Source organism: Roseibium algae (assembly GCF_037783265.1).
GTDB classification, from domain to species: Bacteria; Pseudomonadota; Alphaproteobacteria; order Rhizobiales; family Stappiaceae; genus Roseibium; species Roseibium algae.
Map to the genome: position 1 here is coordinate 56098 of NZ_JBAKIA010000016.1, position 57671 is coordinate 113768.

At 53.4% G+C, this 57671-nt stretch carries 50 protein-coding genes (2 of these 50 only partly in view); 30 read left to right on the top strand and 20 right to left on the bottom strand.

Features of this window, described 5'->3' with window-relative positions; genetic code table 11:
* The 8 genes from deoC to V6575_RS19205 form a co-directional block, all read right to left on the bottom strand.
* Positions 1 to 452, bottom strand: the 5' portion of a protein-coding gene (gene deoC / locus V6575_RS19170) for a deoxyribose-phosphate aldolase (RefSeq protein ID WP_340276628.1). The gene continues 328 nt to the left of window position 1, outside the view; the window shows 452 of its 780 coding nt (coding positions 1-452); the start codon lies at positions 450 to 452; its stop codon lies off the left edge, out of view.
* Positions 445 to 1257: a purine-nucleoside phosphorylase gene (locus V6575_RS19175; protein WP_340276629.1), complete on the bottom strand. Its 813-nt coding sequence runs from the start codon at positions 1255 to 1257 to the stop codon at positions 445 to 447. Before V6575_RS19175 ends, deoC begins: the two co-directional genes overlap by 8 nt.
* Positions 1258 to 1263: 6 nt before the next feature.
* The gene (gene cdd / locus V6575_RS19180) at positions 1264 to 1659 is read right to left on the bottom strand and encodes a cytidine deaminase (RefSeq protein WP_340276630.1); all 396 of its coding nucleotides are present in this window, start codon (positions 1657 to 1659) and stop codon (positions 1264 to 1266) included.
* On the bottom strand, positions 1656 to 2630 hold the full coding sequence (locus V6575_RS19185; RefSeq protein WP_340276631.1) for an ABC transporter permease: 975 nt from the start codon (positions 2628 to 2630) through the stop codon (positions 1656 to 1658). Before V6575_RS19185 ends, cdd begins: the two co-directional genes overlap by 4 nt.
* A gap of 3 nt (positions 2631 to 2633) precedes the next feature.
* Positions 2634 to 3740 carry an ABC transporter permease gene (locus V6575_RS19190; RefSeq protein ID WP_340276632.1) on the bottom strand — a complete coding sequence of 369 codons (1107 nt, stop codon included), beginning with the start codon at positions 3738 to 3740 and terminating at the stop codon, positions 2634 to 2636.
* A complete protein-coding gene (locus V6575_RS19195) occupies positions 3737 to 5263 on the bottom strand; it encodes an ABC transporter ATP-binding protein (protein WP_340276634.1) in 1527 nt (508 codons plus the stop codon). The genes V6575_RS19190 and V6575_RS19195 overlap by 4 nt, the downstream gene beginning before the upstream one ends.
* 232 nt (positions 5264 to 5495) lie before the next feature.
* A complete protein-coding gene (locus V6575_RS19200) occupies positions 5496 to 6494 on the bottom strand; it encodes a BMP family lipoprotein (RefSeq protein ID WP_340276636.1) in 999 nt (332 codons plus the stop codon).
* Between the two features lie 75 nt (positions 6495 to 6569).
* The gene (locus tag V6575_RS19205; RefSeq protein WP_340276639.1) at positions 6570 to 7553 is read right to left on the bottom strand and encodes a sugar-binding transcriptional regulator; all 984 of its coding nucleotides are present in this window, start codon (positions 7551 to 7553) and stop codon (positions 6570 to 6572) included.
* A 539-nt stretch (positions 7554 to 8092) separates the two neighbouring features.
* On the opposite strand from V6575_RS19205, the gene V6575_RS19210 reads away from it, so the two are divergent.
* The 5 genes from V6575_RS19210 to V6575_RS19230 all read left to right on the top strand — a co-directional run bounded on the left by V6575_RS19210 (position 8093) and on the right by V6575_RS19230 (position 14048).
* On the top strand, positions 8093 to 8938 hold the full coding sequence (locus V6575_RS19210) for a DUF1194 domain-containing protein (protein ID WP_340276640.1): 846 nt from the start codon (positions 8093 to 8095) through the stop codon (positions 8936 to 8938).
* 182 nt (positions 8939 to 9120) lie between these two features.
* The gene (locus tag V6575_RS19215; protein ID WP_340276641.1) at positions 9121 to 9552 is read left to right on the top strand and encodes a methylglyoxal synthase; all 432 of its coding nucleotides are present in this window, start codon (positions 9121 to 9123) and stop codon (positions 9550 to 9552) included.
* Entirely contained in the window at positions 9549 to 10586 is a 1038-nt protein-coding gene (gene glk / locus V6575_RS19220; RefSeq protein WP_340276642.1) for a glucokinase, read from the top strand. The genes V6575_RS19215 and glk overlap by 4 nt, the downstream gene beginning before the upstream one ends.
* Before the next feature lie 56 nt (positions 10587 to 10642).
* The gene (gene hrpB, locus V6575_RS19225; protein ID WP_340276643.1) at positions 10643 to 13114 is read left to right on the top strand and encodes an ATP-dependent helicase HrpB; all 2472 of its coding nucleotides are present in this window, start codon (positions 10643 to 10645) and stop codon (positions 13112 to 13114) included.
* 67 nt (positions 13115 to 13181) lie between these two features.
* Entirely contained in the window at positions 13182 to 14048 is an 867-nt protein-coding gene (locus V6575_RS19230; protein ID WP_340276644.1) for a hypothetical protein, read from the top strand.
* A 70-nt stretch (positions 14049 to 14118) separates the two neighbouring features.
* Here V6575_RS19230 and putA read toward each other — a convergent pair whose 3' ends face one another.
* Positions 14119 to 17259 carry a bifunctional proline dehydrogenase/L-glutamate gamma-semialdehyde dehydrogenase PutA gene (putA, locus tag V6575_RS19235; protein ID WP_340276646.1) on the bottom strand — a complete coding sequence of 1047 codons (3141 nt, stop codon included), beginning with the start codon at positions 17257 to 17259 and terminating at the stop codon, positions 14119 to 14121.
* A gap of 138 nt (positions 17260 to 17397) precedes the next feature.
* Between putA and V6575_RS19240 the strand changes: the two genes are divergently transcribed.
* The 4 genes from V6575_RS19240 (at position 17398) to V6575_RS19255 (ending at position 21575) form a co-directional block, all read left to right on the top strand.
* Positions 17398 to 17868, top strand: coding sequence for an Lrp/AsnC ligand binding domain-containing protein (locus V6575_RS19240; RefSeq protein WP_340276647.1), 471 nt, complete (start codon positions 17398 to 17400; stop codon positions 17866 to 17868).
* Positions 17869 to 17943: 75 nt separating this feature from the next.
* On the top strand, positions 17944 to 19188 hold the full coding sequence (locus V6575_RS19245; RefSeq protein WP_340276648.1) for an ABC transporter substrate-binding protein: 1245 nt from the start codon (positions 17944 to 17946) through the stop codon (positions 19186 to 19188).
* 42 nt (positions 19189 to 19230) lie between these two features.
* Positions 19231 to 20946, top strand: coding sequence for an ABC transporter permease (locus tag V6575_RS19250; protein WP_340276649.1), 1716 nt, complete (start codon positions 19231 to 19233; stop codon positions 20944 to 20946).
* On the top strand, positions 20943 to 21575 hold the full coding sequence (locus V6575_RS19255; protein WP_340276650.1) for an ATP-binding cassette domain-containing protein: 633 nt from the start codon (positions 20943 to 20945) through the stop codon (positions 21573 to 21575). The genes V6575_RS19250 and V6575_RS19255 overlap by 4 nt, the downstream gene beginning before the upstream one ends.
* Here V6575_RS19255 and bfr read toward each other — a convergent pair.
* Both bfr and V6575_RS19265 read right to left on the bottom strand, forming a co-directional pair.
* Complete coding sequence (bfr, locus tag V6575_RS19260; protein WP_340276651.1) at positions 21565 to 22071, bottom strand: bacterioferritin; 507 nt, start codon at positions 22069 to 22071, stop codon at positions 21565 to 21567. The two genes, V6575_RS19255 and bfr, sit on opposite strands and share 11 nt — an antisense overlap.
* A gap of 22 nt (positions 22072 to 22093) precedes the next feature.
* A complete protein-coding gene (locus V6575_RS19265; RefSeq protein WP_340276652.1) occupies positions 22094 to 22336 on the bottom strand; it encodes a (2Fe-2S)-binding protein in 243 nt (80 codons plus the stop codon).
* Positions 22337 to 22467: 131 nt separating this feature from the next.
* Here V6575_RS19265 and V6575_RS19270 point away from each other — a divergent pair, with 131 nt between their 5' ends.
* Both V6575_RS19270 and V6575_RS19275 read left to right on the top strand, forming a co-directional pair.
* Positions 22468 to 23226: an SDR family NAD(P)-dependent oxidoreductase gene (locus tag V6575_RS19270; RefSeq protein WP_340276653.1), complete on the top strand. Its 759-nt coding sequence runs from the start codon at positions 22468 to 22470 to the stop codon at positions 23224 to 23226.
* Between the two features lie 234 nt (positions 23227 to 23460).
* Positions 23461 to 25896 carry a methyl-accepting chemotaxis protein gene (locus V6575_RS19275; protein ID WP_340276654.1) on the top strand — a complete coding sequence of 812 codons (2436 nt, stop codon included), beginning with the start codon at positions 23461 to 23463 and terminating at the stop codon, positions 25894 to 25896.
* A 95-nt stretch (positions 25897 to 25991) separates the two neighbouring features.
* Here the strand turns inward: V6575_RS19275 and V6575_RS19280 are convergent, their stop codons facing one another.
* From V6575_RS19280 to V6575_RS19295, 4 genes are all read right to left on the bottom strand, one after another.
* Positions 25992 to 26792, bottom strand: a complete 801-nt coding sequence (locus V6575_RS19280) for an FAD binding domain-containing protein (protein ID WP_340276655.1) — start codon at positions 26790 to 26792, stop codon at positions 25992 to 25994.
* Positions 26793 to 26807: 15 nt separating this feature from the next.
* Positions 26808 to 29168 carry a xanthine dehydrogenase family protein molybdopterin-binding subunit gene (locus V6575_RS19285; RefSeq protein WP_340276658.1) on the bottom strand — a complete coding sequence of 787 codons (2361 nt, stop codon included), beginning with the start codon at positions 29166 to 29168 and terminating at the stop codon, positions 26808 to 26810.
* A 65-nt stretch (positions 29169 to 29233) separates the two neighbouring features.
* On the bottom strand, positions 29234 to 29722 hold the full coding sequence (locus V6575_RS19290; protein WP_340276660.1) for a (2Fe-2S)-binding protein: 489 nt from the start codon (positions 29720 to 29722) through the stop codon (positions 29234 to 29236).
* Positions 29723 to 29790: 68 nt separating this feature from the next.
* Positions 29791 to 30471 (bottom strand): SRPBCC family protein, encoded by a 681-nt coding sequence (locus tag V6575_RS19295; protein WP_340276661.1) that lies wholly within the window; start codon positions 30469 to 30471, stop codon positions 29791 to 29793.
* A gap of 506 nt (positions 30472 to 30977) precedes the next feature.
* Here V6575_RS19295 and V6575_RS19300 point away from each other — a divergent pair.
* From V6575_RS19300 to V6575_RS19345, 10 genes are all read left to right on the top strand, one after another.
* Positions 30978 to 31931, top strand: coding sequence for a class I SAM-dependent methyltransferase (locus V6575_RS19300; protein ID WP_340276662.1), 954 nt, complete (start codon positions 30978 to 30980; stop codon positions 31929 to 31931).
* Positions 31928 to 32767, top strand: coding sequence for a TrmH family RNA methyltransferase (locus V6575_RS19305; RefSeq protein WP_340276663.1), 840 nt, complete (start codon positions 31928 to 31930; stop codon positions 32765 to 32767). Before V6575_RS19300 ends, V6575_RS19305 begins: the two co-directional genes overlap by 4 nt.
* 195 nt (positions 32768 to 32962) lie before the next feature.
* Positions 32963 to 33820, top strand: coding sequence for an SDR family oxidoreductase (locus V6575_RS19310; RefSeq protein WP_340276664.1), 858 nt, complete (start codon positions 32963 to 32965; stop codon positions 33818 to 33820).
* Positions 33821 to 34045: 225 nt separating this feature from the next.
* Positions 34046 to 34660: a hypothetical protein gene (locus V6575_RS19315; RefSeq protein WP_340276665.1), complete on the top strand. Its 615-nt coding sequence runs from the start codon at positions 34046 to 34048 to the stop codon at positions 34658 to 34660.
* Positions 34661 to 34683: 23 nt separating this feature from the next.
* Positions 34684 to 36369 carry a methyl-accepting chemotaxis protein gene (locus V6575_RS19320; protein ID WP_340276666.1) on the top strand — a complete coding sequence of 562 codons (1686 nt, stop codon included), beginning with the start codon at positions 34684 to 34686 and terminating at the stop codon, positions 36367 to 36369.
* Positions 36370 to 36530: 161 nt separating this feature from the next.
* Positions 36531 to 36989, top strand: a complete 459-nt coding sequence (locus V6575_RS19325) for a YtoQ family protein (RefSeq protein WP_340276667.1) — start codon at positions 36531 to 36533, stop codon at positions 36987 to 36989.
* A gap of 407 nt (positions 36990 to 37396) precedes the next feature.
* Positions 37397 to 37597, top strand: a complete 201-nt coding sequence (locus V6575_RS19330) for a cold-shock protein (protein ID WP_340276668.1) — start codon at positions 37397 to 37399, stop codon at positions 37595 to 37597.
* 154 nt (positions 37598 to 37751) lie between these two features.
* Positions 37752 to 39359, top strand: coding sequence for a B12-binding domain-containing radical SAM protein (locus V6575_RS19335; protein ID WP_340276669.1), 1608 nt, complete (start codon positions 37752 to 37754; stop codon positions 39357 to 39359).
* Positions 39360 to 39508: 149 nt separating this feature from the next.
* Entirely contained in the window at positions 39509 to 40183 is a 675-nt protein-coding gene (locus tag V6575_RS19340; RefSeq protein ID WP_340276670.1) for an alpha/beta hydrolase, read from the top strand.
* Between the two features lie 80 nt (positions 40184 to 40263).
* Positions 40264 to 40854: a hypothetical protein gene (locus tag V6575_RS19345; protein ID WP_340276672.1), complete on the top strand. Its 591-nt coding sequence runs from the start codon at positions 40264 to 40266 to the stop codon at positions 40852 to 40854.
* Between the two features lie 11 nt (positions 40855 to 40865).
* Here the strand turns inward: V6575_RS19345 and V6575_RS19350 are convergent, their stop codons facing one another.
* Positions 40866 to 41912, bottom strand: a complete 1047-nt coding sequence (locus V6575_RS19350; RefSeq protein WP_340276674.1) for a M42 family metallopeptidase — start codon at positions 41910 to 41912, stop codon at positions 40866 to 40868.
* Positions 41913 to 42179: 267 nt separating this feature from the next.
* Here V6575_RS19350 and V6575_RS19355 point away from each other — a divergent pair, with 267 nt between their 5' ends.
* Together V6575_RS19355 and mepA are read left to right on the top strand one after the other, a co-directional pair.
* A complete protein-coding gene (locus V6575_RS19355; protein ID WP_340276675.1) occupies positions 42180 to 43223 on the top strand; it encodes a patatin-like phospholipase family protein in 1044 nt (347 codons plus the stop codon).
* A 75-nt stretch (positions 43224 to 43298) separates the two neighbouring features.
* Positions 43299 to 44372 (top strand): penicillin-insensitive murein endopeptidase, encoded by a 1074-nt coding sequence (gene mepA / locus V6575_RS19360; protein ID WP_422785608.1) that lies wholly within the window; start codon positions 43299 to 43301, stop codon positions 44370 to 44372.
* 7 nt (positions 44373 to 44379) lie between these two features.
* On the opposite strand, the gene V6575_RS19365 is transcribed toward mepA, so the two are convergent.
* Complete coding sequence (locus V6575_RS19365) at positions 44380 to 44901, bottom strand: GNAT family N-acetyltransferase (protein WP_340276677.1); 522 nt, start codon at positions 44899 to 44901, stop codon at positions 44380 to 44382.
* A gap of 102 nt (positions 44902 to 45003) precedes the next feature.
* On the opposite strand from V6575_RS19365, the gene V6575_RS19370 reads away from it, so the two are divergent.
* From V6575_RS19370 to pheT, 6 genes are all read left to right on the top strand, one after another.
* Positions 45004 to 45921 carry a LysR family transcriptional regulator gene (locus V6575_RS19370; RefSeq protein ID WP_340276679.1) on the top strand — a complete coding sequence of 306 codons (918 nt, stop codon included), beginning with the start codon at positions 45004 to 45006 and terminating at the stop codon, positions 45919 to 45921.
* A 108-nt stretch (positions 45922 to 46029) separates the two neighbouring features.
* Complete coding sequence (lepA, locus tag V6575_RS19375) at positions 46030 to 47835, top strand: translation elongation factor 4 (RefSeq protein ID WP_340276681.1); 1806 nt, start codon at positions 46030 to 46032, stop codon at positions 47833 to 47835.
* 102 nt (positions 47836 to 47937) lie between these two features.
* Positions 47938 to 48525, top strand: a complete 588-nt coding sequence (locus V6575_RS19380; protein WP_340276683.1) for a PhnA domain-containing protein — start codon at positions 47938 to 47940, stop codon at positions 48523 to 48525.
* A gap of 209 nt (positions 48526 to 48734) precedes the next feature.
* On the top strand, positions 48735 to 49817 hold the full coding sequence (pheS, locus tag V6575_RS19385; protein WP_340276684.1) for a phenylalanine--tRNA ligase subunit alpha: 1083 nt from the start codon (positions 48735 to 48737) through the stop codon (positions 49815 to 49817).
* Positions 49818 to 49867: 50 nt separating this feature from the next.
* Positions 49868 to 50536, top strand: a complete 669-nt coding sequence (locus tag V6575_RS19390; RefSeq protein ID WP_340276686.1) for a phenylalanyl-tRNA synthetase subunit alpha — start codon at positions 49868 to 49870, stop codon at positions 50534 to 50536.
* Positions 50537 to 50607: 71 nt separating this feature from the next.
* A complete protein-coding gene (pheT, locus tag V6575_RS19395) occupies positions 50608 to 53028 on the top strand; it encodes a phenylalanine--tRNA ligase subunit beta (RefSeq protein WP_340276688.1) in 2421 nt (806 codons plus the stop codon).
* A 144-nt stretch (positions 53029 to 53172) separates the two neighbouring features.
* On the opposite strand, the gene V6575_RS19400 is transcribed toward pheT, so the two are convergent.
* The gene (locus V6575_RS19400) at positions 53173 to 53424 is read right to left on the bottom strand and encodes a hypothetical protein (protein WP_340276689.1); all 252 of its coding nucleotides are present in this window, start codon (positions 53422 to 53424) and stop codon (positions 53173 to 53175) included.
* Between the two features lie 142 nt (positions 53425 to 53566).
* On the opposite strand from V6575_RS19400, the gene V6575_RS19405 reads away from it, so the two are divergent.
* Positions 53567 to 54220 carry a nucleotidyltransferase family protein gene (locus tag V6575_RS19405; protein ID WP_340276690.1) on the top strand — a complete coding sequence of 218 codons (654 nt, stop codon included), beginning with the start codon at positions 53567 to 53569 and terminating at the stop codon, positions 54218 to 54220.
* Here V6575_RS19405 and pabB read toward each other — a convergent pair.
* Both pabB and V6575_RS19415 read right to left on the bottom strand, forming a co-directional pair.
* Positions 54191 to 56119, bottom strand: a complete 1929-nt coding sequence (pabB, locus tag V6575_RS19410; protein ID WP_340276691.1) for an aminodeoxychorismate synthase component I — start codon at positions 56117 to 56119, stop codon at positions 54191 to 54193. The two genes, V6575_RS19405 and pabB, sit on opposite strands and share 30 nt — an antisense overlap.
* 113 nt (positions 56120 to 56232) lie before the next feature.
* Positions 56233 to 57671 carry the 3' portion of a methyl-accepting chemotaxis protein gene (locus tag V6575_RS19415; protein WP_340276693.1) on the bottom strand. The gene runs 49 nt beyond the window's last position, so 1439 of the gene's 1488 nt are visible here — the last part of the coding sequence; its start codon lies beyond the right edge, outside the window — the gene reads right to left on this strand; its stop codon occupies positions 56233 to 56235.

The window sequence follows — 57671 nt, forward strand, 5'->3', positions numbered from 1 at the left end:
ATGTGGATCAGCAATGGATCCTTGATCTCGCCGGTTTCCAGAATAACCTTCAGGATTGCCGGCTCAGGAATCACCGCTTTGACTCGGATGATCAGCTCTTCAGCAAAGCCTTTTCGCCCATCGAGAAAGGCCTTGTAAGGCATGACAAGGTCGATCTCGTCGGCCCCATCGAGAACAGCCTGTTTGGTTTCCGCAAGAACTGCAGGCGTATCCACACCGCCATCAGGGAAGTTGACGACAGTGGCGACCTTCACACCGGTTCCAGCCAACGCACCAAGACCTTGGCTGACAAAACGCGGCCAGATGCAGACTGCCGCAACATGCCCAAATGGCGTTACAGCCCGCTTGCACAGGGTTGTTATGTCCTCAGCCGTGCAGTCATCGTTCAGGTTGGTCAGATCGACCAGGCCAATAGCGCGCTTGGCGACATCAGCAACTGAAACTTCAGTCATTTCCGATTTCCTTTACGAAGTTGCGCACCAGCTGTTTCATCCGGTCCATACCGGTCAGCGCGACACTCTTCGTTTCGTCGTGGGACAGGGCATGAGCTTGCAGCCCTGCACCGTAATTGGTGATGATTGACATGGCTGCAACACGCATGCCGAGAAAGCGCGCCATGATAACTTCCGGCACGGTCGACATGCCGACCGCATCTGCGCCCAAGGTCCTGGCCATACGGATCTCGGCAGGCGTCTCGAAGGACGGACCGGAGAACCACATATAGACACCCTCGGCCACCGGATCCCCGGTCTCGCTTGCAACCTTCTGCATCACGGCGCGAAGATCGGGATCATAAGCAGCGCTCATATCGAGAAAACGTTTTTCGTCTTCTTCTCCAATCAGCGGGTTTTTGCCCGACCAGTTGATGTGATCAGAAATCAGCATCGGATTGCCGGGAGCAACCTCCTGACGTAATGATCCCGCCGCGTTTGTCGCCAGCAAGATCTCGCAGCCAAGCTCCTTCAACGTCTCGACTGGCGTGCGCATTACACTAGGGTCGCCGCCTTCATAGTAATGCGCACGACCTGACAGAATAACGACGGGCACGCCCTCAAGAGTGCCGACCACCAGCTCGCTGGAATGCGATGTCACGCTGGACACCGGAAACTCCGGCAGATGCGAATAGGAGATGCGCACCGCATCTTCGACTTCATCGGCAAGAGACCCGAGGCCAGAGCCCAGGATCATACCGATGCGATAAGAGCCAGAGCGAGCAGCACGAACGATGTCCGCACATTCACGACCAAAACCACTCATGGATTGTTAGTCCTTTTCCTCAAGTACAAAACCGGCCGGCAGAAGCTCAGCCATATTGAAGCTTCTTCTCACACCGTTCAGATCAGCCACGTGAACCACCATTTCGCTGCCCGCAAATTCGTTCAACTTCTGACGACATCCGCCACAAGGTGTGCAAAGCGCGGCATCCGCAATGACCATGACTTCTGAAATTCTTTGTTGGCCGGACAGTACCATGGCACTGATAGCTCCAGCTTCGGCACATACACCTTCCGGAAAAGCTGCATTTTCCACATTACAGCCAGTGAACACTGTTCCATCCTCGGCCCGGATTGCGGCGCCGACCTTGAAGTTGGAATAGGGCGCATAGGCGGTTTTCCGCGCCGTTTTCGCGGCTTCAAAAAGATCTTCAACCAGACTCATGTGCGTTCTTTCAAGTAAGCCACACCAGAGGCTTTCGGAGGCACGGCCTTGCCGATGAAGCCAGCCAGAAGGATGACGGTGAGGATATAAGGTAGCGCCTGAAAGAACTGAACCGGGACGGTCCCAATTCCGGGAATTTCCTGACCCTGCAAGCGAATGGCGACTGCATCCAAAAAGCCAAACAACAGACAGGCCATCATGGCACTGCCCGGTTTCCACTTGGCGAAGATTAACGCAGCCAGCGCAATAAATCCGCGTCCTGCCGTCATATCCTTGATGAAGCCAGCGGACTGGGCGATTGACAGATAGCTGCCGGCCATGCCGCATAGTATACCGCAGGCAATCACAGCCCGGTATCGCAGCCAAGTCACCGAAATACCGGCAGTATCAACCGCTGCTGGATTTTCACCGACGGCTCGCAAGCGCAAACCAAACCGGGTTCTGAACAGGATCCACCAAGTTACCGGCACAGCCAGAAAGGCGATGTAAACGAGAATATTGTGGCCAGATAAAAGCTCCGAGTAAATCGGACCGATGACCGGCACTCCTTCAACTGACGATGCAAACGGCAGATCAATATTCTGGAAACGACCGTCTTTCGACAAGGACGGTGTCCGACCGCCTTGATGGAACCAGGCCTGCCCAAGAAGAGCCGTCAGTCCGACCGCCAGAAAATTGATAGCGACGCCGGAAACAATCTGATTGCCGCGATTGGTGATCGAGGCAAAGCCATGCAAGAGCGCTAGCAAGATGGAAACGCCGATGCCGCCGAACAAGCCCAACCAGGCATTGCCGGTTATGTATGCAACTGCGCCAGCCCCGAATGCTGCACCCAGCATCTTGCCCTCAAGGCCAATGTCGACAACGCCTGCACGTTCTGAGAAGAGCCCGGCGAGACACGCCAGCAGCAGGGGCGTGGACAGTCGAACTGTTGAATCCAGGATAAGAATAAGGGTCTCGAACATGTCCATCTCCTATCCTGCCGCTTTTGAAGGCGCGCTGCTGAAATTGAACAACTGCACCAGCGCCGGCCTGAACATGTATTCCAAAGCCCCGGCGAACAGGATCACCAGACCCTGGATCACGACAATCATGTCGCGGGTGATCGCTGGAATTTCAAACGCCAGTTCTGCACCGCCCTGGTAGAGCATGCCAAAAAGAACTGCCGAGAGAACAATACCAACGGGATGCGCACGGCCCATCAGAGCGACAGCGATTCCGACGAAGCCATAGCCTGCGACAAATTCAATCAGCAATCGATGCTGCGCACCCATGATTTCATTGATGGCCATCAGGCCTGCCAGACCGCCCGATATCATCATCGTCACGATGATGATACGCGCCGGTGAGATGCCAGCATAAATGGCAGCCGTCGGATTGGCCCCAAAGGTCCTGATCTCATAACCAAGCCGGGTTCTCCAGATCAAAATCCAAACGAACACACAGCATAGAAGTGCAATCACAAGCGAAAGGTTGACCTGAGAGGTACCGAAAAAATCCCCGGGAAGCAGATCATCCAACAAAGGCAATTGTCCACCAGCCTCAAACGTCCGGGTCTCTGGCTGCATTGAGCCGGGCTTGGAAATGACATCCACCAGCAGATAGCCCATCAAGGCAGCGCCGATGAAGTTGAACATGATCGTTGTGATCACGATATGGCTGCCCCGGGTTGCCTGCAACCAGGCCGGTATGAATGCCCATGCAGCTCCGAACAACGCACCACCCATAACAGCGAACGGCAGCGTTACCCACCAAGGCACATAGCTATCGAGCATCAGACAAGCGAAGGCGACACCCAAGCCGCCGACATAGGCCTGGCCTTCACCGCCAATGTTGAAGAGGCCAGCATGGAAAGCCACCGCCACAGCAAGACCTGTAAAAATGAAGCTGGTGGCATTGAACAGGGTGAACCCGATGCCCTCGCCAAATCCCAATGACCCCCAAATGAGAATTTTCACCACTTCGATAGGGCTCTCCCCGATCAGAAGCACGACGAGGCCCGACACCAGAAACGCGGCCATCAGGTTCAGCGCCGGAATCAGGCCGAAATCCACCCAACGGGGCAATTGTCCGGAACTCATGCTGTCACTCCGTCTACGCCAGCCATCAGCAAGCCCATCTCACCCTCATCCGCGTCTGGGGTGCGTTCGCCCACAATGGCACCGCCGCACATCACAAGGATACGGTCTGCCAGGGAACGAATTTCATCCAGTTCCACCGACACAAGCAAAACGCCTTTACCCTGGTCTCGCAGCTCGATGAGGCGTTTGTGAATGAATTCAATGGCACCAATGTCCACACCGCGCGTCGGCTGCCCAACCAGCAAGACAGTCGGATCGCGTTCAATTTCGCGCGCCAGCACGATCTTCTGCTGATTGCCACCGGAAAAATTCGCAGTCTTAAGCAATGGGTTAGCCGGTCTTATGTCGTATTTTTCGATCTCGACAGCAGCCGCGTTCTTGATCCCTGCGATGTCGAGAAACATACCCTTGGAGTATTTTGGGTCATTGTGATGGCCCAAAATAGCGTTCTCATATTCGGCAAAACTGGTCACCAACCCCATGCGGTGGCGGTCTTCGGGAACATGCCCCAGACTGCGTGCACGCATCGACGCCGGATCAACGTCCTGTTCAGCCAGGTTGATGGTCTCGCCGTTGATCCGAATGGTGCCGGAAACCGCCTTGCGAATACCGGACAGGGTTTCCAAAAGCTCTGATTGGCCATTTCCAGAGACGCCCGCAATGCCGACGATTTCGCCTGCACGGACACTGAAGGACACATCCTTGACGACAGCTACACCTCGGCTGTCAATCACGTTCAGCCCTTCGACATCGAGCACATTGTCTTTTGGTTGCGCGGGCTGTTTATCGACCTCAAGGAGAACGCTCCGGCCAACCATAAGCTCGGCCAGCTCTTCCATGGAAGTCTGAGAGGTCTTCCGACTCGCGACCATCTCACCGCGCCGCATGACGGACACTGTGTCCGTTACAGCCATGATTTCCCGCAACTTGTGCGTGATTAAAAGAACTGTTTTTCCCTCTCTCTTCAAGACCTCAAGAATCTTGAAAAGATGATCTGCCTCTGCCGGGGTCAGAACGCCGGTTGGCTCATCTAGGATAAGAATGTCTGCGCCTCTGAATAGCGCTTTCAGAATCTCGACACGCTGCTGCAGACCGACAGGCAAATCCCCGACCAGCGCATCGGGATCTACATTCAGTTCATAATTTTCTTCCAGGCGCTTCAGCTCTTGCCGGGCCTTGTCGAGCCCGCCTGACAGTCTGAAACCGCCCTCAGCACCCAGAACAACATTTTCCAGCACCGTGAAATTATCGACCAGCATAAAGTGCTGATGCACCATGCCAATGCCATGAGAAATCGCGGTTTTTGAATCGGGAATAGAGACTTTATTGCCATTGATAATGATCTCGCCCTTATCGGCCTGATAGAAGCCATACAGGATCGACATCAGCGTTGACTTGCCAGCACCGTTTTCTCCAATCACGCCGTGAATGGAGCCTTTCTCGACAACAAGATCAATGTCCTTGTTGGCATGCACAGAGCCGAAACTCTTGCTGATCTTCCGCAATTCAATGGCTGGCGTCATATATCTGCCCTCACACGGAAATGCATGTTCCGTGGTGTTATGGTCGCAGGTGCTGTGATCGGATCCGCGGCTTTCTCGCAGATCGACCGAACTCTCAAAAGGCGGCGGTTCATCGGGTGTTTATTGAAGCGTCTAGGGCGCGCAGTCATGATCACCTGAAAACCAAGTAGGCATTACCCCGCGTACCAGCACTGAAGCGATACGCGGGGTATTCAGATCGTGAACCGACGCCTTAGAACGGGCAGTTCTGATCAGCCATGTAGTCGTGAACTGTCACAGTACCGGACACGATGTCGGCACGTGCCTTATCGACAGCAGCCTTCATGTCAGGCGTGATCAGCTTCTCGTTGTTTTCATCAAGCGCCCAATCGATGCCGCCTTCTGCAAGACCGAGAACTTCAAAGCCAGACGTCCAAGCATCGTTCTTGGCATCTTCAAATGCCTTATAGACAGCAACATCAACGCGCTTGAGCATGGATGTCAAAACAGACCCCGGATGCATGCCGTTCTGGTTGCTGTCAACGCCGATGCCGAGCTTGCCTTCATCTGCAGCCGCCTGCAGGACGCCGAGGCCGGTACCGCCAGCCGCATGATAAACAACGTCAGCACCACGATCGAACTGTGATTTCGCGAGTTCGCCGCCCTTGACCGGATCATTCCAAGCAGCACCCGTCGTGCCTGTCATGTTTTCGAACACTTCAGCATCAGCATTCACGGCCAAAACGCCCTGTTTGTAGCCACATGCAAATTTACGAATAAGCGGAATATCCATACCGCCAACGAAACCAACTTTGCCGGTTTCGGACGCCATAGCGGCCAACATGCCAACGATGTAAGAGCCTTCCTGCTCTTTAAACACGATGGAACGAACATTCGGCAGATCGACAACCATGTCTACGATGGCAAACTGTGTGTCCGGGAATTCCTTGGCGACTTTCTCGACTGCATTGGCCTGGGAAAAGCCGATTGCGACAATCGGTGTCTGGCCGCGTTTGGCGAAGTTCCGAAGCGCCTGCTCACGCTGGCTGTCGTTCTGAAGTTCGAAATCGCGGTAGGCCACTCCGGTATCAGCTGTGAATTTCTCAGCGCCAGTATGAGCTGATTCATTGAATGACTTATCAAACTTGCCACCCAGATCATAAAGAACAGCAGGTTTGATATCTGCCGCCATCGCGGCTGTTGAAAACGCCATGCCTGCTAGGGCGGCGCCGATCGTCAGGAGCTTCTTCACGTTTATGTCCTCCGGCAATTAGAGCCACCCAGTCGAGCGGCACCTATGCTATTTCCCCTATCTGACACGTCTGCTTTATGCAGATCGTGCCAACTTCAATCCGATCCTCTCACGAATGGCCCTTGCCAGGGTTTCATCCGCGATCAGGTCGGTAATGACACCGGCACGCAGCGCAGCAAGGGTCGCATCGACCTTGCTTTCACCACCCACAAGCGCAATCAGTCTGCTGCCACGCACTTCATTGAAATGAAGCCCGACAGCGCAATCACCCAGGCTGACAGGTGCCAATTCCCCGTCAATCGTCAGGAATCGGCCCATCAAGTCACTTGCTGCGCCGCTCTGGTTCAGTTCAGCATGTTCCTGCTTGGTAATCATGCCGCGTTGAATGAGATGTCCATCTTCATCGACAGACCCAATGCCCACCACAAAGACCTCCGCATCACGCGCCAGCCCAAGCAAAGCCTGCACGCTGCGCTGGCCGAGAAAAACGTCTTTTTCCTCAAGGCTCTCAGCAAAATATGGAACGGGCAGATAATATCCCTCGCCGCCTGTGCGGTCTTGCAACAGCTGAACCACATCATACGGGTTCGCCGACAGCGTGCGGGTCAAGGATCCACAAATCGACACAACGTCGAGATCAGGCCGAGACAAGCGTGGCATTTCTTCGATGGCGGCTTTGAGGGTCCGGCCCATGCCAACACCCACTCTTTTAACGTTCGGCGAACCGAGAATACCGGCCAGAACATTCGCACCAGCAGACGCCACAGCCCTGACAGCACTCTCCTGATCACTTCCGCCAAGATCAGGCGCGATAACGCAGCTTCTGAGACTGAACTGCCCAGACAGAAAATCTTCCAGCTCAAGGCATTCCAGAGGACGACCTTCAACCTGGAACTTCACATATCCTGCCTTTTGGGCATGCGCGATCAATCGGTGCACCTTCGCAGGGGACACTCCGAGCTGTTCTGCAATCTCGCCCTGAGTACGCCCGCCAACAAAAGACAGCCACGCCGCTCGGATCGCTAGATATGTTGTCCAATCGTCATCACGCGCTTGCATGAGCGATACACCACCTTCAATTACCGTCTCACCCCAACCGCTCTGAGCCCCGGAAACCGGCGAAACAAATCGTTGTTTGCCAAGCCCAATACGAGATGGCGAAGATCGTCTTGAAAAATTCTTCACCGCCTGAGAATTTCTTCGAATACTTGCCTGTTGTGTCTCTACAGTCAAGCATGTAGCTGCCGAAATTATGATCCTTCAATGCTCTTCTTGACAACAGAAGAGGCATAATCGGATTGGCACGCGACTAAAGTACGACATGACATCAGTTGAGGCCGCAATCCGCTTAAACGAATCAGTCCCTGCGTCATTTCTGTGGACTTACGCGCACTATGTGCACTTTTTATTTTGCCGTTTAACGTGAATCAATCACACTCACTTCCTGTAGTGAGTAGTATTCGCAGTTAGACAGCTAATGACTTTGATAATTCATAAGCTGTTTTCACGAGGAACGAAGCGCTAAGAATTTCGTCCTTAAATAAAAGACGGGGAGACGTGACTAACCAGCCTTCGGGCCTGTTTTAGGAGCTCAAGTCATGCGTCTTGAAACTTACAAGAAAACAGTAAGCGTAGCCGGTGCTGTATTACTTGCCGGTCTTGTCTCCAGTAGCTTTTCAGTACCGGCCCTTGCACGTGATTTCACAATGCCGGGCAAGTCCTATTTTGCGTATAATTATGACCCAGCCAATGAAGTTGACGTAGAGCTGGTGCTTGCGGTCGACATCTCCCAATCCATGGACACAGAGGAACAGGAAGTTCAGCGAGCAGGATATGTCGCAGCTTTAACCTCTAATGAAGTTCTTGATGCCGTTCGCGATGGTCCTATTGGCCGGATAGCCGTCACCTATATGGAATGGGGCGGCGTAGACGAGCACTTCATGGTCGCAGACTGGACGGTCATCCAGGACGAGACATCGGCAGCTAAATTCGCTGCATTTGTTGCAGAAGCTCCGCTTAGACAAGTGCAGCGAACTTCAATTGCATCCGCATTGAAGAAGTCGGTCGAGTTGGTTCAAAACAACCAGTACAGCGGTTTGCGACGTGTGATTGATATATCCGGCGACGGTCCAAACAATCAGGGCGGGTCCGTGACCAAGGTTCGCGATCAACTGCTGGCCTCTGGTGTCACCATCAATGGCCTGCCACTCATGATGAAAGCTAATGCCAATGCCTGGCAAGCAATGCTGAACCTTGACCACTACTATGAGGATTGCGTCATCGGCGGCCCTGGTTCATTTGCCATCCCGGTCCGTTCCAAAGAAGGCTTTGAAGACGCAATTCGAATGAAACTGGTGATGGAAATTGCTGGCCTCAGCTTTGAACAGCCACTGCTGCACAAAGCCTCTGCCCGAAAAACCGTACGCTGCTCGATGTTCGATTAGGCTTGAAGTGCCGAAGGCAGATTGAGCAGGTCTTATTTGAGAGGTTGGAGCGGGTATTTTTGTGCCCGCTCCAATGCCTTTATGCCAAAGTGCATTCACGCTACACACGCAACGCTCCTTTACCCTTGCAACAGAATAAAGGTACATCTGTTCAGGCTAGTAACCTGCGCAGAGGATTTCGCATGACCGGTCGACCAATGCTCGCCTTAGTGGCCCATGACGCAAAAAAAGACGCCATGGTCGATTTCGCCCTTAGGAATCATGACAAACTCAAGCCCTACGGTCTTGTGGCGACAGGTACAACGGGTCAGCGTATTTCCGAACGCTGTCCGACCCTGGACATCACACCTTTGAAAAGTGGCCCACTCGGCGGCGACCAGCAGATCGGTGCCATGATTGCTGAAGGCGCGCTCAATGGGCTGATTTTTTTCATCGACCCTTTGAGCCCCATGCCACATGACGTGGATGTCAAAGCATTGATGCGCCTGGCCGTCGTCTATGACCTACCCATGGCCCTGAATTTGACCACTGCGGAGATTCTGCTTCGCTCTGCCCGGTTACGTGGTCTAGAAAGTACTTCAACAATTCCTGAGATCAGCGTTTCCAAATTATGAGCCTTGCCTCCCTATCAAACCGTTCCTTTTCCTTTCCTGTCCTGGTTGCTGACATTGGCGGAACAAATGCGCGGTTTGCACTTGTTTATGGGCCTGACTCTGCAACGGACTTCTGTGTGTCTACCGCGACTGCAGATCACGAAGACATCTCCAGTGCCATTCAACAAAGCCTAAGCTTTTCTGGCCACAGCAAGCCACGCACCGCCATTATAGCTGTCGCGGGCCCGGTAACGGGCGACCGCATCCCTTTGACGAATGCAAAATGGGTCATCGAGCCACGAAAGCTGATCAAGGACCTCGGTCTTGAAGACGTTGTCGTGGTCAATGATTTCGAGGCGCAGGCACTCGTTCTCCCAGGCCTGTCAGGAAGCGACATTCAACAAGTTGGATCTGGAGCAGCGCGTCCTGCATCGACCAAATTCGTTCTCGGCCCAGGTACTGGCCTGGGTGCCGCTGCTATGATCAATGCGGTTGATACCTGGATCCCGGTGCCAGGTGAGGGCGGACATGTCGAAGTTGGCCCGGTGACGGCTGATGATTTCGAAGTGTTTCAACACATTGAGAGAGTAGGCGGCCGCCTTGGGGCCGAACAAATCCTAAGCGGCACAGGATTGCCGCGCCTTGCACGTGGCGTGACCAAAGCCATGGCACTCGAAAGGCGCTTCAAGACAGCCTCAGAGATCACCATTGCCGCAGAGCAGAATGATCCTGTTGCTGTCAGAACGCTGGAAGTCTTTGCAAGGGCGCTTGGCCGCTTGGCTGGAGATTTCGCCCTGTCCCTGCTGGCCAGAGGCGGCGTTTATCTGACCGGTGGCGTCACACCGCGAATCGCCAAATATCTGACGGACGGATCTTTTCGCACCGCTTTCGAAGCCAAAGCACCTCATGAAGCGCTGATGCGCTCGATTCCAACCTATATCATCTGCCATGAAAATCCCGCTCTTGAAGGCCTAGCGTCCTATGCCCGTGCCCCAGACCAGTTTGCCGTAGAACTGGACGGCAGGAGGTGGAGCCGAAAGGATGGCTTGTCCTAAAGCAAAATCCACCGATACCGATTTCAATCCAAGCCTATAATGATCAAGGGAGCGCCATGAAGACAAAGCCTTTTTCAACGCCCCTTCCGATAGATGCAGTCCTCGGCAAGGTCACTGACGCACTCACCAAATCTCCTAACGCAGTCTTGGTTGCCGAACCGGGAGCAGGCAAGACAACCCGAGTCCCCCTTGCGTTGCTGGATGCTCCATGGCGTGGCGACGGGCGTATTCTGGTGCTGGAACCGCGGCGTCTTGCAGCGCGTGCTGCGGCCCGACGCATGGCCTCGGAACTGTCAGAAAAAGTTGGAGAGACCGTTGGATACCGGGTCCGCATGGACACGAAGGTCAGCGCCAAAACGCGTATTGAAGTGATCACCGAAGGTGTCTTCACCCGCATGATCCTGAACGACCCGGAGCTCTCCGGTGTTTCGGCAATTCTCTTCGATGAATTTCACGAGCGTTCTCTCGACGGCGATCTCGGGCTGGCGCTCGCCCTCGATGTGCAAGGCGCGCTTCGCGATGACCTCCGCTTGTTGCCTATGTCCGCGACCATTGATGCTGCTTCAGTGGCACGATTGTTGGGCAACTGTCCGGTGATCGAAAGCAAGGGCCGCTGCTTTCCGGTTGAGACGCGCTATCTCGGACGTAAAGCCCAAGAACGCATTGAACCGCAGGTCGCCCATGCTGTCCGAAAAGCTCTGGCAGAAGAAACCGGGTCCATTCTGGTCTTTTTGCCCGGCCAAGGTGAGATCAATCGCACCGCGAGCTTTCTGGCCGACAAACTTCCGCAGAATTGTATCTTGACCCCACTCTATGGCGCGCTGGATGGCAAGGCTCAGGATCTGGCAATCAGGCCGGCACAGGCAGGCGTTCGTAAAATCGTCTTGGCCACTGCCATTGCCCAGACCTCCCTGACGATTGAAGGCGTTCGCGTCGTCATAGACAGTGGCATGGCGCGCGTTCCGAAATACGAGCCACAAACCGGCCTGACGCGGCTTGAAACCATCCGTGTCTCGCGCGCCTCCGCCGACCAACGTCGGGGACGAGCAGGACGAACCGAACCTGGTGTTTGTTATCGCATTTGGGACGAAGCCCAGACGACGGCCCTGCCTGCCAATGAAGCCCCGGAAATACTGGAAGCAGATCTGTCAGCTCTTGCGCTCGACCTTGCTTCCTGGGGCACGCTTGATCCCGGCCAACTGGCTTTTCTCGACCCTCCTCCCATCGGGGCCTGGGCAGAGGCTTTGAGCCTTTTAAAGGCACTTCATGCTTTGGACGGCTCAGGCCAATTGACCAAGCAAGGCAAGGCGCTGGCCCGCCTCCCCTTGGCACCACGCCTTGCACATATGGTCATTCAAGGTGTTGAAGATGGCAACGGATTGACGGCGGCCTATCTTGCCGCGCTTCTGTCGGAGCCCGGAGTTGGCGGCAGAGATCCTGATCTGCGGGATAGATTGAGACGCCTGCGGCATGAAAATTCGCCGAAAGCCAGGGAAATCCGTTCCATGGCGCACAGGTGGCTGAAGCTGTGTGGCGGTTCCGATAGAACAGTCGAACAAGAAGACGCAGGACAACTGCTTGCCCACGCCTATCCAGACCGGATTGCTCAGGCCAGAGGCCAAAGAGGGCGTTTCAGGCTTGCAAATGGACGTGGCGCAGAACTTCCAGAAGACAATGCGCTGGCCGCCGCGGACTTTCTCGTGGTGGCTGAAATACAAGGCCGGGCTGCCAATGGCCGTATCATTCAATGCGCGCCGATTTCCCGTGAGGAGATTGAAAGCCTTTTCGCCAGCGATATCATCGAGGAAGATGACGTGCGTCTGGAAAAGGACGGCAGCATTCGAGCCAGGCGGGTCAGGCGCTACCTAAACATTGAGTTAGAGGCACGGCAGACCATAAATCCAGACCCTGCAGCTGTTGAAAAAGCACTTATCCAGGAGCTCATGCGCCGAGGCGCAGCACGGCTTGACTGGAGTAAGGATCAACTGAGGCTGCGCAAAAGGATCGGGTATCTGAGAGACAACGGCCAAGCCAATCTGCCTGACCTTTCGGACACAGCGCTTACCAACTCATTACCAGACTGGCTTGGACCTTTTTTGGCCGGGCGCATGACGCTTAACGCAATTGATACGGCATGTCTGGGAGACGCCTTGGGCAGCCTGCTTCCCCATGATACGTCTTCCCGGCTGGACAGGTTAGCGCCGTCTCATTTCACAGCCCCGACAGGCAGTAAAGTCCCAATTGATTATGGGGCAGAAGCCGGGCCTGCTATCTCAATCCGTGTTCAGGAGCTTTTCGGCCTGTCTCAGCACCCGGCTGTTTGCGACGGACGCATTCCGTTGACCCTTGAATTGCTCTCCCCGGCACAGCGCCCCATCCAGATCACACGCGACCTTCCCGGCTTCTGGGCTGGATCCTGGGCAGATGTGAAAGCGGACATGAAAGGCCGGTATCCACGGCACCCTTGGCCCGATGACCCAACCGTTGCCGAAGCAACCCGGCGCGTGAAACCACGCAAGACAACATAGATTCGAAACCTCAGCCATTAGAGACATTTTCAATATATGCTACTATAGGTTGGCGGAGACGATATTCATGAAGCGACAGGACATTATTACAGAATTGGCCGATCGAAGTCGGTTGCCATGGAGCACCCTGTCCTTTTGCCTTGAAAATCACGATGCCTGCGTCCCCACATTCCTTTTGTTACTCGAACGCGAAGTAAGAGGGCTTCTTCTTGCAGAGGAAGAGCAACGAGCCCTTTTCTTTGGCATCCATCTTCTGGGGGCCTTCCAGGTCCGCGAAGCCTTTGCACCACTGCAAACCGCGTTATGCGGCGATAGCATTCGTGCTGTAAGACTCGTTGGCGACGCAATTGGCGATACAGTCCCTCGCGTTCTCATGGGCCTTGGAAAGCACAAGAGCGATGCTTGCTGGGATGCAGTCGCCTCACCGCAAACGGATTGGCTGGTGCGTGAAGCTTTTCTCAGGTGCTGGACATTTGAAGTTCTGGAAGACCGTTTATCCATGCAGGCGGCTGAAGAAAAGCTGCGGCGCTTTCCTACCAGCGTTGCCCCCGAACCGGACAATTTTCTCTGGATGGCATGGATGACTGCGATTGCAGATCTAGGCCTATCATCTTTGGCCCCATTGATTGATCGTACAATTAACAGTGGTCAGATTGAAACTGGGCCTCTCGGCTTACTACCCAATGATATTGCTGTTTTTCATGAAGACCTTAAAGAGGCAAAGAAAGCGCGCAAAGAAAAGCAACCAGCTTTCAACATCTGGCGAGAATTAAAGCGATACACTGCGTTCTCGGGCACTTATCAGGACTTTTATCAAGCTGGTTGTCATGTGTTGGTAGATGGGTCAAATGAATACAAAGCTGCAGGAGAGAAAGAAAGATCAATTCTTGCAGCAGATCAAGAAACGCCTTTTGACGACGCACCAGAAGCCTGATCAAGAGACGAGTCAGAGCTCTTGATCATCAGCATTGGTGCCGGGCGCGCCAATGCTGATGACTCAGAACCTAATCGTCCGATGCGGCCACCAGGCTTGCATTGCCGCCAGCAGCGGCAGTGTTGATGGAAACGACCTGCTCCAGCGCAAAGCGGTGAAGATAACCAGGGCCACCTGCCTTCGGTCCGGTCCCGGACAAGCCGGATCCACCGAATGGCTGGGTTCCGACAACAGCTCCGATCGTGTTGCGGTTGATGTAGACGTTGCCAACAGAAAGGCGGTCGACGACTTTTTTCACCGTCGCATCAATCCGGCTGTGCACCCCAAGCGTCAATCCGTATCCGCTGTCCGAAATAGTATCAAGAACCTTATCCAAATCCTTGGCCTGATAGCGCACAACATGGAGAACCGGACCAAACACTTCACGGCTCAAGGCTCCAGCATTGTCCAGCTCAACAATATGCGGCGCAACCCAAAAGCCATTGCTAAGCACACCGACCGGAGTTTCACCGCTATATCTGAGAGTTTGCAGTTTCTGCATTTCTGAAACATGGGACTGAATTCCGGCTCGTGCTTCTGCGTCGATCACCGGCCCGATGTCCGTTGACGGCAGTCGTGGATCGCCAAGCGTCAATTCCGCTGCAGCGCCCTTAAGCATTGCAAGCAGGCTGTCAGCGACATCTGACTGGACAAACAGCAGCCGAAGCGCGGAGCAGCGTTGCCCGGCGGAGCGGAAGGCGGACATCATCACATCGTCGCAGACCTGCTCTGGCAGGGCAGTCGCATCCACCAACATGGCGTTTATGCCGCCGGTCTCAGCGATCAACGGGACAATCGGCCCACGTTTTTCGGCCAAGGTGCGATTGATCGCCCAGGCTGTTTCCGTCGAGCCGGTGAACGCAACACCTGCCGTCTTGGGATGAGCTGTCAAAGCCGCCCCAACGCTACCATCACCAGGCACCAGACAAAGTGCGTGCAAGGGCACGCCTGCCTCGTGGAACAAACGAACCGCCTCATAGGCGATCAACGGCGTTTGCTCAGCAGGCTTGGCGATTACGGCGTTTCCGGCAACCAAGGCTGCGCTGATCTGACCCAAGAAGATTGCCAGCGGAAAGTTCCAAGGCGAGATGCAAACAAACACGCCACGTCCGCGATGGCGGTAACGGTTTTCTTCTCCCGTCGGTCCGGGCATCAAGACCCCTTCGCCAAACAGTGCGTTTGCCTGATCGGCATAGTAGCGACAGAAATCAACCGCTTCGCGGATCTCAGCAAGCCCATCGGGGAGGGTCTTGCCCGCCTCCATGGTCAAGATCGCCATCAGCCGGTCGCTGTTTTCCTCCAGAAGGTCAGCCACTTTCGACAAGGCCAACGCCCGTTCTTCGACGGGACGACGTGACCAGGCCTCAAACCCCTTACCGGCAATCTTCATAGCCTCGTCCACGGTCTCGACCGAGGCATTGATCACGGATCCAACAACCGTGCGCCCATCATTGGGCGACACAACATTTTCAGCTTTGCCAGTAAATTTCTGATCGCCAACAATTGGCGTTGCAGAAGTTGAAGGAAATTCCGTTTTGGCTATCGCAGCCACAAGCGAAAGGCGTTCTTCGCCACAGCCAAATTCGATACCTTTGGAATTCTGACGGCTAAAGCCATACAGATCAGAAGGCATGGGAATCGACCGATTGGAAGCATGTCCGCCACCAACGAGAATGTCCTTGGGACGGCGAAGCATCGTGTCGACCGTGACAGAACTATCGCCAACGATCGTGACAAAGGAGGAGTTGGCGCCATTTTCCAGAAGCCGGCGAACCAGATATGCGAGGAGATCCTTATGGCCACCAACTGGAGCGTAGATCCGACACGCATATCCGTCGCGTTCACAGACGGATTTGTAAAGGCTTTCGCCCATTCCGTGGAGACGCTGAAATTCGTAGCCGACATTGTCTCCCGCAACCTCGGCGATCTGCGCGACTGTTAGTGCATTATGAGTAGCAAACTGCGGATAAAGCACGTCGCGGGCCGCCAGCATACGCTTTGCGCAGGCGAGATAGGCCAGATCTGTTGCAGCCTTGCGGGTGAAGACAGGGTAACCATCAACGCCCTGTTCTTGTGCATGTTTGATCTCGGTGTCCCAATAAGCTCCCTTGACCAGCCGGACCATCAGGCGTCGGTTCTGTTGGCGTGCAGCTGACACAAGCCAATCAATCACTTCGCAGCTGCGCTTTTGATAGGACTGAACTGCCAGGCCGAACCCGTCCCAACCTTCCGTCACCGGATCCGCCAGCACGGCCGCGATAACATCAAGGGAAATTTCCAGTCTGTCAGCTTCTTCAGCATCAACCGTGAAATTGAGATTGTACTTTTTGGCCATGCCCATCAGCTTGACAAGACGCGGCACCAGTTCATCACGCGCCCTGTCGCCTTTGACGGCCTCATAACGGGGATGCAACGCGGATAGCTTGACGGATATACCCGGCCGGTTTGGCAGATCATCGGCCCCTGCCGCCTTGCCAATAGCGTCGATAGCATCCGCATATGATTTGAAATAGCGCTCCGCGTCAGCGGCTGAGCGCGCGCCTTCGCCAAGCATGTCATAGGAATAACGATAGCCTTTTTTTTGCTGCACCTTGGCCCGCTCAAGCGCCTTGGAGATCGTTTCTCCAAGCACGAACTGGTGGCCCAACAGCCGCATAGCCTTTTTCGTTGCAGTCCGAACAGCCGGCATACCAAGCCGCTTAATCAGCGATGCCATAATAGTTTTCGGTGTATCACCAGGGTGTAGGAGACGAGACGTGATGCCCAGCGCCCAGGAGGATGCCGACACGAGCCAAGTGTCAGATTTGGCAACGCTTGGATCTTCAAAACGGGCTGCTGCCAATTTGTCTTCGATGAGCTTGTCGGCCGTCGCTGCATCCGGCACTCGCAGCAGCGCTTCGGCGAGAACCATCATCGCCAATCCCTCACGGGTGGTCAGACCAAATTCCCTCATGAAGTCTTCAACACCACCAAGGCCAACCGCGGTTGCCCGCATATCCTTGATGTAACCACCAGCCCGGCTGTCGATCTTGGCTTCCAGCTTTTGACCAAGAGTGGTTTCTGCCAGCAGCTTTCGCACCAAAGGCTCATCTGCTGGTGCATAGGCAGCACGAAAAGGAGGGATCGCCATATCATCCATTTTTTCCAACGATGTACCGTTACCAGCCTGCATAACAGCAATTCCTTCCAAGCATCGCGCCGATGCGCACAATATTGAACCGTAGCTTCCTCATTTTTTCAGTTTTTTTATAATTTTATCGTCTATTTTTATGATAAAATTCTGTGAAATTATCCGAAATAAAGATAAATTATGGCGAATTCCACCAACTTAGATCGTTCGGATCGCAAGATCCTTTTTGAGCTTCAGAATGATGCGCGGATCACCAATACTGACTTGGCCGACCGTATCGGCCTTTCTGCAACTGCGACTGCCGAGCGCACAAAGCGGCTGATCAGAGAAGGCTACATCGAGAGCTTCTCAGCAAAGCTTGTCCCAGAGAAAATTGGAAGAGGCTTCCTTGTCTTTGTTGAGATCAAACTGGATCGCACATCAGCGGAAGTTTTTGACGCCTTCAAGCATGCGGTCGAGCGGTCGCCGGATATCCTAGAATGTCACATGGTCGCAGGCGGTTTCGACTATTTGATCAAAAGCCGAGTTCTGGACATGGATGCATATCGACGCTTTCTGGCTGATGTCATCCTGACGCTTCCTGGAGTGCGCGAAACCCATACGTATGCTGTGATGGAAGAAATCAAGGATACCCATGTGCTACCCGTATAGTGTCTCAATCACCTTGTTTCACAAAGCCTTGTGTTGACTACAGCCACATCGACGCGCAACAGAAAGACACTGAAAATGAAAGGTTCAAAAATGCGCGCTAATAGTCTTCGCTCACTGTTGGGACAAATATTTCTTGCAACGGCACTTGCCGCAAGCACCGCCATGCAAGCCAACGCAGAGGATGCAAACTGGCGCGTGGTGGAAGAGACGGCAAAAGGGCAGACAGTCTATTTTCACGCCTGGGGCGGTGAACCTCGGATAAACGACTACATCAACTGGGCAGCAGGCGAAGTCAAAAAGAAATATGGCGTCACCGTCAAACAGGTCAAAGTTGCTGACACCGCCAGTGTCGTGACACAGGTGATTTCGGAAAAAACCGCTGGCCGGGAGAGTGCAGGAAGCGTCGATCTCGTCTGGATCAACGGCGAAAATTTCGCAACACTCAAGGAACAGGGCTTGCTAGCAGCACCTGGCTGGGCGCAGGCATTGCCGAATTGGAAGAACGTTGACGTCGAGGGCAAGCCGACTGTTCTATCGGACTTTACCATTGCGACCGATGGACAGGAAAGCCCATGGGGCATGGCCAAGCTGGTTTTCATTTACGATTCTGCCCGCTTGCCTGAGCCGCCAAGTAGTCTAGCCGCGCTGGCAGACTATGCCACGGCTCACCCAGGTCGCATCAGCTATCCGCAGCCGCCGAATTTTCACGGCTCGACCTTTCTCAAACAGATCCTCATCAGCCTCATCGACGATGCTGACAAGCTGCAGCGGCCTGTCCAGGAAGAGACCTTTGACGCAGATGTAGCCCCGCTGTTTGACTATCTGGACAAGTTGCATCCAAACTTGTGGCGAAAGGCGCAGGCCTTTCCGCAAAATGGCGCCCAGATGCGACAACTGCTGGCGGATGGAGAACTGGATATAGCAATCACCTTCAACCCCGGCGATGCTTCCAGCGCGATTGCGAATGGCGAGCTACCTGATACGGCCCGCAGCTTTGTGTTTGACGGTGGCACGATCGGCAACAGTCACTTCGTTGCCATTCCATTCAACAGCTCGGCAAAGGAAGGTTCGATGGTCTTCGCCAACTTCCTGCTGTCACCAGAAGCTCAAGCCCGTAAGCAGGATCCAGCCGTGTGGGGCGATCCAACGGTTTTGAATGTAGCGGCGCTGTCCGACGAAGACAAAGCCCGTTTCAACGCAATAGACTTAGGTCCTGCAACCCTGAAACCTTCGGACCTTGGCGCAACTCTTCCAGAGCCTCACCCAACATGGGTGGCTGCCTTGGAGAAAGCTTGGGCAGCCCACTACGGTGGCTCCTGAAACCGGAAAGCACCCATGCGGCAAGGCCTGATCAGATTAGCAATGCCGCGTTTACCGGGTGTCTTGATCGTCATCTTGCTGGGCGCACCTATTGTTTTCGGGCTGGCAGGCACCCTACTGCCTGCGCTCGGCTACCTGCCTGCACTTGGGGGGCATGATTTCTCCCTGAAGCCGTTTCAGGATCTCTTTTCAGTACCCGGCCTTGCGCATTCCATTGCCTTAAGCTTTGGGACAGGGCTGACCGCAACGGCTCTCTCGCTCAGCATCACAGTTCTCTTTACCGCATGCTGGCTCGGTACGCGGACGTTACAACTCATCAGAAATCTTTTATCGCCGCTTTTGGCAGTCCCCCATGCAGCGGCGGCATTCGGGCTGGCCTTTTTGATTGCACCAAGCGGTTTTCTGGTGCGACTGCTCTCACCTTGGGCAACTGGGTTCGACCGGCCGCCGGATATACTCATCCTCAACGATCCGCTCGGTCTTGCCATGATCGCAGGCCTTGTGATGAAGGAAGTTCCGTTTCTGTTTCTGATGACGCTGGCGGTTCTGCCCCAGACAGACAGCTTGCGCAAAATGAAGGTGGCCTCTTCGCTTGGTTATGGCCGAACAGCGGGGTTTCTTAAGGCTTGCCAGCCTGATTTGTACAAACGTATCCGACTGCCCGTTCTGGCGGTCCTCGCCTATTCAACATCAGTTGTCGACATGGCTCAAATTCTCGGTCCAACAACGCCTGCACCTTTGGCGCCGCGCATTCTGGAATGGATGGGAGATCCGGACCCTGCCTTCCGGCTACAGGCATCTGCAGGCGCTTTGCTTCAGCTGATCGTGTCTGCCTTCGCCGTGGTTCTATGGCTTGGGTTGGAGCGGCTGACAGCCTTTGTAGGACGCACGATCAATCGAAACGGCGTCAGGCATCGCCGAGACATGCCCATCAGAATTTCCATGCTCGTCTCCATGGGCTTTCTCGTTGGAACCATGATCGCAGGTATTCTTCTTCTGCCGCTCTGGTCTGTTTCCAGAAGCTGGTGGTTTCCGAATAGTTTGCCCAGCACTGTCACCTTTCAGCTTTGGCGCGATATAGACCAAACCGCAGGTGCGCCGCTGCTCACCACACTTTCGATTGGTTTAGCAGTGACCATAACTGCGGGTCTTCTGGTCATTGCCTATCTTGAAAGTTTGGAACGAAGCCCAAGAGGTACGCGAAAAAACAAGTCGTCAGCGACAGGCTCAAGCAGCTCATTTATCGATGTTCTGATCTTTCTGCCGCTTCTTCTACCGCAGGTGTCTTTCTTGTTCGGCCTTCAGGTTCTCTTCGTTCGCCTGGATCTGGATGGAACCCTTTTTGCAGTTTGCCTGACTCATCTGATGTTCGTGCTGCCCTATATTTATTTATCCCTGAAAGGCCCATGGCGAGAACTTGACACGCGCTATGCCAAGCTGGCCTCAAGCCTTGGTGCTTGCAAAAACAAGATTTTCCTAAAGGTGAGGTTGCCACTGCTGCTTCATTCTCTGCTGGTCGCCTTGGCAGTGGGCTTTGCTGCCTCTGTCGCACAATATCTGCCGACTCTGATGGTCGGAGCAGGCCGCATTGTTACAATCACCACAGAGAGCCTGGCGCTTGCCAGTGGCGGTAACCGTTCACTTATCGCACTTTATGGAACACTCCAGCTGATCTTGCCGCTGCTGGGCTTTGCTCTGGCATCGGTGATCCCAGCGCTGCTGTATCGCAACAGGGCCGCCATGAGAGGACACTCATGACAGACGGGCTGGTTCTCGATAACGTCAATATTTCCCTTGCGGGTCGATCACTTGTTGAGATTTCGACAACCATCGCGGCAGGCCAGGTGCTGACCGTGATGGGGGACAGTGGATCCGGCAAGTCAACACTTCTGGAATATGTAGCGGGCTTCCTCAGCGCGCCATTTCAAGCTTCGGGCAAAGTTATCCTGAATGGCTATGATGTTACTTCGGACACACCACAGGTGCGCCAGCTAGGCTTGATGTTTCAGGCGCCCTTGTTGTTCCCGCATATGTCCGTGCTGGACAATCTTATGTTCGGCTTGCCAGCCGCAGGCCTGAGCAAGGGCTGCAGGGCTGAAATGGCCGAGGCAGCCTTGCGAGACGTCGGCCTTGAGGGATTTGGCAGACGGGATCCGGCGACATTGTCCGGCGGGCAGCAGACGCGAGTTGCGCTCATGCGCCTGCTGCTAGCCAAACCAAAGGCGCTGCTGCTCGACGAACCCTTTTCAAGTCTCGATCAATCCCGCCGCGCAGAAACACGACACTTTGTCTTCGATATGGCAAAATCCCACAAGCTGCCTGTCCTTCTGGTATCTCATGACCCAGAAGACGCCAAAGCGGCCGAAGGTGAAATTTTCACGTTATAAAAAAGTCAGCTTTTTCTGCTTGATCGGCTGATGTAGACTGCAGCAGGGCGTATTGCTCAATGCCGGTCCGCTCAACCAATTCCAACTGTGTTTCCAGAAAATCGATGTGATTTTCTTCGTCTATCAACAAGCTGTCAAACAGTTGCATGGATACGAAGTCACCCGCCTCGCTACAAATCTGCCGCGCTTCATGATAGAGCGCGCGCGCTGTGTACTCTCCAGCCAGATCACACTCAAGGCAGTCTTTTAAAGATGCACCAATTCGCAGTTGATCCACGACCTGCAGGTTTGGGTAGCCCTCGAGAAACAAAATACGGTCGATGAGTTGATCAGCGTGATCACGCTCTTCCAGAGCTTCTTCTCGCTCTTTCTTCGCCAGCTTCAGAAAGCCCCAATTCTCCAGCATTCTTGAATGCAGCCAGTATTGATTTACCGCTGTCAATTCATGCCGCAGGGCCTTATTGAGATACTCGATAACACCAACGTCGCCCTTCATAGAAGCTATCTCCTTTAGAGTTCTATCGACCTGCGACGACTTTCAAACGGCTATATCCATCCTTCAAGGCATCATGGTCTTCAGATGCTCTATCATGAATCAAGCCAATTACAGAGGGAAAGCAGCTTCCACAGCGGGGACGACAGCCAAGATGGCGAAAAACAGCGCCGGGAGTGGGCACTTTTCCATTGGGATCCGCACGCATTTCCTCCGCAGCCTTGCGAAGCTTCTTATCTGACAACACATTACACGAACAGATTATCATTCCATGGCCCAGGGTGTTTCGTAATTTCCATATACTCTGTCATACATGGACATAGCCGCTTAAACTAAAGTGAAGTCTAAAAGTCAACTTTTATAACACCTAACCGAAAATATGAGATCAAGGCAATCCGCATGACCGATACAAACGAAATTGACGAGAGGCGCACAGTGGTCCTGACGGGTGCCAGCCGCGGCATCGGCCATGCGACAGTAAAACGGTTCTCAGCAGCCGGTTGGCGGGTCATCACCTGTTCCAGACACCCTTTTTCTGACAAATGCCCTTGGCCTATGGGGCCGGAAGATCACATACAGGTCGACCTCTCCGATCCGGAGAACCTTGGCTATGCGGTACAAGAAATACGCAAGCGCCTCGTCATACATGGATCCAAGCTACATGCGTTGATCAACAACGCCGGGATCAGCCCCAAGGGTGATGAGGGAGCGCGACTGGATTCACTGACAACGTCAATGCACATCTGGCGCCATGTATTCCAGGTGAATTTCTTTGCGCCCATCATGTTGGGGCGCGGCCTGTTCCAGGAATTGAAAAACGCTGGTGGATCGATCGTAAACGTCACATCCATTGCAGGTTCTCGAGTCCACCCCTTTGCGGGCACTGCTTATGCAACCTCGAAAGCCGCCCTCTCATCATTGACCAGGGAAATGGCCGCGGATTTCGGCCCCCATGGAATACGCGTGAACGCCATTGCCCCAGGCGAAATCGACACATCCATTTTGTCTCCAGGCACAGAAGATATGATCGAGAATATCCCTCTGCGCCGTTTGGGCCGACCGGATGAAGTCGCAGACACCATTCATTTTCTTTGCACCAGCCCATCATCCTACGTCACTGGCGCTGAAATCCACACTAATGGCGGGCAGCACGTTTAAATATTCACAACGCAAACAATAAGTTGATCAGCAGCTAGTGTATATTCATAAACACTGGCTGCTGATGATTTCAACTAATTTTCCCGTAGCGTAACTTGATTTTGTGCAATGCACATTAAGTAATCCAAGCAGCCCCAAGATGTTATATTTACCGAAGATTTAGATATAAAGATTAGTAATTAACTCACCAAACAAGAATCACGGTCATACGCTGACCTCGGGTGGGTGCTTTCAATGGTAAAATTACTTAATACTTTCAACAACATGCGTATTGGTTACAAAGTAGGCGGGGGGTTCGGGGCCGTACTGTTGCTAACTGGTATTGTCGGGGCTGTCGGGGCAATCGCTGTCAGTGGACTTGCCAACCGCTTCGACAGCGCAAATCAAGCGATGGCCGTTGGATCCAGCCTCCAGGCCGCAACTGAAATGCGTTCAGCTTACCTTCTCAAGCCCGGCCCACTCACCAGCGCAGCTTCTGTGTCGACAATTGATGCCCTCAGCAGAGAATTGACATCGCTGAAATCAAAAGTCGCAGGCGACCCAGCCGCCGAGAAAAACGTGACCGAGACAATCGACGCCGTTTCGGGGTTAAAGTCGACATTTCTCGATCTGGCCACTGCTGTAGATTTACGCGATGCATCTCAGAAAGAAGTCAATGCTGCGATTTCGAACCTTGGTGCCGTGGCAACCGCAATTGAAGTTCAGGCCAGCAAGATTCGAGACGAAGCTTCAAAGGCCACCGAGCTTGCTAGCAATACTGAGATTAACGCAAGGTCCGTAGGCCAGACAGCAGCGGAACTCGGTGAAGGTGCCATCATTGTACAGAACCTTTACAATGATGCAGGAACGTCTGTCACCGGTGAGAAAATGCTAGCTGCCAAGGAAAAGGCGGATGAATTGGCCTCCCGGGCGAAAACCCTTAGAACGGCCAAGATTGAAGGCATCACGACTAAAGAATTAGCCAATCTCTCTGATGCGGCTAACAGTGTTTCGACCAAGATCGAAACACTGATGACGAGCACAGATTTCATGGCGCTTTACACACTCAAGGTAGAGGTCAAGGACGCGATCTCAGCTCTCTCCGATAACGCGACGAGCATTCGTAACAGAACCAATGAAGCGGTTACCAAAGTTCAGGCCATGGCGTCTGAAGCATCTGCCCGCCAAAACCTCATTGAAATGATCTCTCGTCAAGCTGACGCATTGAATGCAGCGTCTCTTAGTGTCAAAGCCGCCAGCATTTCTTTCTTGGCAGATGCGACGTTGCTGGACGGATCGGAGGTCATCTCCGAACTGGAAAGAGTGAGTTCCATCGAACTTACACTCCTGGACAAGGCAAAAGACTTTCCCACAATCACAAAGGAAGTCAAAGCCTCCCGCGATGCAATCCGGACGGTTGAGACCGGCTTTGCCGGTGTCATTGATGCCAAGACCGAAGCCACCCGACAGACAGACATCCTGACCGTTCTTTCCGGAGACGTTAGCGAAATGATCGGCCAGATTGCAGCAAGTCAATCTGCTCAAGCATCAGAATCCAGCCAGCAAGCCCTGGCAGTTATCGCAGTTACTGTGATCATTGCGATTGCGGTCGGTATCGGCTTGGCATTTTCCTTTAATCTTGCAGTTGCAAAACCGATCCAACGCACGACTGCAATCATGTCGACCTTGGCCAATGGCAACACCGATGTTGACATCACAGGAACAGAGCGCCGCGATGAAATCGGCGACATGAACAGAACAGTTCAAGTCTTCCGTGACAATGCAATCGAGCGCAGTCGTTTGCAGGAAGAGAGTGCTCGTGATGAAGAGGGTCGGATTGCGCGGCAACAGAAAGTCGATACGCTGATCAGCAGCTTCCGCATCAAAGCAACCGATGTTCTGACATCAGTTGGCGACACAGCACAAAGCCTTGATCTTACTGCTCAGGAACTGACCGAGATAGCGCGGGAAAGTTCCGGAAATGCCTCACAGACCCTCGGGGCAGCCGATGAGGCCACTCAGAATGTTCAGACTGTTGCAAGTGCTGCCGAAGAACTGGCAGCTTCCATTGGCGAAATCTCTCGTCAGGTCTCCCAAACGACCGAGGTCGTTGGCCGAGCGACAGTTGGAACGCGCTCGACCAATGAAAAGGTTGAAGGGCTCGCCGCATCGGCCGCTAAGATCGGCGAAGTGGTCACCCTGATCCAGGCGATTGCCGAGCAGACCAATCTTCTCGCATTAAACGCAACAATCGAGGCTGCGCGAGCTGGCGAAGCGGGCAAAGGCTTTGCGGTCGTTGCATCGGAAGTCAAGGAATTGGCAACACAGACCTCCAAGGCGACGGAAGAGATTTCTGGTCAGATTTCTGCAATCCAGTCGGCGACCCGCGAATCTGCAGTTGCGATCTCTGAGATCTCCGAAATCATGGAAGAAGTTGACAGCTACACGTCAACCATCGCAGCAGCGGTCGAACAACAAGGTGCTGCAACCACCGAAATCTCGCAGAATGTTCAGCGTGCAGCGCAGGGCACCACACAAGTGTCAGGAAGCATGTCAGAGCTGTCAAAGGCGGTTGATCAAACCACTCAATCCGCAGACATGGTTCTGTCCGCGTCCGGTGAACTGTCTTCTAAGACCGACAGCCTTAAGGAAGAAGTCGAAAACTTCCTCAGAGAAGTCGCTGCGGCCTAGGACACGAGCCCTAAAGGGGACTTCTTCGACAAGACATGGAAAGGGCGGCTCCAAGTGAGCCGCCCTTTTTGTTTGCGAACTAATTGTTACTGGCCTCAGCCAGCTGCAACCACCGCCCGTTTGGCCATGACTGTCACCAGGTTCGAGCGATATTCAGCCGATCCGTGAATATCTGAAAGCAGATTGTCAGCACCGACAGAAATTCCGGCGACCGCTTCTGGCGCCCAGTTTCCGGCCAGCGCATTTTCCATCTCGCCAGCCCGGAAGACACCATCCTGGCCAGCTCCGGTGACAGCAACGCGCACGCCACCTTCCTTGATTTTAGCAACAAAGACGCCCGCCATTGCATAGCGAGAGGCTGGATTGGGGTATTTGGCGTAAGCGCTCTTCTCAGGCACAGGAAACGTGACTGCCGTAACAATCTCGTCTTCTTCCAGCGCAGTCTCAAACATGCCAACAAAGAAGTCCTCAGCCGATAGGCTGCGCATGTTGGTTGTCACGGTCGCGCCGAGAGCCATCAAAGCAGACGGATAGTCAGCAGCAGGGTCATTGTTGGCAATAGACCCACCAATGGTCCCCATGTGACGGACTGCAGGGTCGCCAATAGCACCGGCAAGCGTTGCCAGACCAGGAATGGAGCCCTTCACCAAGTCGGAGGTAGCCACGTCATAATGCGTGGTGCCGCCGCCAATCCGGATAGCCCCTCCCTCGCTGGAAATGCCTTTCATGTCGGCCACGCCGCCCAGATCAATCAGATCACTGGGAGCAGCAAGACGCTGTTTCATTGTCGGTATCAATGTCTGACCACCACCCAGGAACTTTCCGTCCTCGGCTTTGGCCATCATTGCTGCAGCATCTGCAGCTGACCCGGCACGATGATAGGATGTTTCATACATGTCTCTAGGTCTCCTTTATTCTGCGGCCTGCTTCATGCCCAAACGGCTTGCGTGCCAGACACGCTCAGCTGTTGCAGGCATCGACAGATCATTGTTGTTGATAGCATCGGTAATCGCATTGATGACAGCAGGAGGAGATCCAATCGCCCCAGCTTCACCGCAGCCCTTCATGCCAAGAGGATTTCCAGGACAAACCGTCACGTTCGTCAGCAACTGATAGGATGGTACATCATCCGCACGCGGCATGGCATAATCCATATAGGACCCTGTCAGAAGCTGCCCCTGTTCATCGTAAGAAGCATTTTCCAATAACGCCTGACCAATCCCCTGTGTCAGGCCGCCGTGAACCTGTCCCTCGACAATCATCGGATTGATGATGGTACCAAAGTCATCAGCGGCAACGAAGTTTACAATTTGCGTCTTGCCGGTTTCCGGATCGACTTCAACCTCACAGGCATAGGTACCCGCCGGGAACGTGAAGTTGGTCGGGTCGTAAAACGCCCCTTCCTTCAGTCCAGGCTCCATGCCCTCGGGCAGATTGTGCGCCGTGTAAGCGGCCAACGCGACCTCGGTGAAGCTTAGCTTCTTGTCGGTGCCCGCAACCTTCAGTTCACCGCCTTCAATCTGGATGTCGCCTTCTGCAGCCTCCATCAGATGGGCAGCAATTTTCTTAGCCTTTGCCTCGACCTTATCCAACGCCTTGACGATGGCAGACATGCCGACAGCTCCCGACCGGGACCCATAGGTTCCCATGCCGAACTGGACCTTGTCGGTATCACCGTGAACAATTGAAACTGTGTCCGCGTCAACGCCAAACCGCTCGCAAATCAGCTGAGCAAAGGTTGTCTCATGACCCTGGCCATGGCTGTGGGAACCGGTAAGAACTTCGATGGACCCAATCGGGTTCACCCGAACCTCGGCGGATTCCCAAAGCCCAACACCTGCCCCAAGTGAGCCAACAGCCGCTGAGGGCGCAATACCGCAAGCCTCAATATAGCAGGACAAGCCCATGCCGCGGAGTTTGCCTCGGCTGGCAGCTTCGGCCTTACGAGCCGGGAAGCCATCATAGTCTACAGCCTCCAAAGCCGCATCCAACGTCGCATCATAGTCACCAGCGTCATAACACATGATCACGGGTGTCTGATGCGGGAAGGTCCGGACAAAGTTTTTCCGCCGGAAATCGACAGGAGACACTCCAACTTCACGCGCTGCTGTTTCCATCATCCGCTCGACCAGATAGGTCGCCTCTGGACGACCGGCACCCCGATAGGCATCCACTGGCGTGGTGTTCGTGTAAACCGCCTTCACGTTGGCATGGATTGCAGGAATATCGTACTGGCCAGATAACAGTGTTGCGTAGAGATAGGTTGGTACTGACGATGAGAACAACGACATGTAAGCGCCGAGGTTAGCAACGGTTTTAACCCGAAAGCCAAGGATTTTATTGTCAGCATCAAGCGCTAGTTCCGCCTGGGACGTGTGGTCACGCCCATGCGCATCCGTCAGGAAGGCTTCGGCGCGGTCAGACACCCATTTCACTGGACGACCCACGCGCTTGGACGCCCAAAGCGCGACGATTTCTTCCGGATAGATAAAGATCTTGGATCCAAATCCACCACCAACGTCTGGTGCAATAACGCGCAGCTTGTTCTCTGGTGCAACATTGTAGAAAGCCGAAAGAACAAGACGTGCGACATGCGGGTTTTGCGACGTGGTGTAGAGCGTGTAGTGCTCCTCCGCATCATTATAATCAGCGACTGCAGAGCGCGGTTCCATCGGATTTGGAACAAGGCGATTGTTGTGAATGTCCATGCGGGTCACATGAGCAGCTTTTTCAAATGCTGCATCTGTTGCCGCTTCGTCGCCGATGTCCCAGTCATAAATCAAATTGTTTGGTGCTTCCGGATGAAGCTGGGGTGCGCCTGCTTCCATCGCAGCAACACCATCGACAATCGCGGGAAGCTCTTCATAGTCGACAACAACAGCGTCAGCGGCATCCCGTGCCTGACCTTGTGTATCCGCAATCACCACGGCAACAGCCTGGCCAACATGACGAACGATTTCAGGCTCAAGTGCCCGCCAGGCACCCATTTTCATCGGCGACCCATCTTTGGAATGGATCATCCAGCCGCAAATCAGATTGCCGATTGCGTCTCCGACGAGTTGCTCTCCGATGAGAACGGCATCAACGCCTGGCATTTCCAAGGCCGCTGAACTGTCGATGCTATTAATTTTCGCATGCGCATGAGGCGACCGGACAAACGCCGCAAATCCCATGCGCGGCAAAATCACGTCGTCCGTATAGCGGCCCTTGCCGGTTATAAAACGCTTATCTTCCTTCCGTAGGGCACGTGCCCCAATACCTTCAACTCCCATAGCGCGTCTCCCAACACAGCTGGTATTCCCTCAAGAACAGTCTCTGATCGCTTATGATGTGCCGCTTATTCAGCTGCGGTTTTCATTGCGGCAATCTGATCTGACGCGGCCTGAATTGCCTTGACGATATTCTGATAGCCCGTGCAACGGCAGATATTACCTTCAAGCTCGTGGCGGATCGTCTTTTCGTCCAGATTAGCGCCGTGGCGATCAATCATATCGACCGCTGTCATGATCATGCCGGGTGTGCAAAAGCCACATTGCAAACCGTGGTGTTCCCGAAACGCAGCTTGAACAGGGTGAAGCTCAGGACCATTGGCAAGACCTTCGACAGTCACCACTTCGGCATCCGTGGCCTGGGCGGCCAGCATTGTGCAGGACTTAACTGCCTTGCCATTCACGTGCACAACGCACGCGCCACACTGGGATGTATCGCATCCAACGTGTGTTCCTGTCAGCCCGCGGGCTTCCCGTATATAATGAACGAGCAAAGTACGATCTTCGACTGAAGCCGAAACCTTTTTGCCGTTCAATGTCATCGACACTGTCGTCATTTTTTTCTCCCTCAATTTCACCCTGCACCTCGCGTCGCTGCAGGGTCAACATTTTAGTAATACCTGAATCAATTCAGGGCAGCTAGAACCGAAATGACTGCGGCAAGCGCGATCAAACCCCAGACCAATGGCCCACCAAAAAAGCCTTTTCCCGCTGCAACCTCCACTTTCTCCTCCGCGTCTTGAAGGCGTTCTTCGATGGCATGTCCAATGTCTTCAACTGCAACGGCAACATGAGCTGGAGCCGCCTCCATCGCCACCGTCTTCGCGTCTTCGACGAGGCCCCTGTCAAGATCAACCTCTGTTGCCTTTTCAGCAACAAGCTCGGAGAACTTGCCAAAAAAATCATCGGCCATCTTGCGCGCTGTGGAATCAATCAAGCGACTCCCAAGCTGCGCGATTTTTCCGCCGACCTGCGCCTTTGCGGTGAAGGTCAGGATGGTCTCGGTTCCGTCTTCAGCCAAATGGACATCCGCTCCCCCCTTGGCAAAACCAGCCACCCCGCCCTTGCCCTCGCCTACAATGGTATAGCTTTCAGGCGACTTGATATTTTCCAAAGTCACAGAGCCTTTGAACTTGGCTTTGACAGGACCGATCTTGGACGTGACAGCCGCGGTCATCTCGGTCTCACTGGTCATCTCCAATTCGTCGCACCCGGGAATGCATTCCTTGAGAATTAGCGGGTCATTCAAAGCTTTCCAGACGACCTTACGTGAAGCTGCAATTCTGTGTTCGCCGCTCATGTCCATGTCATCAAGGCCCTTCCTTCATTGTATCCTAGGCCAAGCGGAAAGCACCGACAGGACGGCCAATCGAAGTCCTGCAAGACCAAAGATGAATGTGATTTCAGACGGGCTAGAAACACCAAAAAATAATATGCGGAGAAATGAAAAAAGCCATCATCTGGAAATTTTTGCGCTGAACACGACATAGAGCGCAAGCCGGGGCTGCACCTGGTCTTTTTGCCTACTGTTTTCACTCAGCTCCTCCCAAAGCGTCGTTATCAGCAATATCCAGAACGAAGATTGCACCAGTCTATGCAACAAAGCAAAGGTATCAAGGGTCAAAAAATCAAATATGTCTCAGGCCTGAGATCATCTCGCCGCAGTGCGGGCTGAGAAGGCAGCTTTCTTTTGCCAATATGCCAGTATATATTCTAATGGAAGTAATGACGTTCCAAGCGCTGAAACATTGACCACAGACGAGATCAAGACTATTGCCACAGTTGAATTTCAAACAACCCATGAGCTAGATCTTGACGGACAACACCTCCGGCACCGCGCTGCCGTCCTTTGGCAAAACGCCCACTCAACGCTGGCCAGTTATTCTGGAAAACCGGGGCTGGAAGGACTATCGCCTTCTGGACATGGGAGAAGGTCGTAAGCTGGAACGCTACGGCAAATACACAATCGTACGGCCAGAGCCTCAGGCGATGGGGCAACCAATGCTCAATCAGTCCGTTTGGGAGCGCGCAGACGCAGTCTTTACCGGCGACACCGACGAGGAAGGCCCTGGACGGTGGAAATTCTCAGGCAATGTCGACGAGACTTGGAACATGTCCTATGGCGCTGTGAGCTATGTGGGCCGCTTTATGTCGTTCCGCCATGTCGGCCTTTTCCCTGAGCAAGCTGCCCATTGGGATTGGGTGAGTGAAAAAATCAGGGAAGAAAAAGCCAGACAGCCCAAAAGGCAGCTGAAGATCCTGAACCTCTTTGGCTACACTGGATTGGCATCCCTGCTGCCTGCAGTCGATGGTGCACATGTGACCCATGTCGACGCCTCCAAAAAAGCAATTGCTTACGCACGCGAAAACCAGGCCCTATCTGGCTTGGATGATCTGCCGATCCGATGGATTTGCGAGGACGCCTCAAAGTTCGTTGCACGAGAAGTACGACGCGGCAACACATATGACGGCATCATTCTGGATCCGCCGAAATATGGCCGTGGCCCGAAGGGAGAGGTTTGGGATCTCTACACCAGTCTCCCCGGAATGTTGGACAGCCTTCAGAAACTCCTGTCAAAAGATGCCTTGTTCATGATCCTGACGGCTTACGCAATCCGCTCCAGTTTCGTTTCGATCCATGAACTCATGGCTGAAACTCTCTCCAAACAGGGCGGGCTTTTGGAATCAGGAGAACTGGTGATCCGGGAAGAAAACAGCAAGCGAGCACTGTCAACGTCTCTGTTCTCTCGATGGAGCAGCAGATGAGCCAATCTGAAAAATCCCGACGCATGGGCGCAGTGAAGCAAATCACCAGCCACTCGAACCCTATCGTCAAGGAAATCAAGGGGCTGGTTTCACAGCGCAAGCAAAGAACACAATCAGGATTGTTCGTCGCTGAAGGTCTGAAGCTTGCAACCGATGCAATTGAGGCCGGTTGGGAGGTTCGCTACCTGGCCCTGGGGCCCGAAGCACGAGAAAACCGGATTGCCCAGAAAGCCGCAGCGACTGCAAAAGCAAAAGGCGCGATGATCCTGGAAGTCAACACGGCTGTCATGTCTGCCATGACCCGCAAGGACAATCCGCAGATGGTTGTCGGTGTCTATGAGCAGCGGCTACAAGACATCGAAAGCATTGACCCTGCGGCTGCGACGGTTTGGGTTGCCCTCGACCGTGTTCGCGATCCTGGAAACCTGGGCACGATCATCCGGACAGTGGACGCAGTCGGCGCAACCGGCGTTATCCTGGTGGGCGATTGCACCGATCCATTTGCCGTTGAGGCTGTCCGGGCGACCATGGGATCTCTGTTTCATGTTCCCTTGGTGAAAACCACCGAAGAGACTTTCAAGAAAATAGCGCAAAGCTGGCCCGGAACGGTTGCGGCAACGCACCTGAAGGGCTCAGTTGACTATCGCACACCCGATTACAGTGAGCCTGTGCTTCTGGTCATGGGCAATGAACAAAAAGGGCTTGGCGACGATATGGCCAACGCCTGTAAGACATTGATCCGAATACCGCAGGTCGGTGAAGCTGATAGTCTCAATCTCGCAGTCGCGACCGGCATCTCTCTCTATGAAATCCGCCGTAAGAACCTTGATCTCTAGGGGACGAACTCATAAAATTGGATCCACTGGCTTTGAACCTGCAAAGGGGGAGTAGGAAAAGCTTGAAGTGCTATGCCTTGCATAGGTCAAAAGCTCTGACGCAGACCTCAGCAACAGGCTCATCGTCCTTCGGATCGACCAGTGCCTGCAATTTTATGGGTCCGAACCCGAAGTCAATCACTTAAAGGCAGTTCCATGCGGTTGTTCGTTTTTGGCGTCGGATATTCCTCTAAGGCATTTATCGACAAATCGAGGAGCAAATTCGACTGGATCGGTGGCACGACCCGCTCGCCGGAAAAAGCAGCTCTCCTGCGTGAAGATGGGATTGAGGCTTTCCTGTTTGACGGGAAGTCTCCAAGCGCTGAAATATCTCAAGCCCTCGCGCAAGCCACACACGTACTGATATCCATTGCCCCGGATGAGACAGGGGATCCTGTATTGATCCACCATGGCACTGACATAGCAGCAGCTCATCCAAAATGGATCGGCTATTTGTCTACCGTCGGCGTCTATGGAAATCATGATGGGGCATGGGTGGATGAAGACACGCCTTGCAGACCGGTTTCCAAGCGTTCAATCCAGCGGGTGGCAGCAGAAAAGTCTTGGCTGGAGTTCGCCGCCGAACATGATGTTGCCGTTCAAATTTTCCGCCTATCGGGCATTTATGGCCCAGGTCGCAATGCTTTTGAAAATTTCAAAAAGGGAAAAGCTCGGCGATTGATCAAACCCGGCCAAGTCTTTAACCGCATCCATGTCGCCGACATTACAGGCATACTGGACGTTGCCATGCGTGAGCCGAATACCCGCATTTACAATGTCACGGACGATGAACCTGCCCCGCCACAGGACGTGATTACTTACGCTGCCAAGCTATTAGGCATTACACCACCGCCAGAAATCCCGTTCGAGACAGCAGACCTCACACCAATGGCGCGAACTTTTTATGGTGAGAACAAAAGAGTATCGAATAAGCGTGTAAAAATTGATCTAAATTATAGCTTCTATTTTAGAAATTATCGCACTGCCTTGAATAACCTCATTAAAATAACGTAATAGTGATAATATAAACTAGAAATAAACTCTAACTTAAAACTATACAGAAATACCTACATATTCTAATTTGCTACATTTTTAGCCAACTTATTCAACAATTTACTTTCAAAAAAATACTTCATCTGCTTATTTTGATAAATCTTTAAGCATTCGAACGTAAGGTCATCTCGTAATGATGCAAATTTTGTCATCATGAATTTGCCAATCGCAAAGAGGCACCTTGAGATGCAGAAGTTGTTACCGACCTATATGCTTTCCATCCTCACTTTTGTGGCCCCCGCGACTGCATTTGCTCAGCCGACAGCACCTGACCCCAATAAGCTAGTGTCTCCTGAGTTTATTCAAGAAGTTCGAGGCTGGCTTGGGAATCCGATCGTCAATTTGTCAATTAAAACACAGAACGAACTTCGAGGTCAGCTGGATCAAGGCAAGATTGACGCCTTGGACAAGCAATGGCGGGCAGAGCGCGAAGTCGACGACAAGCCCCTGATATCCGCCACTTTAAGTGCCCCTCTTTCGAATTACCTTTTGCGCGTTCAGGCAGGCAGCACCGGCCTCTATACGGAAATCTTCGTAATGGATGCAAACGGCTTGAACGTCGGTCAGAGCGCGATCACCGGCGATTACTGGCAGGGTGACGAAGGCAAGTTCCAGAAAACGTTCCCTATTGCTTCTGACGCCGTTTTTATCGACGAAGCAGAATGGGACGAAGATCGGAAAATCTGGCGGGCTCAGCTCAATATGACTCTGTCGGACCAAGCATCTTCAAAGGCAATCGGCGCTGTCACTGTCGAGATCAACCTAACCGAGCTGCAGCGCCGCAACGCGCCCGCAAGCTAATTTAGAATTTTAAGAGGCAAATCATGCTCGGAAACATCTCTGTCGCCAAGAAAGGCGCCGCCGCTTTTTTAATACTCGCCTTGATAGGCGCTGTTGCTGGCGGAGTATCTTACACAAAAACAGTCGGAGCCATGAACCAGGTGACCGTCGCATCAAAAATTATTGATGTCACAGCCAGCACTTTGGAGCTTGAGCGATCCATTTTGGATCAGGCGCTGTCATTGAAAACATTTCTTCTGACCGGCGACCGCAATTGGCTCAATCAGTCGACAGCCATGTCTGCTTCCATAACAGACAAATTCGAAACAATTCGTGCAACTCTAACTGAGCATGCACCAGAAGATGTTGCCTCATTGGAAGCGATGAAAGCTGCATGGTCTGAGTGGTTCAATACCTTTGCTCAAAAGCAAATCAACTTCATGCGTACCCCCGAAACTGTCGACATGGCGCGTGCATTGGAATTAACGCCAGAAAACCATCGGCTCATGACGGCTGTCAATTCCACGAGCATGAAGCTCGCCCAAGCTCTAGACTCAAAGAAGAATACATATCTTTCGATGCAGAACTCGGAACTTCAACTTGTGAAGCTCATCGCATTGACAAGCGCCATCCTAATTGCCGTATTCGCCGTCTTGATGGGGGTTATTAATAACCAGCTCGTTTCACGCCCTCTTGTTCGCTTATGCAACATTGTGGAAAGCCTCTCCAAGGGCAATGTCGACCAGGAAATCGAATTCGGCAAACGCTCCGACGAGATCGGAACAATGGCAGAGGCCCTTGGCATCTTCCGTGTAAACCTGATCAAAACCCGAGAGTTGGAAGACGGCGCTGCGCAGCAGAGAGAAACGACAATCCGCGAGAAAAAAGAAGAAATGGATCGTGTCGCAGGTGAGTTTGAGCGCACAGTCATGGGTGTCAGCGAAGAAATCATCCAGTCTCTCGACAGCTTGAATGAAAAATCCGGCGAACTTTTCAATATTGCCACAGGCACTACACAGCAGGCACTTTCTGTGTCAGCAGCCGCCGAGCAAGCAACCGGAAACGTCAACACTGTTGCAGGCGCAACTGAAGAACTATCCGCTTCCATTCGTGAGATAAGCCAGCAGGTTCGCGAATCCTCCAAACTGGCGGATGACGCCTCCTCCGAGGTCGAGCGTTCCAATCAAGCGGTTACAACACTGCAGAAGGTCGTTGCTAAAATTGGTGACGTCACCAGCCTGATCACTGACATCGCTGCGCAGACCAACCTTTTGGCGCTGAATGCAACCATTGAGGCTGCACGAGCTGGAGAAGCTGGCAGAGGTTTCGCCGTCGTTGCTTCCGAAGTGAAAGCGCTTGCAGAACAAACCTCGAATGCAACCGAAGAAATCGACCGCCAGATTTCGGAAATGCGCACAGCAGCAGATGACAGCATAACAGCCACGGCCAGCGTTGCGGAGATGGTTCGTTCCATTGCAGATCGTAGCTCTCAAATGGCAATTGCAGCAGAGCAGCAGGACGCTGCAACGAGTGAAATCGCAAACAATGTGTCTGAGGCAGCAGGCGGCACCCGAGGTGTTTCAGAGTCAATTTCCGAAGTTAGCTCTTCTGCTAGCCGAACAGGTGATATGAGCTCGGACATGCGTAATTCAGTCGAAGAGCTGCACGAGCGTTCGATGCAGTTGCGCAATGCGATGCACGACTTCATGTCCCAAGTTCGCGCAGCTTAACACCCGCTCAACATACAGCATGAGAATACAGAAACGCCCGCAACTTTCTGCGGGCGTTTTTTGTTTATCCAAACCGCATCGGCCAACGTTCGTTGACAAGCCAATGGTTTTCCCGGCAGCTTGCCCCGAAGGTTCAAGAGGTCATTTTGAGGGAGATAAACATGTCAAATTGGTCCGTCTATCTGTCAGGCGAAATTCATACTGACTGGCGGGAACAGATCAGGGAAGGCGTCGAGAAACTCGGCATGCCCGTTTCATTCTCCGCACCAGTGACCAACCATAGCGCCAGCGATGATTGCGGTGCGCACATCCTTGGCCATGAAGACAATAAGTTCTGGTACGACAACAAAGGCGCCAAAGTGAATGCCATCCGGACACGAACACTCATCGAAAAGTCGGACATTGTCGTTGTTCGCTTCGGCGATCAGTACAAGCAATGGAACGCCGCGTTCGATGCTGGATATGCTGCAGCGCTTGGAAAATCTTTGATCGTTTTGCACGACCCATCGCTTACCCATCCACTCAAAGAGATCGATGGCGCAGCCCTTGCAGTTGCTGAGACATCAGCCCAAGTCGTTGACATCTTGCGTTATGTCATTCGAGGAGAGCTTGAACGCTAGCTCGAAAACATACAAATAAGATTGTATATTCTCTAGGATGGCCCAAGTCGGCCTGCAGTCCAACCAAAGCGGCAATACTCTACCCTATTGATATAAAAGTACTCCCAAAAGCCTCTGCGACAGCATTGCAGGGGCGCCCCTTGTAATTGCGGCAAGGCGCTCCTACCTTAATTTCTGTAAAGACGGTTGCCGATGAGAATTTATAAGCTGGCACCGAGCTTAACGTTTCAGCGATAAACATGAATAACGTAACGTTAACATGTTTGCGAAATGATTAAGCAAGCTGTGGTCTCCCAAAGGTTGGCGCAGATATTTCAATCATTCCTGTCATCAAGGCGTCGAAAACACGGAGTAGATCTCCCACGCCAAAGACGATTTGAGTACGTAAGACTAGAAAGTAGAAGTCCATGCAACATGGCAATGTGAAATGGTACGATAACAGCCGCGGAGTCGGTAGGATCGAACCAGAAGATGGCGAAGATATCTTCGTCGACATCAAGGCCCTGCGCAGGTCCGGCATCGACACTCTTAAGGAAGGCCAAATGGTCGCTTATGACGTTGAGTGGCGCCGAGGTACTGTAATGGCTGAAGATCTAACGGTTCTCTAATAGGAAGACAGTCTTCCACAAATCGAAAGGGCGGCACGACCGCCCTTTTATTTTGCCTGAATTCATGTTTCCCTATCTCCGTAGGTATTTCTTGTTAGACTACGCTACGTCGCAGTTTTGAGAATACATTTTGAATTAAGAGGCACACGATCGAATGACGCATTCAAAGTGCAATGTTCTACTCGTCTACCCACGCTTTAGCGCCGGCTCCTTTTGGAACTACGGTGCAACTTGCGAAATGGTCGGTGCCAAATATCCAGCTCCGCCTCTTGGTTTGATCACCGTTGCAGCAATGTTACCGGACAGCTGGGATGTTCGTCTGGTAGATCGTAATACAGACGAACTCGAAGATGCCGACCTGGAGTGGGCCGATGTCGTCTTCTCCGGCGGTATGCTGCCACAGCAGGCAGATAGTCTGCACATCATCAAAATGTGTAAGGAAAAGGGTATTCCTGTTGCTGTTGGCGGCCCGGATGCGACGTCCAGTCCCCCCGTTTATGAATCAGCAGACTTTCGCGTCCTCGGTGAAGCCGAGGGTATTTTGGAAAAATTCATCGAGGCCTGGGAACGCGGGGAGCGCTCGGGCACGTTTACCGCCGAAAAATTCAAGGCTGATGTAACCACCAGCCCGATACCGCGTTTTGACCTGCTAAACTTCAAGAATTATGTTCAGGTCAACGTTCAATTTTCTCGAGGTTGCCCATTTACTTGCGAGTTCTGCGACATCATCGAACTCTATGGGCGCCGTCCACGTACGAAGAGAAACGAACAGATGCTGGCCGAACTCGACCGGCTCTATGAGCTTGGCTATCGCGGCCATGTCGATTTCGTGGATGACAATCTGATCGGCAACAAGAAAGCCGTGAAGGCGTTTTTGCCGGAACTCATCAAATGGCAGAAGGCGCATAATAATGCGTTCGAAATGTCAACCGAAGCATCGCTCAACCTTGCCGATGACAAAGCCCTGCTCAAGATGATGCAGGAAGCCCGGTTCTTCTCTGTCTTCATAGGCATCGAGAGCCCTGATCCGGCTGTTCTCGTGGCAACCAGCAAAAAACAGAACACACGCCGGGATATCGCGAAGAGCGTGCACCAAATTTATGAGGCTGGCATTTGGGTGCTGGCAGGCTTCATTGTCGGCTTCGACGAAGAAAGCGATCATGTAGCAAATGAAATCACGGCCCTGATCGAAGAAGCGGCCATCCCGGTTTCAATGGCCGGATTGTTGTTCGCGCTTCCCAACACCCAGTTGACACGGCGCTTGGAAAAAGAAGGCAGGCTTCACAGCGGGTTCGAAGAATTTGATGCAGCCGACGACTTCGGCGACCAGTGCACCTCCGGCCTGAATTTTGAGCCACAGCGTGAACGGGTCGCAATCCTCAAGGATTATCGTGAAATAGTCGATCGGATTTATGCGCCAGATGCCTATTTCGGAAGAGTACGCAAGGTTGCAAGCATGCTTAATCTGGAAGGTGAAAACGGCAATATTATCGGCGGCGGATTTCTTCACGACCTCCAAATGTTCGGCAAGATTATCTGGGCAATGACATTCACTCACACGTCCTACCGAGGTCCGTTCTGGCGCACTCTCGCCTTCACAGCTTTCCGGAATTTCAAAGCCATCAAGCCGGTCATGATGATGATCGCACTCTACGTGCACCTTGGACCATTTTCTCGTTACGTTGTCGAACAGATCGACAAGCAAATCGAGGAAATTGAAAACGGAGAATGGCAAGCGCCAGCACTTGTTGCTGCTGAATAGCCTGCACACGATGAGATCCAAGCGCAGTTCTGAACCCGCAAGAACGGCGCATGATCCCATTGAGCAATAGCGCCTTGCGCTGTATATGCTCCTTTTCCTTAACGTGCATGGCAAGTTTATCTATTGGTTTTCTGGCAGTTGGTTCAACAATGACGAATTCAAAGCTAGACGGCCCGCGCATTGAGCCGGCCACCGGCGAACCTGCACAAAAGCTTGTCATCATCCTGCATGGCTACGGAGCCGATGGCGATGACCTGATTGACCTCGGACGGGCTTGGGCAGGCAACCTGCCGGATGCAGCCTTCGTCGCCCCTGATGCTCCGGAATTTTTGCCATATGAAGCGATGGGCGGCCGTCAATGGTTCCCTCTTCATGAGCGAGACATGCGGGAATACCGGTTGGGCGCGGAAGCCGTTGCGCCTGGCCTTCATCGCTTTCTTGATGCAGAACTCACACGCCTGAAGCTAGACGAGACTGCACTGGCCATTGTCGGCTTCAGCCAAGGCGCAATGATGGCGCTTCAAATTGGTCTTCGCAGGCAAAAGCCCCCAGCAGCTCTTCTTGCCTATTCAGGACTACTTACCGGGCCTGATCAGGTCTCCGGCATCCAGACAGCATCACCTGTGCTTTTGGTCCATGGCGCCGATGATGACATTGTAGACCCGCATTACCTAGCGACCTCCCAAGGCGCTCTTGAGAATGCTGGAGCCTTGGTTGAGAGCCACATGCTGGAAGGACTTGGGCACAGTATAGACGAGCGCGGCATGGTTCTCGGCGGGCGTTTCTTGACCAAAAATCTAGGAAAACAAGCGTTTGCAGCATGATCAAATATTAAAAGTTTCTTAATGTATTACACCGAAGGTGATTGTCAGCTTTTCCTAGCCACCTGACGTTCGAGGCGTACATGCAGCTTTCCATTGCAACAACGACCCAGAGCACCAGCATTCTGACGACGTCCACAAAAAGTGGAGCGTCTGGCAAGGCTGATGAAGGATCGACCGACGGAAATAAAGCACTCGCTGCTGCACCAAGTGTTCTGGAAGCCGCTTCGAAAAAAGCCCAGGAAGATGCGGGTGTCATCGCCGCTCTGCAGACAGCTGTGCAGATGGGCAGAGGCGAAAGCGATGCCGAAAGCGAAAGAAAAGCGCTCGCGAAAGTCGAAGATTACCAGAAGACAGCGGGACGCTTGAAGACAGCCCTCGGCCTTGAGGAAACGTCGACATCAAGCTCCACAAACACTTCGTATGAAAGTGCGACAATTTCTACGACCACCCTGGAAGCTGAAATTGGCGGCAACACGGTTTCTGCCAAATTCGTATCCTACGACCGGATTTCCTATGACAGCGCAACAGGGCTTTCGGCCAGATCTGCAAGCGCAACCAACATTGAAGCAAATGTCGGCAATGCGAGCGCCAGTTATCAGAGCGCGTCAGTCAGTTCGCTCTATGCAGGAACCGGCAACCAGGTCGGAAACCTGATCGCCGGATTAGCCTAAATCACAGTCGATCAGGTCTTTTTCAAGAATGCAGCCAGAATATCGCAGGCGGCCTGAAGGTCGTCGCGATGGATCATCTCGGTCACCGTGTGAATATAGCGTGTGCCAACAACGATGCCGACAGCCTTGGCACCTGCAGCGGCCTGTTGCGCAGCTGCTCCATCCTGTCCACCAGCTTTCAGCATAGTCACCTGGAACGGAATACCTTCCTTGGTGGCAAGAGCCTCGATTTCCTTCACCAATGCCCGATCTGCGATAAAGCTTGAATCCTTCACATGCAGGCCAAACCCTGCCCCCTGAACCGTAGTGCGGTCCTGCTCCGGCACACCTGGCGTATCGCAAGCAAGCGTGGTGTCCACTCCAAGCCCGATGTCAGGCTTGATCGCAAAGGCTGCTGTGCGAGCACCGCGTAATCCGACCTCTTCCTGACACGTGAACGCAACATGGATCTCGCAGGCATGCTTGGACTTACCCAATGCACGGATCGCCTCAATGCCGAGCCAGCAGGCAATTCGATTGTCGAGAGCCTTGGAAACGATCTTGTCGCCCATCTCGATCAACGGCTCGTCCATGGTGACCATATCACCGATTCTGACTTTGTCCTTGGTTGATTCATCAAGCCCCAGATCAACGACAAAATCAGCAGGTTCTGGCACTTTCTTGCGTTCTTCAGGTGAGGAAATATGGAGCGGTCGCCCGCCCGGGTTCATAACCCCCTTGTAGTCTCCCTCATCGGTGGAAACGAGAACGCGGCGTGAGAACAGATTGCGCGGATCAAACCCGCCAACAGGCTGCACATGAAGGAACCCCTTCTCCGTGATGTGGGAGACCAAAAAGCCAATCTCATCCATATGACAAAGCAGCATGACCTTCTTCGGCTCTTCACCCTTTTTCGCAGCTTTCCGAGCCTTCCGCTTACACAGCAGAGACCCCATGGGATCAACTGTTACCTCGTCAAAAAGGCCCTCAATCTCGGACAGGATCACTTCGCGAACACGATGTTCGTGACCAGGAACACCAGGGGTTTCACACAGGCGGCGCAGCAGGTCGATATTCATGGAAATGTCCGTTATCTCGTTGATGGGTTTATCCAACCCTAGAATGTTTGCAGCTCAATTGGCAACGATTGTTCAGGTTTGATGATCCATTGTACGCATGGCAAACAGACGTTTCATGATCGCCTGGAACGAAATCCGAGCTCCTGGCATCGTCACTTTATCAAACAGACATGCCTATGTGGTATCGCAATTTCAGGGATGCGGACTTACATTCGCTTGGCGTGATGTAAATCCGCTTTCCAATTTGCCTCACTTAGCGAGGGTACTATGGCGCGAAAGAAACACTTTATCCTGTCGATTGACGGCGGCGGCATGCGCGGACTTATTCCGTTACGAATTTTGGAAAGCCTTGAAAGCCGAATGGCCCATCGCGGCGCAAATATACCAATGCATCAATGTTTCGATCTGATTTGCGGCACCTCGACCGGCGGCCTGATCGCGGCAGGCCTGTCGGCTCCCAAGCCCGGCGGCGCCAGAGGAGAAGCCGCAGCGACCATCAGCGAATTGCGTGATTTTTACGAACGCGACGCACAGGACATTTTCACCCATTCGATCAGAAAGCGTCTCGCCCGTTTTGTGACCAACCCCTTTGGCCTGTTTGACGAGCGATACGACGAACGACCGTTTGAGAAACTGCTGAAAGAGCGTTTTGGCTGGACGTCCATGGCAAGCGCACTGACCCATCTGGTCCTGACTGCCTATGACATAGAAAAGCGCAACGCCGTCTTCATGACAAACGGGCGGCAGCATGATGGCGGGAAGACGAATGACTACTACTTCTGGCAAGCCGTGCGCGCCACGACAGCCGCGCCGTCGTTTTTTGAACCAGCCAAGGCAGAGAACCTGACCACAGGTGCCGAAGACGTTCTTATTGACGGAGGCGTTTTCATGAATGACCCGGCCATGGCCGCCTATATCGAAGCGCGCAAGCTTGGCTGGGCCGCGGAAGACATAACCCTGATATCGCTTGGAACAGGACGCGCGCCAGAGCGCCCTTTCAGCTTCAAAGAGGCGTCCGGCTGGGGCGCCCTTGGCTGGATGCTGCCATCGAACGGCGTACCAATCCTTTCCATTATTTCTGATGGGCAATCTCAAACGGCAAGTTACGCCGCGGACTGTATGTTTACCGATCTCGGAGAAACCCGGTACATACGGATCAATGGCGAAATTCCAGCAGAATCGGAAGCCCTGGACAATGCACGCCCCGGGAACATCATGAAACTGAATGGAGCCGCCGACAGGATTATCCGGGACCAGACCGTTTTATTGGATGATATCGCGGACATGCTCGTTACCTCCAAAGGCTCTTGATCCCTTGAATTGAGCCTTGCCGTGGTCACAAATGGACGGCACCCTTTGGTCGAATCAATTTGGGGACCTGGTGACGTGAAACCAATCGCATCGTTTGCACGCGTGATCATAATGGGCCTGATTGCAGCCTCGACCCTTGCCTCGCACGCCAACGCCACCTCGTCCACCCCAGCGGCCAAGCCGAGCAGTTCTATGTCGTCCGCGGCTGCATCAGTCATCAGAACCTGGGCCGTACCCGTGCCAGCCCGCAAGGCAAAGGTACCCGCGAATTACAGAGCCCCCAGAAGCAACGCCAAGCATTTGGCTCTCCGCGATGATCAACCGGCAAAGGTCTATTTTGGGGCAATGACCGGGCCAGCCCCGCTCAAAGCACGCTCCATCGGATCCTATGCCAAGGGCTGCCTTGCTGGTGGCACTGCATTGCCCGCAAGCGGAGCAACATGGCAGGTTATGCGTCTGTCGCGCAATCGAAACTGGGGGCACCCGGAACTGATCCGGTTTCTGGAGGATCTGGCACAAGACGCTCCAGCTCTGGGATGGCGTGGATTGCTGGTCGGTGACCTGGCTCAACCCCGGGGCGGCCCGATGCTATCAGGCCACGCCAGTCACCAGATTGGGTTAGATGCAGACATCTGGCTGACTGAAATGCCGAACAGAACCCTGACACGACAGGAACGGGAAGACATTTCTGCCGTGTCGATGCTGAAGGGGCCAATGGATATCAAGAATGCGGACCGATCGGTCGACCCAAGGAAGTGGACCGACTCCCGGGCACGGCTGATCAAACGGGCCGCCAGTGACAAGCGTGTCGCGAGGATTTTCGTCAGCCCAGCGATCAAGAAAGCTCTTTGCGACTTTGAAAAAGGCCGTGACCGCTCATGGCTCCGGACTGTGCGTCCCTGGTGGGGACATCACTATCATTTCCATGTTCGCCTGGCCTGCCCAAAAGACAGCAAAGGCTGCAAGAACCAGAACCCACCGCCTCCAGGTGATGGTTGTGGCAAGCAACTTACATACTGGTTGTCAGACGAACCCTGGGTTCCCAAAAAACCAAAGACCCCCGGCAAGCCGACGAAGGTCGTGAAAAAGAAACCAATGGCACTGGCGGCCCTCCCGCCGAGCTGCAAACAAATCCTGACCGCGAATTAGCATCAACCTAATTCGCCGGCGGCCTTTCCCTGTCATCCAGAACAAGAGCCATTTGAACAAGGTCCAACCAACGACCAAACTTTGCGCCAACCTGAGGCAACCTGCCTGCTTCTTTGAAACCAAAGGCCGCATGAAACTTGATCGAAACCGTGTTCCCGGCATCGATCCCTCCTACCATCACGTGGAACCCTCCAGTCCTGGCCCTTTCGATCAGCGCAGCCATCAGTATTTTCCCGGCACCACGTCCTTGAGCAGATGCTGCAACATAGACCGAATGGTCAACGGTAAACCGATAGCCATCCTTTGGCCGATACGGCCCGTAAGACCCGAAACCAAGCACTCCATTGTCTTCATCGGCAACAACGATGACAGGGAAGCCAGCATCCAGCCGCTCCCTCATCCAGTCGCGCCGGGTGTCCAGACTTTCAAGTTTATCTGACCAGATTGCATCAAGATTGCGAACTGCATCATTGTGGATCTCCAGGATCGCAGGCAGATCAGCCTCGGTTGCGTTGCGCAGGTGCATCATTAGACTCGCTTGATATTGGAAACTTAAATTTACATCACAATATTCAAAAAGAAATGATCTATAATATAAGCAATCTTGATGCCAAACAAACCCGAGCCCAATATGGATATCGATCAACTCCGAACCTTTGACCGGGTCGTGCGCGACGGCAGCTTCACCAAAGCTGCCGCCCGCCTGAACGTCACCCAAGCGACTGTTTCCATGCGCATACGAGCACTGGAAGCTTACATTGGTGCCCAGTTGTTCATACGCGGACGGCAGGTTCAATTGACAGATCAAGGGCTTGGGTTCCTGCCCTATTGTCGGCGTATGCTCGGTGTTCTGCAAGAAGCAAGGGAAACACTTCGGCGGGCCGAGCGCGGCCGCATTGCCGTCGGCTCCCTATCCACCATGATCATGCCAATGGTCAGCAAGGCACTGCTGCGGTTTCAAAGGCGCCACAAAGAGATTGACGTTATCATCCGCGAAGGGCGCCACAATCAGATCGCAACCATGCTGCATGAGAGAGATGTCGAACTGGCGGTGATTTGCTGGCCTAATCTAGATCCTCTGCTGACCAATGTTGAACCCCTGCTGATCATCCGTGAAGACGCACCTCTGGTGGCTTCACCTGCCCTTTCAGAGAAACTCGGCCTAACTCCTTCCTTCAACGACATCCTCGACAAAGCCCCCCGCTATCTTCATCTCAATTGGTGGCAGGTTGCACCAACAGCGGCAACGTCCCTGGCGCAGTCACCGTTAATCCAGGTTGAGCTGCCGACAAATCCCGGCAGGAGTCTGATTGAGGCAGGTGAAGGCATCGGTTTTTTTGTCCGCTCAGCCATTGCCGATTCTTTGGCCGACGGCCGCCTTGTCGAAATTCGCCCGACAGACCTCGAACCATTGCATCGTGACATCGCACTGGTTGTGCGTAAACGGAAGGCTCTGGAAGAAGGTCATCTGCTCGAATTTGCCAATGAAATCGCAACCGAAGGCCGTCTCCTTGGCCGAATCCTGAAGGACAATCTTACCACTGAGTAAGCTCTTTGCTGATCATAACACTTCGCTTTCCTCAAAAATCGGCTGTTTGACCACGATTGAAGCACCAAATCTCTTTGCGATCTGCATTTGCAGTGCTAAACGAGCCGAATGACGACCAAAGCACTTTCCAATATCCGCAACTTCTCCATCGTGGCTCACATTGACCATGGCAAGTCTACGCTCGCCGACCGGTTGATCCAGATGACGGGAACCATGACCGACCGCGACATGACCGAACAGGTCCTCGATTCCATGGATATCGAGCGCGAACGCGGCATCACGATCAAGGCGCAAACAGTGCGACTGATCTATGATGCCAAGGACGGTCAGCAATATATACTGAACCTGATCGACACCCCAGGCCACGTTGACTTTGCCTATGAAGTCTCCCGGTCTCTGGCTGCGTGCGAAGGTTCACTGCTTGTGGTTGACGCAAGTCAGGGAGTGGAAGCACAAACGCTAGCGAACGTTTATCAGGCCATTGAGAATGACCATGAGATTGTCACGGTCCTCAACAAGATCGATCTGCCCGCTGCCGAGCCAGACCGGATCAAGGAACAGATAGAGGATGTCATCGGTATAGACGCCTCTGAAGCCTGCATGATCTCGGCCAAAACCGGCCTTGGCGTAGACAGCGTTCTGGAAGCCATCGTCGAAAAACTGCCATCACCACAAGGCGATCCTGATGCGACCCTGAAGGCCATGTTGGTCGACAGCTGGTACGATACATATCTCGGGGTGATGGTGCTGGTTCGCGTTATCGACGGATCCTTGAAAAAGGGCCATAAGATCAAAATGATGGGCACCGGTGCTGCTTATGACGTCGACAGGGTCGGCGTGATGACGCCGAAGTTCCTTCAGGTCGATGCCCTGCAAGCTGGCGAAATTGGCGTCCTGACCGGATCGATCAAAGAAGTTGCTGATACGCGCGTTGGCGATACCATCACACTGGACAAAAAGCCGTGCGCGGACGCTCTACCCGGCTTCAAGCCTGCACAGCCGGTTGTGTTCTGTGGATTGTTCCCGGTCGATGCCAATGACTTTGAAGACCTACGCGCTGCAATGGGAAAGCTGCGTCTCAACGATGCAAGCTTCTCCTTTGAAATGGAAACATCCGCTGCGCTCGGCTTTGGCTTTCGCTGCGGGTTCCTTGGCCTCTTACATTTGGAAATCATCCAGGAGCGGCTGGAGCGCGAGTTCAATCTCGACCTGATCGCAACGGCCCCGTCCGTGGTGTATCAGATGACATTGACCGACGAGAGCAATGTCGAACTCCACAACCCCGCGGATATGCCCGATGTGGTCAAGATCACGGAAATTCGCGAGCCTTGGATCCGCGCAACGATCATGACACCGGACGACTACCTTGGCGGTATCTTGAAGCTGTGTCAGGATCGTCGTGGCCTACAGGTGGACCTCAATTATGTCGGCAGCCGCGCAATGCTGACCTACGATCTACCGCTCAATGAAGTCGTGTTCGATTTTTATGATCGCCTGAAGTCTATCTCCAAGGGTTACGCATCCTTTGACTATCTCATCACTGAATATCGCGAAGGCGATCTGGTCAGGATGTCCATTCTGGTCAACGAAGAGCCGGTTGATGCATTGTCCGTGCTGGTTCACCGCAGCCAGGCAGAGCGTCGCGGTCGTGCGATGGTCGAAAAGCTGAAAGAGCTGATCCCGCGGCATATGTTCAAGATCCCGATTCAGGCTGCCATTGGTGGTAGGGTGATCGCCCGTGAAACCCTGTCCGCCCTGCGCAAGGACGTGACCGCCAAGTGTTATGGCGGCGATGCTACCCGTAAGCGGAAACTGCTGGAAAAGCAGAAGGCTGGTAAGAAAAAGATGCGTCAATTCGGTCGCGTGGAAATTCCTCAGGAAGCCTTTATTCAGGCCCTTAAAATGGAAGACTGAGGCATCCTCAGGCCTGCGATGTCAAACAAATATCTGAACTTCCTATTTAACGCATCTCGTCAACTCAGATGACGACTTCAGTCTCGCTGTCAGGAGCCCACAATGAACACGGAAACCCAATTGCGGGAGCGCTCTGGTGGCGTTTGTGAACTTTGTGGCGCAACTGAAGACTTGTCAGCTCACACTGTTGGACCTGAAACAAAAAACGATGCAGACAGCTCAGTTTTGTCTTGCTCAACATGCGCCGGTCAGATTTCAGGGGCGCAAGCAACGGATACCAATCACTGGCGATGCCTGAATGACAGCGCATGGAGCCAGGTGCCAGCTGTTCAAGTTATCGCCTGGCGGATGCTGAACCGTCTTTCCGTAGAGACATGGGCCGCTGATCTGCTGGACATGCTGTACCTGGCAGATGAGACAATGGTCTGGGCCAAAGCTGGCCTTGCAGACGCCCATGCGGCGGCTGATGACGATGCCATCATTCACAAGGACACATATGGTGCGGTGCTTGTGGCCGGAGACACTGTCACCCTGATCAAGGACCTAAAGGTCAAAGGCGCGAGTTTTACGGCCAAACGCGGCACCGCTGTGCGTAATATTTCGCTTGTTCATGACAATGCTGAGCACATCGAAGGCCGCGTCAATGACCAGCGCATCGTGATCCTGACCGAATTCGTCAAGAAGTCTTGAAGCTGAGCAAACGTTCTTTAAGACTTAGAAAGCCTTGAGGACTGAAGCATTAACAACAGCATCTTTGACCTTTTCAAATTTTCCGGGCCACCTCGAGTGAGATAATTCACAGCGGGCGTGGCATCAGGCTGCAATTCTGGTAAAAGACCGAACGAATTCACTTTCGACCGCCAAATGCGCGTTAGCGCAGCACGATAGACTGAGCACTCATGTCCGATCTAAATACACTCGAAACCGAAATTCTCGCTGCTATCGAAGCTGCCGCGACAGAGGCCGCTTTGGAAGACGTCCGGGTGGCTGCTCTCGGTAAGAAAGGCAGCATTTCCGAGCAAATGAAAACGCTCGGCAAGATGAGCCCCGAAGAGCGCCAGACCATGGGCCCCGCCCTGAACGGCCTCAAGGCACGCGCAGCAGACGCAATTGCCTCACGCAAGAACGTTCTGGCTGAAGCGGCTCTTGAAGCCCGCCTTGCGAGCGAGAGCCTTGACGTAACTTTGCCGCTGCGCTCAGGCCCTGCCGAGACCGGTCGCATTCACCCGGTCAGCCAGGTGATTGATGAACTGACAGCGATCTTTGCTGATATGGGCTTTGCCATTGCCGAAGGTCCAGACATCGAAACAGATGAGCTGAACTTCACGGCCCTGAATTTTCCGGAAGGCCATCCTGCCCGCGAAATGCATGACACGTTTTTCTTCAACGAGAAGGAAGACGGCGAGCGTTTGCTGTTGCGCACACACACGTCACCGGTTCAGATCCGCACAATGCGGAACCAGGAACCGCCTATCCGCGTCATCATCCCTGGCCGTACATATCGTTGTGACAGCGATCAGACACACACGCCAATGTTCCACCAGGTCGAAGGCCTTGTGATCGACAAGACCAGCCACATCGGACACCTGAAAGGAACGCTCGAAGAATTCCTAAAAGCGTTCTTCGAGGTGGACAATGTGACGCTTCGTTTCCGTCCAAGCTTCTTTCCGTTCACTGAGCCGTCGATGGAAGTTGATGTGCAGTGCGACCGGTCCGGCGCTGAAGTTAAAATCGGACAGGGCAGCGACTGGATGGAAATCCTCGGTTGTGGCATGGTCCACGCCAATGTCTTGCGCAACTGCGGTCTTGACCCGGACGTCTATCAGGGCTTTGCCTGGGGCATCGGAATCGACCGCCTTGCAATGCTGAAATACGGCATGCCGGATCTTCGCGCCTTCTTTGACGGAGATGCACGCTGGATCAAGCACTATGGTTTTCGCCCTCTCGACCTGCCAACCCTGTTCGGTGGCGTTTCTACATAACGCCCTTAGCAAGCCGCCTCTTCCATGATCCTTAGAAGGCCTGAATCAATATGACGATGATCAGCCGCCTGATTGCCGCCGCTCTTCTCGCCACGTCGCTCTGCGTTGCATGTTTTTCACCTGCTCTGGCACAGGTCAAAGACACCTCTGAACGCGTCGCAACGCCGACCTCTTTTCTGGAATCCTGCGCAGATAAAATCGAAGCCCGTGGCCGGCTGCGTTTCTGTGACGCTTATTTCCGCGAGAAACTCGGAACTCAGGCAGATGCCCTTCTTTATCTGCGGGACCGGATAACCGGCCTTCGCGCATCTCATGAAGAATCCGCTTCCGAGAAATACAACAGCTTTCTCTCAGCGATCTACATAGTCTCTTTCCTGACCATCGTGTCGATTGTCTTGGTCGCAAGTGATCGCAAAATCAAGGGAACGGCGAAGTGGGCGAGCCTGGCCACCTCCATCGCCTTGTTGCTAATGGTTGGGGTGATTTCCCTTGGATGGCTTGGCAAATACCGCGCGGAATATGCAGCACAGATCGAACTCGGTATTCTGCGAGATCGTATTGAAGCGGAAGCTGCACAGGTGATTGCTACAGGTCAGGACGTGACCCCCGAACTGGTTGTCGGGTGGACAAACGAGCTTTCTGGAATCGGGCGTCGATTTGCTGAAAATTATGCCAACGCATCGCCGCTCCCCGAAATTGATCGCTTTCACGACAAATAGACATTCCAGCGCGGCCATCAAATCGCAAATTCGCAGTGCCCTGCACTGACCAAAAGACAAAGAGCAAACCCATGAAGTTCACCCTGTCCTGGCTGAAGGAATACCTCGAAACCGACGCGAGCCTTGATCAAATTGTCGAAAAATTGACGATGATCGGGCTTGAAGTCGAAGACGTCGCAGACCGTGCTGCGAAGCTGTCCGCATTCAAGATCGCCAAGGTCCTCGAAGCAGAACAGCATCCGAATGCTGATCGCCTGCAGGTGCTCAAGGTTGATACCGGCGAAGGTGAGCCCGTACAGATCGTTTGCGGCGCTCCCAATGCCCGTGCCGGGCTTGTCGGTGTCCTTGGTTGCCCTGGAGACTATGTGCCTGGGCTCAACATCACACTGTCAGTCGGAAAAATCCGCGACGTGGAAAGCTTCGGCATGATGTGCTCCGAACGGGAGCTTGAGCTATCAGAAGAACATGATGGCATTATCGATCTTCCGGCCGATGCACCTGTTGGTGTGGCCTATGCAGAATGGGCTGGCTTGAGCGATCCGATCATTGAAATCGGATTGACGCCAAACCGTCCTGATTGCACAGGCGTCTACGGGATAGCCCGCGATTTGGCCGCGACTGGAATCGGCAAGTTGAAAGAACGTCGCCACGACCAGATTCGTGGCACATTCCCTTGTCCAACCGGTGTGAAATTCGAGTTTGGTGACACAAAGCCACTTTGCAAAGCGTTCGGTTTGCGCCTCGTCAAAGGCGTGAAGAACGGACCTTCACCCAAGTGGATGCAGGATCGTCTTTTGGCGCTGGATCTGCGCCCAATCAACACGCTCGTTGATATCACCAATTACATGACCTTCGACCAAGGCCGCCCACTGCACGTCTTTGATGCCTCAAAAGTCAAGGGCGATCTGGTTGTGCGCCGCGGCGTTCAAGGCGAGACCATCGAAGGGCTCAACGGAAAATCATACACAGTTGATGAAAACGTCTGTGTGATTTCAGATGACAATGGCCTTGAAAGCCTCGGCGGAATTCTGGGCGGGGAAGTTTCAGGATGTACCGAGGGAACGATCGATGTGCTGATCGAATCCGCGCTTTGGGATGAAGATGGCATTGCCGCAACAGGTCGCAGGCTCGGTGTCAACACCGACGCACGTTACCGGTTTGAGCGCGGCGTTGACCCTGATTACATGCTTCCGGGTCTGGAAGCTGCGACGAAACTGGTTATGGACCTGTGCGGCGGGGAAGCCTCCGAGGTTGTTCTCACCGGGAAAGTTCCGGATGAAACCAACATCATCGAGTTCCCTTATTTCGAAGTGAAGCGCCTGTCCGGCATCGACGCATCGGTGCCAGAAATCAACGTTGTATTGAAATCACTTGGCTTCTGGGTTTCCGGAACCAGCTCTTCTGCCAAAGTGGCGGCTCCAAGCTGGCGCCCTGACATTGAAGGTAAGGCTGACCTGGTTGAAGAAGTCATCCGCATCCTCGGACTTGATCGCATACCTTCCATGCCTCTGCCACGCGCGGGCAGCGTTGGAACGAAAGTTTTGACACCAGGCCAGATACGCCGCAGCAAGGCACGCCGCGCATTGGCGGCTCGGGGTCTCTATGAGACAGTGACCTGGTCTTTCGTTTCAAAAAAAGAAGCCAAAGCTTTCGGCGGCGGACAACCAGAACTCAGCCTGGCCAATCCGATTTCATCCGACATGTCCGACATGCGGCCTAGCCTACTGCCCGGCTTGTTGATGGCAGCGCAGCGCAATGCGGATCGTGGCACCCCGGATGTTGCCCTCTTTGAGGTCGGCCAGATTTTTGCGGGTGACAAGCCAGAAGATCAAAGAATGGTGGCAACAGCCATTCGCCGTGGCACTGCCGTTGTAAACGGCTCTGGACGTCATTGGTCCGGATCGTCTGAGGCCGTCAGCGTCTTCGATGCCAAGGCCGATGCTCTGGCAGCTCTTGCTGCGATTGGGGCACCAGTAGAAAAGCTTCAGATTTACACAGATACGCCTGATTGCTTCCACCCCGGTCGCTCCGGCTGCCTGAAGCTTGGCCCAAAGAACACCCTGGCCGTCTTTGGCGAGATCCATCCCCGGACCTTGGCCGCTCTTGATATCGACGGGCCTTTGGTCGGATTTGAGATCTATCTCGATAACCTGCCACAGCCGAAGGCAAAGCCAGGCCGCTCCAAGGGCGCGTTGAACGCCTCCGACTTGATGCCGGTTCGACGCGATTTTGCATTTGTTGTCGGGAAAGACGTGACTGCAGAAACGCTTCTGAAAGCAGCACGCAGCGCCGATAAGGCACTAATCACAGATGTCACTCTGTTTGATGTCTATGAAGGTAAAGGTATCGCTGACGATCAAAAATCACTCGCCATCGATGTCACGCTGCAGCCCACCCAGAAAACGTTGAAGGACGACGAGATCGAGGCCATCGGCAAGAAGGTCGTGGCAGCTGTTCAAAAGGCGACTGGCGGCAGCCTGCGTAGCTCATAAGGCTTAATTGGCACCTACAGCAAAACCGCTCTGGAGCAATCCGGGGCGGTTTTTTTACTTCCGGGACCAGGACGCCCCTTTAATCGGAAATCCTGAAGTTCTCGCGGCACCGCTTGCCGATAACGCATTGCTTATTGTCTTTCGTCAGCGCATAGGCTGGTCCCGTGAGAGGCGTGCGAGAATAGCAGTACGCGCGTCAGCAATGAACCGCTCAAACGTATATTGACCTGTTGTCATCACCACTTCACCGCGTTGCTTGACCAAAGCTTGCGCCTGAGTACACGTCATGTCCCTTGTGTCAGGACGGGCCTGCCCATTTGCAGCCGTCGACGCCAATAGAACGCACGAACCCAATGCTGCTGCATGTGTCAACGGTTTGATCTGTATGAACAACATAGGCTCTCTCCTGTATACTCTCATTGAGTAGATGGGCAACCAATTCCAAACGTCAAGTTTCACATCATTACGCTGCAATCTATCGCTAGCATGCCGAGAATCAGGTAAGTTTGATCCGCTCGCCATTGACCGGATATTCCCCATGCCTGCCATCAAAATTCATGATATTGGCCGCCTTAACAGAGAACGGCTTGGGGACCCTTACCTGTCCTCTGAAGATGAACGGTTTGAAACGATCAGAACCATTATCGCTGAAACGCCTTCTCTTATGGCTATTTTGACAAGCATCCGCGATCTAGAGCTCCCAGACAGCTGGCTTGTGTCGGGCGGTATCTATCAAACCGTCTGGAATGCCCTGACAGACAGGCCAGCCAGCCATGGCATCAAGGACTATGACATCATCTACTTCGACGGCTCAGATCTGTCCTTTGAGGCTGAAGACATCGTGATTAGGCAGGTTGAGGCCAAGCTCCCATCCCTTGCAGGTCAACTGGAAACCAGGAATCAAGCCCGTGTGCATCTTTGGTACGAGAAGCGCTTTGGACAGCCCTATGCACCGCTAAGCTGTTCCATGGAGGCTCTGACCAACTATGCTGCAAAAACCCATGCAGTGGCCGCAAGGCTTAGACACGATGGAAAGTTGGACATCCACGCCCCATTCGGCTTGAGCAATATTTTCGCTATGCGCATTGTTCCCAATTACACGCTCGACAACAGCAAAACTCATGCTGAGAAGGGAAAAAGAATGCAGGCAAATTGGCAGGAACTAAACGTCATGAGCTGGCAAAGACCCTGACCCAGAGTCTCGCAAAGCACCAGCAGGCGTTTCGATAAGTCTCACACGCACCAGCCCTCGAACCGAATTGCCCACGAAAACCTCTTTTGCAGCATATAGATCTGCTACAGTCAGATCAGCTTCTTCTGCAAGCGCAGTTTCCAGAAGGCCTTCCCGGAGTGTTCCTGGCAACAGACCGTGGTGGAGAGCAGGTGTCAGGAGCCTGCCGTCCTTGCGCAAAAAGATATTTGTGAAGCTGCCTTCGGTCAGATAGCCGCTTTCATTGGCAAACAGGACCTCCTGGCATCCTGTCTGTTCAGCGCAACGCGCACGGGTCTCGTCGTAAAAAGCCCGGTTCGTTGTTTTGTGGAACAGGAAAACTCTTGGCTCTGGATAGGCCTCTGACATCAGAGCCACATTCCATACCGTTTCAGGTTCAACCGGATTGAAGGCCTCGTCTAAAATGGTCCAGCTGCCGGTCTCGTCCAGCTCCAGCCTAACTCTACGGGGATCAGAAAATCCTTTCGTAAGTAAGTTCAACTCCTGTCTGATGGCCTCATCATCGCAGTCACGACCAAAGTAAGCTGCGGATGCCCCAAGACGCCTCATATGACGTTCAAAAAGCTGGATACCTTCGCCCGGCAGGAAGGCCATGGTCTCAAACAAAGAGAAAGGGGCATTCTCTCCAGTCATGAACTTCAACTTTAACCGACATTCATCATACTCAGGTACGGCCCCTGAATCATAGACGACAGCTGAGCCCGTCCCAACTTCACCGGCCCCATCCTCCCGCAACACAAGAGTTCGTATAGCCACGTTGAACTTGAAGTCGCCTGACGGATGCAGATAGCCGATTGAGCCGGTGTAAACGCCACGTGGAGATGCTTCCAGACGCTTAGCAATCATCATTGCGCTGAGTTTCGGCGCACCTGTAATAGAGCCACAAGGGAATAGATTGGCAATGATTTGCGCAAAGCCAATGCCGTCTTTCAATCTGGCTTCCACCGTGGAGGTCATTTGGTGCAAGCTTTTGTAACGCTCCACCTCACATAGGCTTGTCACCTTCACGCTACCGGTTTCAGCGATGCGCGACAGGTCATTGCGCATCAAATCCACAATCATGGTGTTTTCAGCCCGCTGCTTTGGGTCTTTTGCAAGATCTCTGGCAACTTGCCGATCTTCAAGAAGCTTATTCCCACGGGGCGCTGTGCCCTTCATGGGCCGTGCCCGCAGCATCTGGCCTCGCTGCTCCAAAAACAGTTCTGGAGACAAGGATAGGATCGCACGGTCTTCCAGCTTCAAAAAAGCGGCATGAGCAACAGGCTGACTGTTCAAGAGCTTTAGGAAGGCAGCCTCCGACGACCCTGAATGCGAAAAACGGGCATTCATCGTCAAGTTGACCTGATAAATGTAACCTTGTGCCAGATGCCTTTGTGCCTGCTGGAATGCATGATCGTATTCGGCTTCAGACCAATCGAAAGTCAACCTGCCCAAGCTGGCACTTTCCTCACCTGCTGCTTGGGCAAGCAAGCGATGGGTTTCTTTCAAACTGAAAGTCTCAGACTGATCGTAAACTCCGAACCATGCCAGCAAATCGCCATTGTTCTGCCAGCCACTCCTCAGCTTTTCTTCGAATGCAAAACCCAGCTCATAGGCAAGAAAACCAGCGACGTAACAGCCCTGTCTTTGGGCGCGTTCAACAGCTTCAAGTGTGGCTTTGACCTGACTGAGATCACGGCAGGACAAGACCTCCTGAGGCTCAGAGAAATACTGCGCCCGCTTCTCATTGAGGCAGTCCAGCAAGAGAACGGAGTCAACTGGGATTTCCGATGATGTCATGAATGCGATGATGCCAACCAGAGAAAGACCTAGGGTAGGGCTAGAGAGCTCCTGCAGGAAATGTTGATCGCTCTTTTGCATTCCCGGCGATCTAGGTCAAGGCTTCTACCGAATTGATAAGCCAAACAGCCAGTCCGCGTTCAAACAAGCCTTTTCAGGCTATTTTCATGCGTCTCTTAACAAAAGCTCTGACCTTAAGCAGCAGCTTCAGCTAGAAACTCATCAACAGAAGCCTGCATCAGCAGGGCTTCCTGCTCTACTTCTTCTGCAGTTTGGGCAACCGTGGATGCCGAATCCGTCGTTCTTTCAGCAGCCTCACTCAACCCACCGACATTAGAGGCGACAAGACCCGTCCCATTCGCTGCCTCTGCCACATTACGCGAGATTTCATCCGTTGCAGCACCCTGCTGTTCGACCGCAGCCGATATAGCAGCAGTGTATTTGTTGACTTCTTCCATTTCAGCCGTGATCGCCCCAATTGAGGCCACGGCTTCCTTTGTCTCATTCTGAATTGCTGAGATTTGCGCCCCGATTTCCTCAGTAGCCTTAGACGTTTGGTTCGCCAATTCCTTGACCTCCGCAGCTACAACCGCAAAACCCCGGCCAGATTCCCCGGCCCGTGCGGCCTCGATTGTTGCGTTCAACGCAAGCAAGTTGGTTTGTTCTGCAATTGCCTGAATGAGGGTAACGACTTCGCCAATGCGATTGGCGGCATCGGATAGCCCAGCCACTTTTCGGTTGCTTGTCTGCGCCCCTTCCGTTGCCCGGTTCACAATCTCAGTAGTCTGTTCAACCTGTCTGGAAATTTCGCCAATGGAGGAGGACAGTTCTTCAGCGGCGGATGCAACGGTCTGAACATTTTCAGACGCTGTATCAGAGGCTTCGGCTGCAAGAGATGCACGGTTAGAAGTGTCTTCGGCAACGGCCCCCAGATCCTCGGAAGCATCGCGCATCGAACGAACTTGCTCAGTAACCGCAGACAATTTGACCCCAATGTCCTTTCGGAACCCTGCGATCTTCTTGCTTGTGTGTTCTTCTCGCTCACGTGTTTCAACCATGCGGGCAACCTCAGCCTGCTGCATGGAAGACACCAGCATTTGGGCTTCTTCGGCCTCATTCAGTGCTTTATCGGAACTCCTGAAAGCCGTTTCCAACTGAACAGAAATCCACCAAAGAGCAACTACTTCAATCACAATAACGGTTGCATGAAACATAACGCGCCCGAAATCCGCCCCGTTGGAAAAGACGGCCCAAGGGAGAGTAAAATTCAAGACCACATTATGAACGACGACAACGCCTGCAAAGGCAACCAAAGGCCGCCAGTCGACCCAACCCGCTAAAATGGCCAACATAGCGAAGGAATACATATGAGCATCCAGCTGATAGGACGTCGCCGCATTGTCGGAGGTCAAACCGGCGACCAGCAGAGAAACCAGGACAGCCAATGAAATTGCTGTTGCAATCCTCGTCTCAGCTTTTATTCCGAACTTGACCCAAGTGCCTGTTGCAGCTGCGCCAATCAGCAAAGCAGTTCCGGATATCAACGCCAAGGGTGCAGAAGCGTTCCAGGCTGTTGCAGCGATGACCAGCAGAACATTAAGCCAGATAAAGAAGACGATGTATTTCGCAAAAG

Excerpts from the sequence above, each read along its gene's own strand:
- V6575_RS19205 (WP_340276639.1), bottom strand. The coding sequence starts at position 7,553 with ATGCAAGCGCGTGATGACGATTGGACAACATATCTAGCGATCCGAGCG.
- V6575_RS19250 (WP_340276649.1), top strand. The coding sequence starts at position 19,231 with ATGCCGCGTTTACCGGGTGTCTTGATCGTCATCTTGCTGGGCGCACCT.
- hrpB (WP_340276643.1), top strand. The coding sequence starts at position 10,643 with ATGAAGACAAAGCCTTTTTCAACGCCCCTTCCGATAGATGCAGTCCTC.
- V6575_RS19345 (WP_340276672.1), top strand. The coding sequence starts at position 40,264 with ATGCAGCTTTCCATTGCAACAACGACCCAGAGCACCAGCATTCTGACG.
- V6575_RS19270 (WP_340276653.1), top strand. The coding sequence starts at position 22,468 with ATGACCGATACAAACGAAATTGACGAGAGGCGCACAGTGGTCCTGACG.
- V6575_RS19245 (WP_340276648.1), top strand. The coding sequence starts at position 17,944 with ATGAAAGGTTCAAAAATGCGCGCTAATAGTCTTCGCTCACTGTTGGGA.
- lepA (WP_340276681.1), top strand. The coding sequence starts at position 46,030 with ATGACGACCAAAGCACTTTCCAATATCCGCAACTTCTCCATCGTGGCT.
- V6575_RS19330 (WP_340276668.1), top strand. The coding sequence starts at position 37,397 with ATGCAACATGGCAATGTGAAATGGTACGATAACAGCCGCGGAGTCGGT.
- V6575_RS19215 (WP_340276641.1), top strand. The coding sequence starts at position 9,121 with ATGACCGGTCGACCAATGCTCGCCTTAGTGGCCCATGACGCAAAAAAA.
- V6575_RS19315 (WP_340276665.1), top strand. The coding sequence starts at position 34,046 with ATGCAGAAGTTGTTACCGACCTATATGCTTTCCATCCTCACTTTTGTG.
- V6575_RS19290 (WP_340276660.1), bottom strand. The coding sequence starts at position 29,722 with ATGACGACAGTGTCGATGACATTGAACGGCAAAAAGGTTTCGGCTTCA.
- V6575_RS19310 (WP_340276664.1), top strand. The coding sequence starts at position 32,963 with ATGCGGTTGTTCGTTTTTGGCGTCGGATATTCCTCTAAGGCATTTATC.
- V6575_RS19335 (WP_340276669.1), top strand. The coding sequence starts at position 37,752 with ATGACGCATTCAAAGTGCAATGTTCTACTCGTCTACCCACGCTTTAGC.
- V6575_RS19285 (WP_340276658.1), bottom strand. The coding sequence starts at position 29,168 with ATGGGAGTTGAAGGTATTGGGGCACGTGCCCTACGGAAGGAAGATAAG.
- V6575_RS19365 (WP_340276677.1), bottom strand. The coding sequence starts at position 44,901 with ATGATGCACCTGCGCAACGCAACCGAGGCTGATCTGCCTGCGATCCTG.
- pheT (WP_340276688.1), top strand. The coding sequence starts at position 50,608 with ATGAAGTTCACCCTGTCCTGGCTGAAGGAATACCTCGAAACCGACGCG.
- pabB (WP_340276691.1), bottom strand. The coding sequence starts at position 56,119 with ATGCAAAAGAGCGATCAACATTTCCTGCAGGAGCTCTCTAGCCCTACC.
- pheS (WP_340276684.1), top strand. The coding sequence starts at position 48,735 with ATGTCCGATCTAAATACACTCGAAACCGAAATTCTCGCTGCTATCGAA.
- V6575_RS19340 (WP_340276670.1), top strand. The coding sequence starts at position 39,509 with ATGACGAATTCAAAGCTAGACGGCCCGCGCATTGAGCCGGCCACCGGC.
- V6575_RS19195 (WP_340276634.1), bottom strand. The coding sequence starts at position 5,263 with ATGACGCCAGCCATTGAATTGCGGAAGATCAGCAAGAGTTTCGGCTCT.
- V6575_RS19400 (WP_340276689.1), bottom strand. The coding sequence starts at position 53,424 with ATGTTGTTCATACAGATCAAACCGTTGACACATGCAGCAGCATTGGGT.
- glk (WP_340276642.1), top strand. The coding sequence starts at position 9,549 with ATGAGCCTTGCCTCCCTATCAAACCGTTCCTTTTCCTTTCCTGTCCTG.
- V6575_RS19390 (WP_340276686.1), top strand. The coding sequence starts at position 49,868 with ATGACGATGATCAGCCGCCTGATTGCCGCCGCTCTTCTCGCCACGTCG.
- V6575_RS19320 (WP_340276666.1), top strand. The coding sequence starts at position 34,684 with ATGCTCGGAAACATCTCTGTCGCCAAGAAAGGCGCCGCCGCTTTTTTA.
- V6575_RS19355 (WP_340276675.1), top strand. The coding sequence starts at position 42,180 with ATGGCGCGAAAGAAACACTTTATCCTGTCGATTGACGGCGGCGGCATG.
- V6575_RS19305 (WP_340276663.1), top strand. The coding sequence starts at position 31,928 with ATGAGCCAATCTGAAAAATCCCGACGCATGGGCGCAGTGAAGCAAATC.
- V6575_RS19275 (WP_340276654.1), top strand. The coding sequence starts at position 23,461 with ATGGTAAAATTACTTAATACTTTCAACAACATGCGTATTGGTTACAAA.
- V6575_RS19380 (WP_340276683.1), top strand. The coding sequence starts at position 47,938 with ATGAACACGGAAACCCAATTGCGGGAGCGCTCTGGTGGCGTTTGTGAA.
- V6575_RS19240 (WP_340276647.1), top strand. The coding sequence starts at position 17,398 with ATGGCGAATTCCACCAACTTAGATCGTTCGGATCGCAAGATCCTTTTT.
- V6575_RS19185 (WP_340276631.1), bottom strand. The coding sequence starts at position 2,630 with ATGGACATGTTCGAGACCCTTATTCTTATCCTGGATTCAACAGTTCGA.
- V6575_RS19350 (WP_340276674.1), bottom strand. The coding sequence starts at position 41,912 with ATGAATATCGACCTGCTGCGCCGCCTGTGTGAAACCCCTGGTGTTCCT.
- cdd (WP_340276630.1), bottom strand. The coding sequence starts at position 1,659 with ATGAGTCTGGTTGAAGATCTTTTTGAAGCCGCGAAAACGGCGCGGAAA.
- V6575_RS19255 (WP_340276650.1), top strand. The coding sequence starts at position 20,943 with ATGACAGACGGGCTGGTTCTCGATAACGTCAATATTTCCCTTGCGGGT.
- V6575_RS19210 (WP_340276640.1), top strand. The coding sequence starts at position 8,093 with ATGCGTCTTGAAACTTACAAGAAAACAGTAAGCGTAGCCGGTGCTGTA.
- V6575_RS19265 (WP_340276652.1), bottom strand. The coding sequence starts at position 22,336 with ATGATAATCTGTTCGTGTAATGTGTTGTCAGATAAGAAGCTTCGCAAG.
- V6575_RS19175 (WP_340276629.1), bottom strand. The coding sequence starts at position 1,257 with ATGAGTGGTTTTGGTCGTGAATGTGCGGACATCGTTCGTGCTGCTCGC.
- V6575_RS19230 (WP_340276644.1), top strand. The coding sequence starts at position 13,182 with ATGAAGCGACAGGACATTATTACAGAATTGGCCGATCGAAGTCGGTTG.
- putA (WP_340276646.1), bottom strand. The coding sequence starts at position 17,259 with ATGCAGGCTGGTAACGGTACATCGTTGGAAAAAATGGATGATATGGCG.
- V6575_RS19405 (WP_340276690.1), top strand. The coding sequence starts at position 53,567 with ATGCCTGCCATCAAAATTCATGATATTGGCCGCCTTAACAGAGAACGG.
- V6575_RS19190 (WP_340276632.1), bottom strand. The coding sequence starts at position 3,740 with ATGAGTTCCGGACAATTGCCCCGTTGGGTGGATTTCGGCCTGATTCCG.
- V6575_RS19370 (WP_340276679.1), top strand. The coding sequence starts at position 45,004 with ATGGATATCGATCAACTCCGAACCTTTGACCGGGTCGTGCGCGACGGC.
- bfr (WP_340276651.1), bottom strand. The coding sequence starts at position 22,071 with ATGAAGGGCGACGTTGGTGTTATCGAGTATCTCAATAAGGCCCTGCGG.
- V6575_RS19295 (WP_340276661.1), bottom strand. The coding sequence starts at position 30,471 with ATGGACATGAGCGGCGAACACAGAATTGCAGCTTCACGTAAGGTCGTC.
- V6575_RS19280 (WP_340276655.1), bottom strand. The coding sequence starts at position 26,792 with ATGTATGAAACATCCTATCATCGTGCCGGGTCAGCTGCAGATGCTGCA.
- V6575_RS19325 (WP_340276667.1), top strand. The coding sequence starts at position 36,531 with ATGTCAAATTGGTCCGTCTATCTGTCAGGCGAAATTCATACTGACTGG.